This window comes from Sphingopyxis sp. L1A2A, from assembly GCF_005502465.1.
GTDB lineage: Bacteria > Pseudomonadota > Alphaproteobacteria > Sphingomonadales > Sphingomonadaceae > Sphingopyxis.
This window is the reverse complement of sequence record NZ_SCOT01000017.1, coordinates 1-54,746: the sequence shown is the minus strand read 5'-3', so window position 1 is coordinate 54,746 and position 54,746 is coordinate 1. Positions and strand designations below refer to the sequence as shown.

Sequence of the window (54,746 nt, the reverse complement as noted above, 5' to 3'; positions counted from 1 at the left end):
CCGACCATGGCTATGCGCTGCTCGCCGACGCGATCGAGGATGTCTGTTTCATCGAGGCACCCGAAACCCGCGTCGCCGGAAAATTGCTGCCGGGATGGGCCCGGGTCGCTGACGCGATGATCGAACATCAGGGGGCTTCGCTGCTCGTTGTCGATCCGTCGCATTTTGTCACGCTGCCAGTGATGAAAGCGGCATGAATTAACGGGCTGGACACTCCTTCAAACTAGCGTGGCGTGAAATCTGGGGTTGCGGAGGTATTAATGTTGAAATCTTGTCTGGTCGTCGATGACAGCAAAGTCATTCGCAAGGTCGCGCGCCATATCCTTGAAAGCATGTCCTTTGCCGTCGAAGAGGCGGCCGATGGGCAGGAGGCGCTGACCTTTTGCCGTGCCAACCGCCCTGACGTGATCCTGCTCGACTGGAACATGCCGGTGATGAGCGGCATGGAGTTTCTCGGCGCGTTCAACGATCTCGATTATGGCCATGAAGAACGGCCGCGGGTCGTGTTCTGCACCACGGAAAACAGCATCGACCATATCCGCGCCGCGATCGAAGCCGGCGCCGACGAATATGTGATGAAGCCGTTCGATCGCGAAACGCTGGAAGGAAAATTGCAGCTCGTCGGCATTGCATAAGGCGATGGCGATGGCGCGTCCCCAACCCCTGATTCCCGATCCGGAACCATCGGCGCGGACGGTACGGGTCATGCTGGTCGATGACAGCCTGGTCGTCCGCAGCATCCTCGAACGCATTATCGACCAGCGCGCGGGGCTACAAATCTGTGCATCGGTCGCGTCGGCACAGGACGCGCTTGCGTTTCTCGCGCGCGAACCCGTCGATGTCGTCGTGCTCGACATCGAAATGCCGGGGATGAACGGCATCGACGCCTTGCCGCACATCCTGAAACGCGCCGCCAAGGCGCGCGTCCTGATCCTCTCGTCAAATTGCGTCGAGGGCGGTCCGGCGGCGATCGAAGCCCTTGCGCTGGGCGCCAGCGACACGCTGGCCAAACCTGGCCGCGGCAGTTTTTCGGGCCGCTTTGCCGAGGTGCTGACCGACCGCATCATGACGCTGGGCCATCAGCAGGATTTTCCGGCGCCGATCTCCGCCGCCGAGCGCCGCGCGCCCGCGCCGACCGCGCTCGCGATCGACAGCGATCAGCCGATCGAGTGCATCGCGGTGGCGGCGTCGACCGGAGGAATTCCCGCTTTCACCAATTTCCTCGCCAATCTCGATCCGCGGATCACCGCGCCGATCCTGCTGACCCAGCATCTGCCCGATGCCTTCATGGAATTTTATGCCCGGCAGATTGCGACGATGACATCGCGCCGCGTCTGCGTTGCCGCCGCCGGGATGACGGTCGAACGCGGCCATATCTATCTGGCGCCCGGCGATGCCCATCTGCTCGTTGTTGCAGCCGGCCGCCGCCATGAAATCGTGCTAGACAACCGCGTCGTAGACAATGGCTGTTGCCCGTCCGCCGACCCGATGCTCGATTCGGTTGCCGAAGTATACGGCAAGGGCGGCGTCGCCGTGATCCTCAGCGGCATGGGCCGCGACGGCGTGATCGGGGCCGCGCGGCTGAAGGAAGCGGGCGGCACGATCTTTGCTCAGGCGCCCGAAAGCTGCGTGATCTGGGGGATGCCCGGCGCTGTTGCCAAGGCGGGCATTGCCGCCGCGACGCTGAACCCCGACGCGATCGCGCTGATGCTCGGCAGCTTTCTGCCGGGGCGGCGCAAGCCATGATGGGCGGCAGCGCCAGCGAGTCGGCCTATCGCGTCCTGATGGGCGTGCTCGAATCGCGGACCGGGCAGACCCTGTCGCCCAGCCGCATCTGGCGCATCGAAATGTCGCTGAAACCGGTGATGCAGCGGCATGGGATCGGCGACCTCGACGCGCTGGTGGCGGCGCTGGTCACCTCGAACAGCCGCCTGTTGCTCGACGATACGGTCGATGCGATGCTCAACAACGAAACCTTTTTCTATCGTGAATACAGCTTGTTCGACGACATTGCTGCCAAAGTTCTGGATCAATTGCGTGAGATCAACAAGTTGCGGCGGCGGCTGACGATCTGGCATTGCGGTGTCTCGACCGGGCAGGAAGCCTATTCGCTAGCGATGCTGATCGCCGAACAGGGCGAGAAATGGGCCGACTGGCAGGTCGATATCGTCGGCACCGACGTCAGCTATCACGCGATCGGCCGCGCCCGGGTCGGTCTGTACAGTCAGTTTGAAATCCAGCGCGGCCTGCCGGTGCAGCGGATGGTGCGCTGGTTCGATCAGACCGAGGGCGGCTGGCTGGCCAAGGCCGATCTGCGCCGCCGCATCGATTTTTCGGTGCAGAACATGCTCACCGACCGGCCGCCACTGGCGAGTTCGGCCGACCTGATTTTCTGCCGCAACCTGCTCCTCTATTTCTCGGCGCCGATGCGCGAGAAAGCCTTTGCGCGGCTGCGCGCGATGGCCGCACCGCAGAGTTTCCTCGTGCTCGGGGCGGGCGAGACGGTGCTGGGGCAAACCGATCAGTTCGTCGCCAGCCCGCGGCTGCGCGGCCTTTACGAGCCTGCCGATCAGCAGGTGCGGCGCGCGGCGGCCTAGAGCCTGTCCTTGCTTTTTGCGCGCCACTGGCGCAATCGACGGCTTGGCAAGCACAGGACGGGTCTCCCGAACGCATGAGCGATTTTATCGAACGCTGGTCTCCCAATTTCGACGATCGCGCGCTGCCCATCTCGATGATCGTGCTGCACTATACCGGCATGAAGGACGGTGCCGAAGCCATTGATTGGCTTGCCAATCCCGATGCGAAGGTGTCGGCACATTATGTCGTCAGCGAGGACGGCCAGATCACCCATATGGTGCCCGAGGACAAGCGCGCCTGGCACGCCGGCAAGGCGCACTGGCGCGGGATCAGCGACATCAATTCGGCCAGCGTCGGGATCGAGATCGTCAATCCGGGGCATGAATGGGGCTATGTCCCATTCCCCGATCCCCAAATCGCCTCGGTCGTCCGGCTGGTCCACATCATCAAGGACCGGTACGCGGTCACCCGCGGCAATGTCGTCGGCCATTCGGACATCGCGCCGACGCGCAAGCAGGATCCGGGCGAGCTGTTCCCGTGGGACGAGCTCGCTCGCCGCCGCCTCGCGCTGCCGCGCCCGACCAAAAAACTGACCGATCCGCTGTGGACCGACGCCGGTTTCCTGCTGGCGCTCGAACGCTTTGGGTATGACGTGACCGACGGGTTTGCGGCGACGGTGGCGTTCCAGCGGCGGTTTCGACCCGAACTGATCGATGGCACGATCTGCGGTGAGTGCCGCGCGATCCTGCTCGCGCTGCTGTTGCCGCAGCCCGAGGGGAATTGAACGGCGGGTTGCGGCCGAAGCCGGACACGAACGACCCCGGCGCGCGGTCCTGAACCATTGGCCCGTTCATCGCATAAAAAGCAGATAGGCGGCGGCCAGCACAGCGACCAAAACGCCACGCAGGATCAAACCGTTGCGCAGCGAATGACCCTCAAGATAGACCTGCAAGTCCGCCGGTATCGGCATCGGCCGTGTTGCCGAAACATCGGCCCCGCCCGTGTTGCCGACCGGAACCCAGCCCGCAAGGTGGAAGGGACCGGCACCGATCAGTCTGACGAGCTGTCCGCGCGCTTCCTTGGCATCCGATTGCTTGAGCGCGAGCCGCAACATATGAAAATGCGTCTGCACATGCGCGGCATACCAGCGCTGGCCCAGGACATGGGCCCGCTCCAGATAGTGTTTGGCCAGCGCCATATCGCCCGCCGCCTCCGCAGCCCGCGCGGCGGCCATTTCGCTGGCAAAGGCTGCTTTGATACCCAAATCCATAATCGACGGCTCCAGAGCGGGTCGGCACGGTTACCACGACCATGGCCCTGCGAACGAGCGCCAAATGGCACCAGTGCATCGCTTGCGCGCCGTTGCCGATGTCGGCATTCCACCCAAAGCGGCCTGACCGTCAATGACCAAAACTTGCCCGTCCTTTCATCGTCATCCCGGACTTGATCCGGGCTACATGACGACGGCGCAGCTATAGATCCCGGATCAAGTCTGGGATGACGAAGGTGGGATAGCAAACGGCCGCTTTCCACCCCAAACCGGTCCTCCTTACAATCGCTCGTATTGCTTATCCTTTCGCGCTATACTCGCATCCGCCAGAGGGTCGGGCGATCGCCGCCGGTGGGGTATCCTGCCGGGGGAGGAAAGTCCGGGCTCCACGGAAATCACGGTGCCGGATAACGTCCGGCGGGCCGGTCTTCGGACCGGTTCAGGGAAAGTGCCACAGAGAGCAAACCGCCAAGGCTTCGGCCCGGCGAAAGGTGAAAGGGTGCGGTAAGAGCGCACCGCGCGGCTGGTAACAGGCGCGGCACGGCAAACCCCACCGGGAGCAAGGTCGAATAGGGACGGTGCGGAGCAATCCAGGGCTGGTTCCGGCCCAGCCGTCCGGGTTGACTGCTTGAGCGTTCGGGTAACCGTTCGCCTAGAGGAATGATCGCCCATCCCCGGCAACGGGGTGGACAGAACCCGGCTTACAGACCCTCTGGCACCTCTCTCCCCGGCGCCGCGCGGAACCGCCCGTGCCAGGGCCGCGTTACAAGCGGACGATTTGGAAGGGAAATGCACCATGAAAGTCGTCGATGACCATGTCGAAGTGACGGAGACCGAGGCGAGCGGCGGCGTCAAGGGTCACAATGTCCGCTATGTTCTTGCTTTCTCGCTGATCGCGGTGGTGATCGTGATGTCGGCGATCTGGATCATCCCGGCACTGCTGCAGCCCTGACACTAGTTTCCGCTTTCCTACCCGGCGCCGGTCACCTACCGTCTTGCCGACGGGTCGGGGGATGCGGGACAATGCGATTTCAGTGTGAAGTTGCGCAGAATTCCGCCATTTTTATGCGGGCGCCCAACGGCGCTACATGGGGGTAGGCATGGCGAAGCGAGCGCGCATCGGGGCATTTTGGGTGGCGCTGCTCGGGATGTTTTTTGCCGCTCCCATGGTGGCCGCCCAACCCTTGGACGGGTGCGGCACCGCGCCGCTGGAGGGCGAGCGGGTCGCGCTGCTGATCGGCAACAGCGCCTATAATGACTGGGAATGGCCGTCGCTGAAAAACGCGGTCAACGACATTGATTATGTCTGCATCGCCTTTGCAAAGGCGGGGATTTCGCCGCGCATCGTGCGCAATGCCGACATGCCGACGCTCGACGCGGCGCTGACCCGCTTTGCGGCGGATGCGGCGGGCGCGAAGTCGGTGATTATCTATTATGCCGGACACGGCTTTGAATATGGCGGGCGCAACTGGCTGGTGCCGATGGAGGCTCCGCCCGCGACGCGCCGCGCCGACGTCGAAAAACGCTATTTGTCGATCGAAGCCGCCGTGAAGCGCGTGGTGCCGGCGGGCGCCTTCACGCTGCTGTTCGTCGATGCCTGCCGCACCGCCGAACCGGTCGTGCGGATCGAGGACGTCAATGTCGCGGGGGGTGACGCGGCGTCGGCACCGCTCGGGCTGCTCGACATCGGGCAGGGGGCGGTCTTCTATTCGACCGCGAAGGGGCGGCCCGCGCTTGACTTTGCGCCGGTCGGATCGCCGGTCAGCCCGTTCGCGGCGGCGGTGGTCAAGGAACTGGGCATTCCCGGTCTGGAAATATCCGACTATTTCAAAATCGTGTCGCGTGAAGTGTATAAACGCACCCACGGCATGGCCCTGGGTCCGCAGCAGCCGTTTCATTATGGCAGCTGGTTCGACGATTATTATCTGGTTGCGCCGCCCGAGGTGCCCGCGTCGCCGCCCGCGCGGTTCAACTGGTCCGCGCCGCCGCCACCACCGCTGGCACCCCGCGCGCCCACCTATGATGCGGCGCGCGGGGCGGCGCCCGCTCCCGACCCCGCCGCCAACCTCTGGCGCGGCCGCATCTCGCCTGAACTCTCCGACATTTCCCTTGATCGACTGGCGATCGAGGATGAACCGATCTTGATTGCCGACGTCTTGTCGCGACACGGCGCAGCCAGGATCGTCGCGCTTGCCGAGAGCGGCGACCCGCTCGCCCAGCACCTGGCAGGCTATATGTTCTCGCTCGGCGTCGGGGTGAAGCGCGAAGTGTGGCGCGCGCGCCAATATCTCGAAAAATCTGCGCGACAGGGTTTTCCGGCCGGGCGTCAGGAGCTCGCGTATCTCTTGCTTGAGAACTATCCTTCCCCCGACAACACCCGCCTGGCCTATGACCTGTATGTCGCGGCATCGAGCGCCGGATTTTCGAAGGCGAAAACGCATCTCGCCTATCGTCTCGCGGCGGGCACCTTCGGACCTGCCGATTTCGCCCGCTCGCAGGCGCTCTATGCCGAAGCGGCCGAAAAAGGGCATCCGGCGGCAATCTTTGCGCTGACCTATTTCGCCGATACCCGCATCGCGAACCTCGCGCGGCTGCGCACCATCGCGGCGGCGGGCAATCCCGAGGGCAATCACTGGCTGTGCGAGGCGCATTTTGCAGCGAAGACGCTGGCGGGCGCGATCGAGGATTGCGGCGTTGCGGCGCGCGCGGGTTTTGCGGGGTCGCGTGCGATCTTGGCCGATGCTTATGCGAAGGGGATTGGAGTGACCGCCGACGCGAAGGAAGCGGCACATTGGGCCAGGCTGGCGCGCGATCTGCCCGAATTGCGCACGGATCAACGCGATCTGATTGCGGGGATTGGCGAGTGACTGGTCAGGAATAGCTAACCGCCATTACCTCCCACTCTTTCGGTCCCGACGGGAGCTGCACGACGCGCAAATCGCCGATCGCGGCGCCGCGCAGTGCGCGGGCGAGCGGGCTGTTCCAGCCGATCCGGCCGTCGCCCGCTTCTGCTTCGTCGTCGCCGACCAGCGTGACGGTGCGCCGCGCGTCATCGTCGTCGGCAAGTTCGATGGTGGCGCCGAACCAGATCCGGCTCTTGTCGGGTTGCTGTGCGGGGTCGACGACGCGCGCCGCCTTCATCCGCCGCGCCAGGAACGACAGCCGCCGGTCGATCTCGCGCAGTCGCTTGCGACCATAGATATAGTCTCCATTCTCGCTGCGGTCGCCATTGCCCGCCGCCCAGCTGATCACCTCGACCAGCTTGGGTCGCTCGTCGCCCAGCAGCGCGTCATATTCGGCGCGCAGCGCGGCAAAGCCGGCGGGGCTGATGATATTGCTGCGTTCCCCCGCCACGCGGACTTATCCGGGGGTGCGCTTGCCGAGGTAGAAGCTGAGCGGTGCCTGCGGCAGCGTCTTGCCTTGCTGCAGCGTGTCGTAAACGACCGCATTTTCGAGCACGCGCTGGACATAATTCTTCGTTTCAAAGATCGGGATCGCCTCGATCCAGTCGATCATTTCGATCGATCCGGTGCGCGGGTCGCCATTGGCGCGCAGCCATTTGTTCACATTGCCCGGCCCGGCGTTATACGCCGCGACCGCGAGCGGATAGCTGCCGCCGAAATAGCGCAGCATCTGCTGGAAATAGGTCGACCCCAACATCATGTTGTAATTGGTGTCGGTGGTCAGCAGGTCGCGGTTATACGACAGTCCGAGTTTGCCGGCGACCTCGTTCGCGGTGCCGGGCATCAACTGCATCATCCCGCGCGCCCCGGCATGGCTGATGGCGGCGCGATCGAACTGGCTTTCCTGCCGGGTGATCGCGTGGATAAAGGTCCAATTTCCTTCATGCCCCGCGGGCACGCGCACCGTCGGGAAACCTGCAACCTCGACCGCGTCGAGGCTGTTCGCCTGCGCGCTGCGGCCGATCATGACGCCGAGGTCGGGGCGCCCGATCTGCGATGCCAATTGTCCGGCCAGGACATGGTCGGCGGGCGACGTCGCCTTTTGCGCCAGCGCACGCAGGAACAGCGATTGTTCGCGCCACGCGCCGATCTCGCCCAGCGCGCGCGCGGCGCGGACCAGCCGGTCGTCGTCGAACGCGCGCTTGTCGTTGCTGCTGACCTGGATCGTCGGATTGGGCGTCGGGCGCGGCTGGGGACGGCTCAGCCGTTCGAGCGCCAGCTGGCCGTAGAATTGGTCGTAATGCTGTGCAGCGTCGGCGAAATGGGTGTTCGCCGTCGAGCGGTCGCCCGCCGCGAGCGCGGCGCGGCCCGCCCAGTAAAAGCCCTTGGTGCGCGTCTGCGCTGATCGCGCCGCTTCCCCATAGGCGCGGTACAGCGCCACTGCCTCGGCGGGGCGGCGGAGGTCCTTGTAGGCGAGTTGCCCTGCCAGCCACGCCAGCGACGTGTAATCGTCGCGCACGCTGAGCGGGGTTTCGCGGATCACGGTGCCCGGCGGAAAGCTGTCGTTCAATTGCCGCGCAATATTATAGGCGGTGAGCTTGTCGCCTGCGCTGTCGGCCTGACGGGCATTGGTCAACAGCGTCTCGATCCATTCTTCGGGATCGGTCGGCGCCTTGGCGAGGGCGCGCGGCGCCGCGAGCAGCGCGCGCGCTTCGCCGACGCGGCCGGTCTGCCGCAGCCAGGTCGCCTTGTCGGTGATGTATCCGGCATCGCTGCGGGTCAGCGACGGGTTGGCGGCTTCGGCGGCCGATGCCTGAAACGCCGCATCGACCGAGCTGCTGCGCATCGCCAGGCGCGCGGCAAAGACGCTGCGCCGCTCGGGCGATGTATAAGCGAGCTGGCGGCTGGCGGCGGCGGTGGCGCCCGACCAGAGCAAGCGGTCCATCCGCGCGTCATGGTCGGCGACCGACAGCGCGCCCGGGAACAGGCTGAGCGCACGGCTGGCTTCATAATCGTCGAGCGGTCCGCTCGTCCACGCCCGGCGCACCGCGGCATGGGCGTCGTCGCGGCGGCCCGAAGCGTTCAGCGCCATCGCATGGCGCAGGTGGCCACTGGGTGTTTGCGGCGGATAGGCCTGAAAATAAGCGAGGGTGCGTGCGGGGTCGAAGCTGTCGATGGCGATCGATTTTTCGGCGCGAACGCGCATCTTGTCGGCGTCGGGCCAGCCGCGATTGGTCATCAGAAAGCGCGACAGCTGGTCGAACGAGGCGCCGCTGTTGGCGGTCAGCCGCCGCCATTCCATCACCGCGTCGCCGACCGAGTTCGTCGCCGGCGGCGGCCCCGATGTCGAGGCCAGCCCCATCTGGGCGCGATACCACGCCATCTGTTCGGGGGTGAGTTCGCTGGCATGGGCCATGGTGGGAAGAAGCAGGGCCGCGGCCAGTGCCAGACGGGAGATACGGGGCAGCGTGATCATGCCGTCCATGGTAATGCCAAACTCCTTGCGGGGCGCTGAATAGACGTCCATTAGCGGCGCGCCGTCGGGACTCTACCGGCTGGCCCGGGTTTTTGTAAAGGAGCGGGGCATGTTTTCGGGGTCGATTCCCGCCTTAGTGACGCCATTTCGCGATGGGGCGTTCGACGCCTCGGCCTTCGCGCGGCTGGTCGATTGGCAGATCCACGAAGGCACCAGCGCGCTGGTCCCCTGCGGCACGACAGGCGAAAGCCCGACACTGGGGTTCGACGAACATTATCAGGTCATCGACAGCTGTATCCAGGCGGCGGCGGGGCGCGTCCCGGTGATCGCCGGGTGTGGGTCGAACGACACCGCGACCGCCATCCGCCACATGCGCCACGCGCAAGCCGCCGGCGCCGCGGCGGCGCTGGTGGTTGCTCCCTATTACAACAAGCCTAGCCAGAATGGCATGATCGCGCATTTTCAAGCGCTGGCCGACGCCAGCGACCTGCCGATCGTGGTCTATAACGTGCCTAGTCGCACCATGGCCGACGTCAGCGCCGAAACGATGTGCAAGCTCGCCGAAATCCCCTCGGTCATTGCGATCAAGGACGCGAGCGGCGATCTGGCGCGGGTGACGATTCACCGCGCGGGTGCCGGAACCGATTTCTGCCAATTGAGCGGCAACGACGATCTGTGGCTGCCGCATGCGGTGATGGGTGGCGTCGGTTGCATCTCGGTCACCGCGAATGTCGCGCCGCGGCTGTGCGCCGATTTCGCCGCTGCCTGTGCGGCGGCCGACTGGACGCGGGCGCTGGTGCTGCACGATCGCCTGTTCGACCTGCATCAGGCGATGTTCTCCGACACCTCGCCGGGGCCGGTGAAATATGCGCTGTCGCGTGTCCACGACTGGTTTTCGCCCGAAGTGCGCCTACCTATTATCCCGGCAGACGCAGCTTCGCGCGCCGCCGTCGATGCCGCGCTGTCCGCGGCAGGAGTGATTTAGGTTATCCCATGGCCCGTCCGCAGTCCGCCGCCGAATTCGACAAGAAAAAGATCGTTGCCGAGAACCGGCGCGCGCGGTTCGACTTTGCCATCGAACAGGTGTTCGAGGCCGGGATCGCGCTGCAGGGGACCGAGGTCAAATCGCTGCGTTTCGGCGAAGGCACGATTGCCGAGAGCTATGCCGAGGTAAAGGGCAATGAGGTCTGGCTGATCAACAGCAACATCCCCGAATTCAGCCACGGCAACCGCCACAATCACGAGCCCAAACGCCCGCGCAAGCTGCTGCTGAGCGGCCGCGAGATCAACAAGATGTACGCCGGCGTCGCGCGGCAGGGCATGACGCTGGTTCCGCTGAGCGTCTATTTCAACAGCCGCGGCCGCGCGAAGGTCGAACTCGCGCTCGCCAAGGGCAAGAAGGCGCATGACAAGCGGGAGTCGATCAAGGAACGCGACTGGAAGCGCGACAAGCAGCGGCTGATGAAAGAACGCGGGTGAGCGGCGGCAAACCCAAGGACAAGGCGGCGGTGATGAACTGGATCCGCCGCAATTCGCCGACGCGCGAGGAACTGCTCGCGAGCCGCTTCGTCAAACCCTTCGCGCACCGCGTCGCGCACAGCCATTTGTGGCGCTTTACCCGCACGTCGGTGCCGCGCGGCACCGCGCTCGGGCTGTTCGTCGGCATTTTTTTCCTGATCCCGGGCATCCAGATATTGGGCGTCGCGCTGCTCGCGCTGCCGGTGCGCGCGAATATCCCGATCGGCGCCGCGATGACGTTCCTTTCCAACCCGGTGACGACGCCGTTTATCATCATCGCATCGGTGTGGCTCGGCGACTGGTTGTTCGGGCTCCAGGCGAACAGCGCGACCTTTTCATCGATGATCGAGCATGGCGCCTCGGCGGGCGAATGGGCGCGCTGGGTGTTTTCGGACGCCGCGCCCGCGATGCTCGCCGGGCTGTTCGTTATTTCGCTGGCGTCGGCCGCGATCGGCTATGTGCTCGCCTCGATTTTCTGGGACAATTGGATCCGGCTGCGCTGGCGCCGCAAATTGCAGCGGGCGCGCGACCAACGACATGAGGCATCGACCAGCGACACCCCCGCCGGTTGAACGGCGCGCGCGCCGTCGTATAGCTATCCCATCGCAATCGCGTGCGCGGCAACGCCGCCGCGCATCTTTGCTTCGATTTGAAAACTGGGGACTATCATGACTCTTTTGCATGTTTCTTCGCGCCTGATGGCGACCGCCGCGCTGGGCGCTGTGCTAATGACCGCCGTGCCGGCCGCCGCCAAGGAAAAGGCTGCACCCGCGCCCGCCGCCGAAACCGCGGCCAAGCCCGAACTCGGCACCTTCGGCTTCGACACCGCGGGCATGGACACCGCGGTGCAGCCGGGCGACGATTTCTACGGCTATGCCAATGGCACCTGGGCCAAGAACACCCAGATCCCCGCCGACAAGTCGAACTATGGCATGTTCACCGCGCTCGGCGACTTGTCGCAGCAGCGCACCCGCGAAATCCTCGACGCGGCCAAGGGCGATCCCAACAGCATGATCGGCCGCAACTACGCTGCCTATCTCGATGCCCCGGCGGTCGAAGCGAAAGGGCTGGCACCGATTCAGCCGTGGCTCGCCAAGATCCGCGCCGTCGACAAGCCCGGCCTTGCTGCGCTGCTCGCCGAGGCCGACCGCAGCGGTGTGCAGCATTTCTTTGGCGGTTTTGTCGGCCAGGACGACAAGAACCCCGACGTGTACATCTACACGATGTTCCAGGGCGGCATCGGCATGCCCGACCGCGATTTCTACCTGAAGGACAATGAGCGCAACGCCAAGCTGCAGGGCGCATATTTGAAGCATCTGGAGAATGTCCTGACGCTGGCGGGCGAGACCAATGCCGCGGCGCGCGCCAAGGCGATCTATGATTTCGAAAAGCAGATCGCGACCGTTCATTGGGACAAGAACGACAGCAGCGACGCGACCAAGGCCTATAACAAAATGACGATCGCCGAACTGGCCGCGGCGGCGCCCGGGTTCGACTGGGCGACCTTCATCCGCGGCCTGGGCGTCAAGGAAGATGTGCTGCTGGTGTCGCAGCCGAGCGCCTTCATCGGCGAAGCCAAGCTGCTCGCCGACGCGCCGATCGCGGTGATCCGCGACGCATTGCTCGTGCGCAGCCTCGACGGCTTTTCGGGCGTGCTGCCCGAGAAGTTCGCGCAGGAAAGCTTCTCCTTCTATGGCACCGCCTTGTCGGGAACGCCGCAGATGCAGGAACGCTGGAAGCGCGCGGTCGATTTCACCACCGGCAATCTGGGTGAGGCCGTCGGCCAGGACTATGTCGCGAAATATTTCCCGCCCGAAACCAAGGCGGCGATGGACGAACTGGTCAAGAACGTCCTTGCCGCGATGGGCCGCCGCATCGACGGGCTGGCATGGATGCAGCCCGAAACCAAGGTCAAGGCGAAGCAGAAGCTGGCCAATTTCACCACCAAGATCGGCTATCCCGATCGCTGGAAGGATTACAGCAAGCTCGAGATCAAGGCGGACGATCTGTTCGGCAACGCGCTGCGGTCGAACCAGTTCGCGCACGACGACAATATCAGCCGCCTGGGCGGGCCGATCCGCCGTTGGGAGTGGGGAATGACCCCGATGACGGTCAACGCCTATGCCAATTTCGGCATGAACGAGATCGTGTTCCCCGCCGCGATCCTCCAGCCGCCCTTTTTCGACCCGCACGCCGACCCGGCGATCAACTATGGCGGTATCGGCGCGGTGATCGGCCATGAGATCAGCCATCACTTTGACGATCAGGGCGCGAAATATGACGAGACCGGCAAGCTTGCCGATTGGTGGACCCCCGCCGACGTCGCGGCGTTCGAAGCGGCGGGCAAGGCGCTGATCGCGCAATATGACGCCTATGAAGTGCTGCCTGGCGAAAAGCTCGACGGCACCTTTACGCTGGGTGAGAATATCGGCGATCTGGCGGGCCTGACCGTCGCCTATGACGCGTACAAGGCGTCGCTGGGCGGCAAGGAAGCACCCGTGCTGGGCGGGCTGACCGGCGATCAGCGCTTCTTCCTGGGCTGGGCGCAGGTGTGGCGGCGCAACTATCGCGACCAGAATTTGTCGCAGCGGATCACCACCGATCCGCATTCGCCCTCGATCCAGCGGACTTGGGTCTCGCGCAACCTTGACCCGTGGTATAAGGCGTATCAGATCAAGGAAGGCCAGAAGCTGTATCTGGCGCCGAAAGACCGTGTTCGCATCTGGTGATGCGCCGATAAGAAAGACTGTCATTGACCGCGACGATCCTGCCTTCCGCTGATCCCGATATCGGCAGGGGGGCGGGTTCCGTCGGCCCGCTTTCGGTGCCGCCGGGCCTGTCGCGGGTCGATATGGGCCTGCTCGGCGGGCTGGCGCTGCTGTCGGCGGCACTGTTGTTCTGGGCGACGCGCGACACGATCCTCGCTGCGGGCTTTCTGGCCGGGCTTGCGGTCGCGGCGGGCGGCGTCTTGCTCGCCCGGCGGTTGTTTCCGGCCGCCGTCGCGGGCGAAGCGGTGCTGCCCGACTGGACGATGCTGCGCCAGGCGGTCAATCACGATGATGTCGCGATCGCGGTCACCGACCGGGCCGGGCGCATGGTGTGCGCCAACGACCTGTTCGGCACCTGGATGGGCGGCTTCGTGACACCGCCCGGCTTGCCGCTCGAAGGCCGCGGTGCCGATGTCCTGAAGAATGCCGGGCGCATTGCCTGGCGCGACGGCGAGGGGCGCGCTGACGACCTCGCGGTCGGCCCGCTGCAACTTCGCGCCCATGTCACGCGCACCGGTCAGGCAGAGGATTATCTGGTCTGGCGCTTTTCGGCGCTCGAACGGCTCGACCTCGCTTCGGAAGTAACCCGCCACCTCGATGGCCCCGCGGGTCGCACCCTGGGCCACGCCGGGGTGATGGCGGCGCTGGTCAACACTGAAGGACGGCTACGGGTCGCCAATCAGGCGTTTCTGCTCCGCGCGCTTGGCGAGGATGACGCCGGTCATTATGCTGGCCGCGATGTCGCGCCGATGCTGCGCATCGACGACGGCGGCGCGCTCTATTTCGCGCGCGAGGGCGATCGCGCGACCCCGGTGCGGATGCTGCAGATTCCGCTTGCTCCGGCCGACGGCAATGCCCCGGTGCTGCTCGCGCTGCTCGACGAGGAAATGGGCCCGGCCGACCGCGGCACCGCGCAGACCTATGTCGAAACCCTGCTGTCGCTGTTGCCGTTCGGGCTGGCGATGGTCGATCGTGACGGGCGCTTCCTGTATATGAACCGCGCCTTCGTTCGCGCCGCCAACCTGGGGGACGGCAAGATGCCGCGCTATCCCGGCGACATCGTGGTCGGCGAGGACAAGGGTGCCCTCGCCGACATGATCCGCCGCCACAGCAGCGGCCAGCAGGTCGGCGGCGACCTGTCTATCCGGCTGGCGGGGCAGAGCGGCGATCCGGTGTCGATGCGCGTTGTCGGGGTGCGCGGACTGGGCGAGGCGGCAGTGCTGCTCAGCCTGAAGGATTCGAGCGAGGAATCGCGGCTGAAGCGCCAGGTCGCGCAGGCATCGAAAATGCAGGCGGTCGGCCAGCTGGCCGGCGGCGTCGCGCATGATTTCAACAACATTCTTACCGCGGTGCTCGGCGCGTGCGACCTGATGCTGATGCGCCATACCCCCGGCGACAGCGACTATGACGATATTCAGCAGATCCGCAGCAACGCCAACCGCGCCGCCAGCCTGACGCGGCAATTGCTCGCCTTTTCGCGCCAGCAGACGCTGCGGCCGCAAATTCTGCAGTTGCCCGATGTGATTTCAGAGGTATCGCACTTGCTCAAGCGGCTGATCGGCGAAACCGTCCAGCTGGCGGTCCATCATGGCCGCGGGCTGGGCGCGGTGCGCGCCGATCCCGGCCAGTTGGAACAGGTGATCATCAACTTGGCGGTCAACGCGCGCGATGCGATGCCGGGCGGCGGGACGCTGACGATCGAGACCTATCCGGTATCCGCCGCCGACGTGCGCCAGATGGGCAATGAATTCATGCCCCCCGCCGATTATTGCGCGCTCAAAGTCAGCGACACCGGCACCGGCATCGCCGCCGACGTGCTGCCCAAGATTTTCGAACCTTTTTTCACCACCAAGGATGTCGGCAAGGGAACCGGCCTCGGCTTGTCCACGGTTTACGGCATCATCAAGCAATCGGCGGGGTATATTTTTGCCGACAGCAAGCCGGGGCAGGGAACGAGCTTTGCCATCTATCTGCCCGTCCACCGCGTCGGCAGCGACACGCCGGTCGTGGTGCCGCCGCCCGCCAAGCCCAAGAAAAGCCAGTGGGGCACCGGCACCATCCTGCTGGTCGAGGACGAGGACATGGTGCGCGCGGTAGCCGAACGCGCGCTGACCCGCGCGGGCTATACGGTCGTCACTGCGTCGCAGGGCGAGGAAGGGCTCGAACGCTTTGCCCAGATGGCCGAGGTTGACCTGATCATCAGCGACGTCGTGATGCCGACGATGGACGGTCCCGCAATGGTGCGCGCGCTGCGCGCCAAGCGGCCCGACCTGCCGGTGCTGTTCATGTCGGGCTATGCCGAGGAACAATTGCGCCAGTCGATCAACATCGACGATGTCGCGTTTCTGCCCAAACCCTTTTCGGTCGCGCAATTGGCCGAGGCGACATCGGCGGCGCTCGACGACGCCGCGCACCGGGTGAAAAATGGCTGACGGCCCCCGCATCCTGCTCGTCGAGGACGATGTGCTGATCGGCATGATGCTCGCCGACATGTTCGACGCGCTCGGGCTGCCCGAACCCGCGCAAGCGGCGAGCATGGACGAGGCGCTCGCGATCATCGCGGCCGAATCGCTCGGCGGCGCGCTCGTCGATATCAACCTCGGCGATGAAAAGGGCTGGCCGGTCGCGGATGCGCTGGCCGAGCGAGACATTCCCTTTGCCTTTACCTCGGGCGGCGGTGATATTTTGCCCGCGGCGCATGCGCACCGCACGCTGGTCGCCAAACCCTTCCGGATCAGCGATATCGAGGCCGCTCTGGCCGAATTTTCGTCGCAATAGCGCCGCTTTCAATCGCGCGAAATTCTTTTGTGTTCCTATCTTGTTCTCTAAGAACAAATGTCGTACATCGGTCGGGCGTTGCGATGGCTCTGCCTTCGCTTTAGAGCAGGAAAGGGACGGTCATGGCCGGACAATTGTCACTCGTCGAATCGGGGAAATCAGTGAACAACACGGACAGGCAGAAGGCGCTCGACGCCGCGCTCGCGCAGATCGATCGCGCCTTTGGCAAAGGCTCGGTGATGAAATTGGGCTCGAAGGAAGCGATGCAGGTCGAGGCGATCTCGACCGGTTCGCTCGGCCTCGACATCGCGCTCGGCGTCGGCGGCCTGCCGCGCGGCCGCGTTATCGAAATCTATGGTCCCGAAAGCTCGGGCAAGACCACGCTCGCGCTGCACGTCCTTGCCGAAGCGCAAAAGGGCGGTGGCACCGTTGCCTTTGTCGATGCCGAACATGCGCTCGACCCGGTTTATGCACGCAAGCTTGGCGTCAATATCGACGAACTGATCATCTCGCAGCCCGACACCGGCGAACAGGCACTCGAAATCGTCGACACGCTGGTGCGCTCGAACGCGATCGACGTGCTGGTCGTCGACTCGGTCGCCGCGCTGGTCCCGCGCGCGGAAATCGAGGGTGAGATGGGCGACACCCATGTCGGCCTGCAGGCGCGTCTGATGTCGCAGTCGCTGCGCAAGCTGACCGGTTCGATCAGTCGCTCGCGCTGCATGGTGATCTTCATCAACCAGCTGCGCATGAAAATCGGCGTGATGTACGGCAACCCCGAAACCACGACCGGCGGCAACGCGCTGAAATTCTACGCCTCGGTCCGCCTCGACATCCGCCGTACCGGCCAGATCAAGAATGGCGACGAGATCGTTGGCAACACGACCAAGGTCAAGGTGGTGAAGAACAAAGTCGCGCCGCCGTTCAAACAGGTCGAATTCGACATCATGTACGGGCAGGGCATTTCCAAGATCGGCGAGATCCTCGATCTGGGCGTCAAGGCCGGGATCGTCGAGAAATCGGGCGCCTGGTTCAGCTATGATTCGATCCGCATCGGGCAGGGCCGGGAAAATGCGAAGACCTTCCTCAAGGACAATCCGGAATTGATGGACCGGCTCGAAGCCGCCATCCGCAGCCGCACCGACGCGGTGGCCGAAGAAATGATGGTCGGCCCCGACGATGAAGGCGACGACGACAATTGATCCCGATCCGGTCGGCTCGCATTGGCGGGCCGACCGGGAAACGGCGGCGGGTCTTCAGCCCCTTGCACCTGCACTCCCCTCTCCCCGCAGGTGGACCCGCCGGCCGTTGACCTTTTGTGCTGTGGCGGTTTTTCCGGTATTGCTGGAGACGGCGACTTTGTGGTGGGAAGCGGACTCGCCTACCGAATGAGGTGAAATGCAATTTTGGTGTCCAAAAGCGAAGTTGCGATTGTTGCGCCTGTAACGTCTACCCCCTCGTTTAGCGCGTCATCCACCGCATTGAGATCGGCGCTGCTAGAAGCAATCAGTTTGTAAACCTCGTGATCCATCACGCCTTTGTTACGGTGATCACGAGCGATTTTCAGACCTTGAACATATTCGGGTTGCCGCATCAGTTTCGCATTCAAAAATGTTCCATCCGGCCCGCTCGCGGTTACGTTCGGATCGAAATCGACCACCCCCAATTCCTCCAAGATCGGTCGGCTGAAAGCTAGCGGTAGAAACGCCAGCAATCTTCTTGCTTGGCCTTCATCAAATCCGCTCCGCCTCAAGACAGCTACCTGTGCGTCTTTCCCGGCATCCCACATCTCAGCGATGACATCGGCTGCGAGCACAATTTGAGCTTCGAGAATGGGTTTCGCTTTTCGCCAAGGCAGTTTCATCGGATGAATCTACTCGGCAGTTCAGAGGTCTGCAATTGGTCGGTTCCGGTCATTTGTCGCCATATCGGTAGCGAAAGTCCGATGTGGGGTAGGGAGCGGACCTCATACGCTCGTCACCCCGGACTTGATCCGGGGTCCATGAGGCCATGCACCGCCCGCGACTTAGAGGGCGTATGGATCCCGGATCAAGTCCGGGATGACGATATGGCATATGGCAATGAACGGTCGTTGGCGGACGTCATTCGTTCCCGCTCGTGTCGAGCGAAGTCGAGACACCCATCGGCCATGCGCGGCTCTGCGGGGCATCTCGTCTTCGCTCGATGCGAACGGGGGTGGGAAGGACGGCTGTCGACCGGGCCTCCTGCACGTCGGCGCCGTTATCCTGTCTCACCATCGCGGTCCCTTTCGCCGTGCCTTGCGCGTGCTTTGCCAACGGCTACAAGCGAACCATGCCTGCGATCCGCCTCTTTGGCCTGCCCACCGATATCAACAGCAGCTTCGAACGGGGCGCGGCCGCCGGACCCGCGGCGATCCGCGCGGCGCTGTTCAGCGACCGCGGCAATATGGCGAGTGAACTCGGCGCCGAGATTGGCACCGACATCGTATTCACCGATGATGGCGATCTGCCGCTGACCGAAAACACTGCGCAGGACGATGCCGCGATCCGGCGCCACGTCGTGATGCTGCAGGAGGATGGCGAGGTGCCGTTGGCGGTCGGCGGCGATCATGCGGTGACCTTCCCGCTCGTCGAGGCCGCGGCGACCTGTTTCGGGCCGGTGAGCATCCTCCATTTCGACGCCCACCCCGATCTCTACGACGATTTCGGGGGCAATCCGCGCAGCCACGCTTCGCCCTTTGCCCGCATCTGCGAGGCCGGCCATGCCAAGCGACTGGTGCAGGTCGGCATCCGCACGCTCACCAACCATTGCCGCGAACAGGCGGCGCGCTTCGGCGTCGAGATCATTCCGATGGCCGATTTCACCCCCGATCGCGTCCCGGTCCTCGACGGCCCGCTCTACATCTCGATCGACCTCGACGGCCTCGACCCGTCGGCGGCGCCCGGCGTCGCGCATCCCGAGCCCGGCGGGCTGACGGTGCGCGAAGTTCTGGCGGTGCTGCACAAGCAGACCGCGCCGATCGTCGGCGCCGACATTGTCGAGCATCATCCCGGCCGCGATATCGGCGATGTCACCGCGATCCTCGGCGCGAAGCTCGTTCGCGAACTCACGGCGCTGATCGATCGCAACGGCCCTTATAAGAACTGACCCCTTGAGGAGAGCATCATGACCCTGATCGTCCACCATCTGAACAACAGCCGGTCGCAGCGCATATTGTGGCTGCTCGAAGAAATCGGCGCGTCCTATGAGGTCAAATATTATGACCGCGACGCGACGACCAACCTCGCGCCGCCCGAACTGATCGCGGTCCATCCGCTCGGCAAATCGCCGGTAATTTCCGATGGCGACCGCGTGATCATCGAATCGGGGGCGATCACCGAATATCTGTGCGAACGGCACGGCGGCGGGCATCTGGTGCCCGAGCGCGGCAGCGACGACCATATCAGCCACCTCGAATGGCTGCATTTTGCCGAAGGGTCGGCGATGACCCCGATCCTGCTGCGCATCTACACCGCGCGGCTGGGCGAGGCGGCGGCGCCGCTCGAACCGCGGATCAACCAGCAACTCGACGCGCATTTCGCCTATATGGAAAGCCGTGTCGGCGACAATGGTCACTTCATCGGCGACAGCCTGTCGGCGGCGGACATCATGCTGAGCTTCCCGGCCGAGATCGCGATCATGCAGGGCATGGCGCCGCGCTATCCCAAGCTCGCGGCCTTTGTGAACGCGTGCCATGCGCGCCCCGCCTGGCAGCGTGCGCGCGAAAAGGGCGGCGCTTATTATGGCTATTGACCAGCGGCGCTGGTTGCCGCTCGCCGCGCTGGGGCTGATCGCCAGCGCAGCGGCGGCGCAGGTGCCGCCGCTCGGGCCGGAGGTCGAGCGGATCGCGACGGGCGCCGACGGCGCCGCGTTCACCGTGGCGGCGGCCGACGAAAGCGCCGCGATGGGCCGCTTTGCCGTCTATACGATGGCGCTGGCGAAGCGCGATTATGCCAGCGCTTACGCGATGCTGCGGCTGTCGTTCCAGGCGGCGAACCCGCGGCTCGAATGGGAAATGAACCTGCGCAAGCGGACCACATTGTGGGCCGACGGCACGCTCCGCGTGCTGCGCGTCAGCTGGTATGCCGACCCCGCCGGGCAGCCGCCGGGGCTCTACGCCGCCTTTGATTTTCGCGGCGATCGCAAGGATGGGACGATGGATTGCGGCTATGTCGCGGTCCACCGCACTGCGCCGGGTGCCGACTGGACCGTCGTGCGCACCGACACCTCCGAAGTCCCCGCCGCGCTGATCGAGGATGGGGTGCCAAAGGCCGACGTGCTGCGACAATTGCCCTGCTATCTGGGCAAGGGGATCGCCACCGCTTTCTGATCGATTGCAGCGTTGATCGTCATCGACACGAAGCGGCTTGTCGCATGCCCGCAAAATCCCTAATTCGCGCGCATGACATCGACCAACGACATTCGCCGCTCGTTCCTCGACTATTTCGGGGGCACCGGGCACCATATCGAGCCGTCGGCGCCGCTGGTGCCGTACAACGACCCGACGTTGATGTTCGTCAACGCCGGGATGGTGCCGTTCAAGAATGTCTTCACGGGCCTCGAAAAGCGGCCGTACAGCACCGCGGCCTCGTCGCAGAAATGCGTCCGTGCGGGCGGCAAGCATAATGACCTCGACAATGTCGGCTTCACCGCGCGGCACCACACCTTCTTTGAAATGCTGGGCAATTTTTCGTTCGGTGATTATTTCAAGGAACAGGCGATCCATCATGCGTGGAACCTGATCACCAAGACCTGGGGGCTGGCGCCCGAACGGCTGACGGTCACCGTCTATCACACCGACGACGAAGCGTTCGACCTGTGGAAGAAGATCGCGGGGCTGCCCGAAGAGCGGATCATTCGCATCGCGACCAACGACAATTTCTGGTCGATGGGCGACACCGGGCCGTGCGGGCCGTGCAGCGAAATCTTTTACGACCATGGCGACCATATCTGGGGCGGCCCGCCGGGATCGCCCGAGGAAGACGGCGACCGTTTCGTCGAAATCTGGAACCTGGTGTTCATGCAATATGACCAGCGCGGTCCCGGCGACCGCGTCGACCTGCCGCGCCCCAGTATCGACACCGGCATGGGGCTGGAGCGCGTCGCTGCGGTGCTGCAGGGCGTCCACGACAATTATGACACCGACACGTTCAAGGCGCTGATCGCGGCGTCGGTCGACCTGACCGGGGTTCCGGCCGAGGGCGCGACGCAGGCGAGCCACCGCGTGATCGCCGACCATCTCCGCGCGTCGAGCTTCCTCGTCGCCGACGGAGTGCTGCCGTCGAACGAGGGGCGCGGTTATGTGCTGCGCCGGATCATGCGCCGCGCGATGCGGCACGCGCATCTGCTCGGCGCCAAGGATCCGCTGATGTACCGGCTGTTGCCGTCGCTGACCGCCGAGATGGGCGCCGCCTATCCCGAGCTGATCCGCGCCCAGCCGCTGATCGCCGAGACATTGGAGCGCGAGGAAACCAAGTTCCGCCAGACGCTCGACAAGGGGCTGCGGCTGCTCGACGAGGCAACGGTCGGCATGGGTGCGGGGGCGACCCTGCCCGGCGAGGTCGCGTTCAAGCTCTACGACACGTTCGGTTTCCCCTACGACCTGACCGAGGATGCGCTGCGCACGCAGGACATCGCGGTCGATCGTGCGGGTTTCGACGCGGCGATGGCGCAGCAGAAGGCGGCGGCGCGCGCGGCGTGGAAGGGCAGCGGGCAAAAGGCGTCGGAAGAGATCTGGTTCGACCTGGCCGAAACGAACGGCAGTACCGAATTCACCGGCTATGGCTCGACCGTCGGCGAAGGCCAGGTGATTGCGCTGGTCAAGGACGGCGTGCAGGTGGACGAGGGCAAGGCGGGCGACGAGCTGGTCGTTCTGACCAACCAGACACCCTTTTACGGCGAAAGCGGCGGCCAGATGGGCGACAGCGGCACGATCGCGACGCTGAGCGGTGCGAAGGCGTCGATCAGCGACACCGGCAAGCCGCTGGGGCGGCTGCACGCGCATCAGGCGAAGCTGGAGGCGGGGACGCTGAAGGTCGGCGATACGGTGCAGCTGACCGTCGATGCCGAGCGCCGCGACCGCATCCGCGCCAACCACAGCGCGACGCATTTGCTGCACGCCGCCTTGCGCAATCGCCTCGGCGGGCATGTGACGCAGAAGGGCAGTCTGGTGGCCGAGGACCGCTTCCGCTTCGACTTCTCGCATCCCAAGGCGCTGACGCCTGAAGAGATTGCCGATGTCGAGGCCGACGTGAACGCGCAGATCCGTGGCAACGAGGCGGTGACGACGCGGCTGATGACCCCGGACGACGCCGTCGCGGCGGGCGCGCTGGCGCTGTTCGGCGAGAAATATGGCGATGAAGTGCGCGTGCTGAGCATGGGCAGGGCGACCGACAATCATTATTCGGTCGAGCTTTGTGGCGGCACGCACGTCCGCGCGCTGGGCGACATCGCCTTGTTCAAGATCATCAGCGAAAGCGCGGTGTCTTCGGGCGTGCGGCGTATCGAGGCGCTGACCGGCGATGCCGCGCGCCAGTGGCTGAATGGCCGCGACGAGGCGCTGAAGGCCGCGGCCGCGGCGCTCAAGACCTCGCCCGACGACGTCCCGGCGCGCGTCGCGCAGCTGGCCGAGGCGCTCAAAAAGGCCGAGCGCGAGCTGGCCGATGCGAAGAAGGCCTTGGCCATGGGCGGCGGCGGCGCGAGCGGCCTGGCGGTCGAGCAGGTGGGCGATACCGCGTTCATCGCGCAGGTCGTCGACGGGCTCGATCCCAAGGAACTGCGCGGCACGGTCGACGGGCTGAAGAAGCAGGTCGGCAGCGGCGTCGCGATGCTGGTCGCGGTCAACGACGGGCGCGCTTCGGTCGCGGTCGGGGTGACCGAGGGCGTGGCCCATAACGCCGTCGATCTCGTCAAGCTCGCGGTTGCGGCGCTCGGCGGACAGGGCGGCGGCGGGCGGCCCGACATGGCGCAAGGCGGCGGTCCCGACGGCGGCGCGGCCGATGCGGCGGTGGCCGCGGTCAAAGCCGCGCTCGTTTGAAACCGACCAAGAAGACGCGGCGTACCGATCATGCCGAACGGCTGATCGCGGCGCCGCTGGTCGACGTCTTTTCGGCCTTCACTAGCGAGGCGAAGCTGGCGCAATGGTTGCCGCCCGAGGGCGCGACCGGCGAATTCGAGCATGTCGATTTGCGCTCGGGCGGCGGCTTTCTGATGCGGCTGACCTTTGACGATGCCGACGTCGAGACCAAGAGCGACGATGATAGCGATGTCGTCGAGGTCTATATTCCGACGCTCGACGACGGCCGCCTGATCGTGTGGGAGGTCGAATTCGTCTCCGACGATCCGCGCTTTTCGGGGACGATGGCGATGCACTGGTATCTGTCGCGGCAAGGCGGCGGCACGCTGGTGACGATCGACGCGCATCATGTGCCGCCGGGGATTTCGGCGAAGGATCACCTTGAAGGCCTGAATTCATCGTTGGCGAATTTGGCGCGGGTGGTGGAGGGCACGGCCTCCTAAATCCGTTCGCATCGAGCGAAGTCGAGATGCCCCTCGGTCGGGCGCCACCCCGATAGGTGTCTCGACTTCGCTCGACACGAACGGATTTTAGGAGCGGAACTAGCTTTCGACCCCCTTCGCCTTCCCCCACGCCCGCGCCGCGGTGTAACCCAGATACCCCGTCCCAAACAGCGCGTAGAGCGGCTCGGGAATCCCCGCGAGATAGGCGTTCATGCCGTCGGCTATCCCCTTGGCCATGTCGGGCCGTGCCGCGGCGATCAGACCCATCGGGATCGCCCACAGCAGCAGCGCATACATGACATAGAGGAAGCTCGGCCGCGCGCGGCTGGTCCACGGGTCGGCGCTGTTCGCCTCGGCGACGATCGCGGTCATCCGGGTGCGGATCGCCTCCATCTCCTGGCTGCCCTCCATCTTGAGCAGTTCGAGCTTGGCGCGGTCGCGCGCTTCGGGGTCGGGGATGATCTTGTCGATCAGCTTGGCGATCGGGCCGATCAGGCCTTCGATGATGCTCATATCGATTTTCCTTTTTGCTAGAGAATCCTCACAACTTCACTCGCGATTCACATGTTTTTCCGGGATCAGGGCTGGCCGATGCGGTTGGCGAGCCAGCCGTAGAGAAACGCTTCCTGGCTGGGGCGGCGCTCGGCGAGCGCGATGTAGCGTTCGCCTTGCAGCGCCTCCATCGCGCGCAGCAGCACGGTTTCGCCGCCGACGCCGCGCGCGCGCAGAAAAGCGTCGAGCGCCGACAGGGTGCGCGCGCCAATGTCGCGATCGACGGCGATGTCGGGATAGTCGCGCGCGGCGCGGTTGAGCGCGTTGAGCGCGCGTTGCAGAAACCCGGCGGCGGTGCCGGTGCCCATGTTGACGCCGGTGTCGAACAATTCGGCGGCGATCGCCGGGGCGCGCAACGCGACCTTGTCGAAACCCGGACGCAACCAATAGAGGCGGCGATAGATGGTTGCGGCTTCTGTGCGCGGCAGGTCACGCATGGCGCCGTCATAGCCCTGGGCGCGGGCCACCGCCTCGGTAATTCCCCAGCAGGTTGGGCCACCGCGGTCGGCAGGGTGGTTTACATATCGGCCTTCGCGGTCGATGACGGCATCGATCAGCGCGTCGGCATCGACGCTTGGGCAATCGGATCTGGGCATGAGTCGCTCCTTTGGTTTGTTGGATCGTCAAAACGAACCATATTGGAATATTGTAGGAAAGGGTTTTCGCGATGCGGGCGTTGCAGGTGAGCGCGTTGCTGCCCGATCATGCGGGGGCCGCGGTAACGGATCTGCCGGTGCCGCAGCCGGGCCCGGGCGAGGTGCGGGTGCGCGTACGCGCGGCGGCGGTGAATTTCCCTGACCTGCTGATGACGCGCGGCGACTATCAGTTGAAGCCCGCGCTGCCGTTTGTTTCGGGGCTGGAGTTTGCGGGCGAGGTCGATGCGCTGGGCGAAGGGGTTGTTGGCTGGCAGGTCGGTGACGCGGTGGTCGGCGGCAACCGGTTTGGCGCGATGGCCGAATATTGCGTCGCGCCGGCGGCGGCGCTGCGCGCCAGGCCCGCGCGGCTGTCGTGGGAAGAGGCGGCGGCCTACCCGGTCGCGTACCTCACCGCCTATGTCGCGCTGGTCCGCTGTGCGCGGGTCGCGCCGGGCGAATGGGTGCTGGTGCATGGCGCGGCGGGCGGCGTCGGGCTGGCGGCGGTCGATCTGGCCAAGGCGCTGGGCGCGCGGGTGATCGCGGCAGCGAGCAGCGCCGCCAAGCGCGAGGCGGTGGCGCGGTGCTATGCGCCCGATGCAGTGATCGATTCCGAAGCCCGATTCCGCGAGCAGGTGAAGGACCTGACGGGCGGGGCGGGGGCCGATGTGATCTTTGATCCGGTTGGCGGCGACATATTCGACGAATCGACGCGGTGCATTGCATTCGGCGGGCGGTTGCTGGTCATCGGCTTCGCGTCGGGGCGGATCCCCACGGTGTCGGTCAACCTGCCGCTGATCAAGGGCTTTGCGGTCGTCGGGGTGCGCGCGGGCGAGTATGGGCGGCGGTTTCCCGAGCGCGGCGCCGAGAATGTCGCGGCGATCGACGCGCTGGCGGCAGCGGGGGAGATTCGCCCGCATGTCCATGCCGCGCTCGACCTGGCCGAGTGGCGCACCGGCTTCGCCATGCTGGAGCGGCGCGAGGTGGTGGGGAAGGTGGTGCTGAAACCGTGACGAACCGAGCCTGATGCCATAGTTTTGCGACACGCGACCTGCCATGTCCGGGCGGGGCGTTTCGGCGAATTCGCCAAACACGACAAAAGGACATGCAATGAAGAAATTGACGATGGCTGCGGCCGCATTTGGGCTGGCGTTGCCGATCGCGTCCGCCGCCCAGCCGCCACAGGATGGTGGCCGGATGTTCGCGATGATTGACGCCAATGGCGACGGCAAGCTCGACAAGGCCGAAGTCACCAAAATGGCCGAAATGCGTGCGCAGCGGCAGGGCGATCCGACATTGGCGTCGCCGGAAAAGGTTGCCGCTTTTATCAAGCACGTCGATGCCAATGGCGATGGTGCGATCGACAAGGCCGAACTGGACACGATGCGCAAGGCGCGCGCTTCGGCGCCGCCGCCGGAAGCGAACTGACGCGGGCGCGGCGGCAGCCGTCAGGCTGTCGCCGCAAACCTGCCCCGGGCAGGGTGAAGAATTCAGAAGAAAATTGGTCGGGACGAGAGGATTCGAACCTCCGACCCCCACACCCCCAGTGTGATGCGCTACCAGGCTGCGCTACGTCCCGACCGGCCCTGCTGGGCAGGCGAGGCCCCTAGCGCGGCTTGGCGGGGGATGCAAGGCTCTCCTGAGCAAAGCATCAGGTCGCGATGGCCGCAAAGCGCGCCGAGCGCGCCGCGCCCTTGACCTTGTCGCCATCCTCCCCATTTCGTCGGCGCCTGACGAGGGGGCGGCGCAGCGACCGGTTGCGCGCAACGCCCCTGCATGATAGGCGCCGCGCCATTCATACGCGCCGGTTCCGTTGGGGACAGGCTGTGTTTTCAAACGGAAAGTTTTTCACCCATGTCGACGCAATTGCTTCTGACCCAGGCGGCCGGATCGGGCGGCGGGGCCGCCGGCTTCCTGATGCTGGTGCCCTATCTGCTGATCTTTGTCGTGTTCTGGTTCTTCCTGATCCGCCCGCAGCAGGTGCGCGCCAAGGAGCATCGCAACAAGATCGCCGCGGTGAAGCCGCGCGATCAGGTGGTGACCGGCGGCGGCATCGTCGGCAAGGTCACGCGCGTCGACGATGATTTCGCCGACGTCGAAATCGCGCAGGGCGTCAAGATCAAGGTCGTCAAATCGACCCTGGCCGACGTGATGCAGCCCGGCGCCAAGCCCGCCAACGACTGACGCGGCGGGGCCGGCGTCGCCGCCGCCCCGCGCATGCTATCGGACCCATAGACCATGCTCGATTTCCCGCGCTGGAAAACCATCAGCATCAGCATCATCCTGATGCTCGGTATCCTCTTTTCCATCCCCAGCTTTCTGCCCGAAAAGACGCTGAACAGCCTGCCATCATTCCTGCAGGCCAAGGTCAATCTGGGTCTCGATCTGGCCGGTGGCAGCCATTTGCTGCTCGAGGCCGACATTGACGACCTGCGGAAAACCCAGTTGACCAGCATGGAAAAGACCGTGCGCACCGCGATGCGCGGCGAGCGCGGCCCCGACGACGACATCGCGATCGGCGAGTTGTCGGTCGCGGGCGGCAAGATCAGCTTTCTCGTCCGCGATCAGGCGCAGCTCGACGACGCGCGCGACCGGTTGTTCAGCCAGACGCAGGGCGCCGCGATGACCGGCCAGCGCGACTGGAACATCGACATCATCGACACCACGCGGATCGTGATGACCCCGACCAGCGCCGGACAGACGCAGGCGGTTGCCGACGCGATGGATTCGGCGCGCGACATCATCGACAAGCGCGTCAACGACCTGGGCACCCGCGAACCGACGATCATCCGCGAAGGCAATGATCGCGTCGTTGTCCAGGTGCCGGGCCTCCAGGATCCGGCGGCGCTGAAAGAATTGATCGGCAAGACCGCGCGGCTGGAATTCCGCATGGTCGACCCCAACGCCGACCCCGCCGAAGCCGCCGCGGGCCGCGTGCCGGTGGGCAGCGAGATCGTCCCTTATGCCGAGGGTGAGGGCAGCGGCGCGTCGTTTGAGGTGCTGCGCCGTCAGGTGATGATCAGCGGCGAGCAGCTGATCAACGCGCGCCAAAGCTATGACGCGCAGTCGAACGAGCCGGTCGTTTCGATCAGTTTCGATTCGGGCGGATCGAGCACCTTTGCCAAGGTAACCGCGCAGAATGTCGGTAAACGCTTTGCGATGGTGCTGGATGGCAAAGTGTTGTCGGCGCCGTCGATCAACGAACCGATCCTGGGCGGCACGGCGCAGATTTCGGGCAGCTTTTCGGTCGCGAGCGCCAATGCGCTGGCGATTTCGCTGCGATCGGGCGCGTTGCCGGTGAAGATGGCGGTGGTCGAGGAACGCACCGTGACCCCCGAACTGGGCGCCGATTCGATCCGCAAGGGCGCGATCGCGGGCATCATCGCGACCGCCGCGGTGCTGACGCTGATGATCATCGTCTATGGCCGCTTTGGCGTTTATGCCAATATCGCGCTGTTCTTTAACGTGTTCCTGATCATCGCGATCATGGCGGCGTTCAACGCGACGCTGACCTTGCCGGGCATCGCCGGTTTCGTGCTGACGATCGGCGCGGCGGTCGACGCCAACGTGCTGATCAACGAGCGAATACGCGAAGAATTGAAGCGCGGGCGAAAGGTTTTCCAAGCCGTCGAGCTGGGCTATTCCGAAGCCAGCCGCGCGATTTTCGACGCCAACGTCACCAACGTGATCGCCGCGGCGCTGATGTTCTGGTTCGGCTCCGGCCCGATCAAGGGGTTCGCCGTGGTGCTGACCATCGGCATCGTCACCAGCGTCTTTACCGCCGTCACTGTCACGCGGATGTTCGTCGCCCACTGGCTGCGGACCAAGCGTCCGACGTCGATCAACATTTAAGGGAGCGAAACGATGCGCTTGCTCAAACTCGTCCCCGACGACACCAATATCGATTTTCTGAAGTGGCGGAAACTCGCGTCCTTCATGAGCTTTTTCCTGGTCGTGGTGTCGATCGCGCTGGTCGCGACCAAAGGCCTCAATCTCGGCGTCGATTTTGTCGGCGGCCAGTCGGTGCGGGTCGAATTCACGCAGGACATGCCGCCGATCGACGAAATTCGCGAAAAGGTCGGCAACATCGGCCTGGGCGAAGCGACGATCCAGCAGTTCGGATCCGACAAGGCTGTGTCGATCCGTACTGCGCTGCCCGAAGGCGACAAGTCTGCCGCCGAGCGCGCCGGACAGCAACTGGTAACGGGTATCCAGAAAGCCTTTCCGACCGCGAAGGCCGGTTCGGTGGAAACCGTGTCGGGCAAGGTGTCGGGCGAGTTGATCCGCACCGGCGCGATCAGCCTGGGCCTCGCGATCATCGGCATTTCGATCTATATCTGGATCCGCTTTGAATGGCAGTTCGGCGTCGGCGCGCTAGGCCGCCTGTTCCACGAGGTGTCGTTGACGTTCGGCCTGTTCGCGGTGACGCAGATGCAGTTCGACCTGAACAGCGTCGCGGCCTTGCTGACGATCGTCGGCTATTCGCTCAACGATACGATCGTCGTCTATGACCGCATCCGCGAAAATCTGAAAAAATACCGCAAGATGGAGATTGTTCCGCTCCTCAATCTCAGCATCAACGAAACGCTGTCGCGCACGGTGATGACCACTCTGGCGATGCTGCTCGCGCTGGGCGTGCTGTTGATCTTTGGCCCCGACGTGATTTTCGGCTTTACCGCTGCGATGTTGTTCGGCGTGTTCATCGGGGGCTATTCGTCGGTGTTGATGTCGACCCCGGTGCTCGTCTGGCTGAAGGTCGGACCCGACAGCTTTATCCCGCGCACCAGCGCAGGCATGGACGGCGGCGAGCGGGTCGAACGCAAGGACGACGGCGCGGTCGTTTAATCTGATCCAAGGATTGGAGTTACCGTAGCCCTGAGCCTGTCGAAGGGCGCTTATCCTGAGAGGCGCCCTTCGACAGGTTCAGGGCTGCGGTTCATTTTTTCCTGACGGTTTTGCACAGCGGCGCAGATGCGCTGCGAGTTCGCGGCCGTTGCGATCCCAGTCGAAGCGGCCGCCCAGGCTGGCGGCGACGTCGGGCGCCGCGGGCGGGTTGGCGAGGATCGCCTGCACCGCAGTTGCAATCGCGTCAGGCGTGCGCTGGACGATGCGGCCCGCGACGGGTGAGGTGACCAGTTCGGCGGCGCCGCCGGCATCGCTGATGACGATCGGGGTGCCGCAGGCGAGCGCCTCGACCCAGGCATTGGCGAGGCCTTCGCTGACCGACGGCATAACCACCGCGTCGGCGGCGCGATAAAGCTGCGGCAGGTCGGCGTTGGCGACCGGACCCATGAACCGAACACGCGGCTCGACGCCAAGTCGCTGCGCCAGCGCGCGGTAGCGGTCTTCGGCTTCGCCCGCCCCGGCGAGCCAATACTGGACGCCGGGCAGCGCGGGGAGCGCTTCGATCACAAGCGCCTGACCCTTGCGGGGGATGAGCGCGCCGACGGTCAGGATCATCGGCGCGTCGCCGATGCCCAGCGCGGCGCGCGCGGCGGCGCGGTCGCCGGGGGCAAAGCGGGCGGTGTCGATGCCGGTGTAGTGGACTGCGATCTTGGCGGGATCGATGCCGATCGCCGCCATGTCGCGGTGCATCGCGTCCGACACAGCGAGCAGGCCCGCCGCCTTGTCGGCGGCCTTGATCAGCTGCGGCGCGGTTGCCGGGTCATGGCCGAAATGGCTGATGTCGGCGCCGCGCGCCTTAACCGAGAAGGGGAGGCCGAGCGCGGCGGCGACGCGCATCGCGGCGGGGCCGTCTGGGTAGAAGAATTGCGCGTCAACGACGTCGAATGTGTGGCCGGGCACCGCCGACAGCACGGCGCGCGCGACCATCGCCGGGTTGAGGCGGGCGCCGAGACGCGGGATCAGCGCGAAGCGCGGGCGGTGGACGGTGAGGCCGTGCCAGCTTTCGGTCCGCGGCAGGTCGCGCAGCTTGCGATAGCGTGGGTGCAGCGAGAGCGGGAAGGGTGGCAGGCCGACGGGCGCGACGACGGTGAGGTCGATTCCCGGCTGTGCGGCGAGCGCGCGCAGGCTCTTTTCGACGAACAGCCCGAAGTTGGGCCGCGCCGCGTCGGGGAACAGCGTGGCGATCGACACGACGCGCAGGGGCGGAGCGTCGGTCACTCAGAGCGTGCGGATCAGCCGCACCGCGACCGCCGCCCATGGCGGGTTGCTGACGATCTGTTGCCGCCCCCCGGCGCCGAGCGGCAGCAGGTGCAATTTCTCGCCATCGACGTTGAGCAGCCGTGCGAAGAAAAAGCGCCCGGCGGGGCGCGGAACGAGCAGGTCGCGGTTGAGCGCGCCCGTCCAGTCGCCCGCGATGCGGCGGCACCAGATTTCGTCGCCGGCGCGATAATCGCCGATTGATGAGGTGACGCGCACCGCGACCATGTCCTCACCCGGGCGCGCGGTCAGCGCCTGTTCGACCCGCGTCGGCGCCTGCGCGCCATCGGCGCCGAGATGCGCCGTGATGGTGAGCTGGGTATCCTGCGGCAATTGCACTAGGTCGGCGGCATCGACCCCGAGCGCCGCGGCGATGCGGTTCATCCAGCCGAGCGACAGCGTGCGCGTCCCGGTTTCGAGGCGGCCGATCGTCTGCGCGGTGGTCGGCGGATCGCAGCGCGCACCGACCTCTTCGAGCGTCAGGCCCTTGGCGCGGCGAACCGAGCGGATGCTGTTGATCATCGCAAAACCCTCAAATAACCAAATCGGTTTCTTCTTTCCTACAAAATATTCCAGTGTCAAGGTCTGTCTTCTGCCCGAGGAGATTGGAATGATCGCACGCCAGCTTGCCACCCGTCTGCACCCCGACGATCATATCGACCCCGGCAAGACCGGCCCGCAGACGATGCGGCATGTAACGATCAATATGGCCGAGAGCCCGATTGCCTGGCTGGCGGCGCGCGGCCATTTGACGCAGGCGCAACTCGGCGCGGGCGAACGGCTGCGCGCCGATTATGAGCGCGCCGGGCTGGCGGCGCGGGTGACAATGCGCTGGGACGCGGCGCCGCCCGCGAAGAGCCGCGGCGGCGCGCGCGCGGCGGATGCTTCGCTGGCGCGCATCGACGCGCACCGGCGTTTTCATGCGGCGCTCGATGCGGCGGGGCCGGGTCTGGCCGACATCTGCTGGCGGGTGATTTGTGCGGGTGAGGGGATTGCCGGGGCAGAGAAGGGGCTGGGGTGGCCGACGCGGTCGGGGAAGCTGGTGCTGGGGCTGGCGCTGGATCGGTTGGCGCGGTTTTATGGGGTGGGATAGTCGGTGTGTACGACCGGAAACGACCAATTGCAGACCTACAATTTCGTCACCCCGGACTTGATCCGGGGTCCATCCCCCCTTGCGCCGCGCTATGCTGCGAGGGCGGATGGATCCCGGATCAAGTCCGGGATGACGAAGCCAGAAGGCGTCCGCTAACCACCCCAAAGCAGCCGTCATCGGCCTTGGTAAACCGAGCCGACTTATTGGAGCGCCTCAACCTCTTCGGCCAGCTCCAGCCAGCGATCTTCCGCCGCCGCCTTTTCTTCGCGCAGCGTCTCCAGCTTGCCCGTCAGCGCGGTGAATTTTGCATGGTCGCGCGCGAACAGACTGCCGTCGGACAATTCCGTTTCCGCCGCTGCCATCTCCGTCTCGATCGCCTCGATCCGGCCCGGCAGCAGGTCGTAATCGCGCTGATCCTTGTAGCTCAGCTTTTTGCGCGCGGTCGGCGGGGGCGGGGCGGCGGCGGTTGACGCCTTGGTTTTGACGCTGTTCGGCTTGACCCGCTTCGCTTCCCAGTCGGCATAGCCGCCCGCGACAATGTCGACCTTGCCGGTGCCGTCGAGGCCGAGCGTTACGGTGACGGTGCGGTCGAGGAAGTCGCGGTCATGGCTGACCAGCAGCACGGTGCCGGCGTAATCGGCGATGACTTCCTGCAGCAGGTCGAGCGTTTCGAGGTCGAGGTCGTTGGTCGGCTCGTCGAGCACGAGCAGGTTCGATTCGCGGGCGAATTCGCGCGCGAGCAACAATCGCGAGCGTTCGCCGCCCGACAGCGCGCCGACGCTGGCCTCCATCACGCCGGGATCGAACAGGAACTCCTTGAGATAACCCTGGATATGCTTTTTGACCCCGCGCACCTCGACCCAGTCGCCGCCGTCGGCGAGAATGTCGCGCACGGTCTTGTCGGGCGACATCAGGCTGCGCTGCTGGTCGATGATGATGCCGTCGAGCGTCGGGGCGAGGGTGATGCTGCCCTCGTCGGGCTCGATCTCGCCGGTGAGCAGTTTGAGCAGGGTCGACTTGCCCGCGCCGTTGGCGCCGACGATGCCGATGCGGTCGCCGCGCTGAACGCGGAAATCGAAATTCTTGATGATCGTGCGGTCGCCGAAGCTTTTCGACACACCCTCGGCAACGATGACGGACTTCGAGCGGACGTCGTCGTTGGCGAGGCCGAGCTTGGCGACGCCGGGGCCGCCGATCATCGCGGCGCGGGTGGCGCGCATTTCCTTCAGCTTTTCCAGCCGGCCCTGGTTGCGCTTGCGGCGCGCGGTGACGCCGCGTTCGAGCCAGTGCGCTTCGAGCCGCAGTTTCGAATCGAGCCGCTGCGCGGCGCGCGCTTCCTCGGCGGCGATCGCGTCGCTCCATTCCTCGAAACCGCCGAAGCCGATTTCCTTGCGGCGGATGCTGCCGCGGTCGAGCCACAGCGTCTGGCGCGTCAGGCGGGTAAGAAAGGTACGGTCGTGGCTGATCGCCACAAACGCGCCGGTGTAACGCGCGAGCCAGGATTCGAGCCAGTCGATTGCCGCGAGATCGAGGTGGTTGGTCGGTTCGTCGAGCAGCAGCACGTCGGGGTTTTGCGCGAGCGCGCGGGCCAGCGCGGCGCGGCGGCGCTCGCCGCCCGAGGCGCTGGCGGCGGTGCGGCTCATGTCGATGCCGAGCTGGTCGGCGATCGCGGCGACTTCAAATTCTTCGGGGGCTTCGGGCGCCGCGAGCGCAAAATCCATCAGCGTCGCAAATGGCGCGAAGTCGGGTTCCTGTTCGAGCATCACGACGTGCGTCCCGGGAACGATCACCCGCTTGCCTTTGTCGGCGTCGATCTGGCCCGCGAGCAGCTTGAGCAGCGTCGTCTTGCCCGCGCCGTTGCGCCCGATCAGCGCCAGCCGGTCACGCTCGCCGACATAGATGTCGAGATCCTGGAACAGCCAGCCGCTGCCCTGCACAAGGCCGAGGCCTTCATAAGAAAGAATGGGAGCTGCCATGATGAACGGCGCGCTACCGATCCATTCAGCATCATGCAAGCGCCGTCCGCGCAAAGGCCGGAACGGGTTCAGTCCGTCTGCGTTACGGGCTGGAAATCGGAAATGGCCGGGGTTCGGCCAACAGGAGAATGAAATGACGAAGCAATTGTTCGCCGTTATGGCAACCGGACTGGCGCTGATGGCGGCAACGCCTGCGCTCGCGCAGCAGGGAGGTTCGACGGTGACCGCAGCAACGACGCAGGGACCGATTTTGAGTTTCAGCGTCAGCGAGGAAGTGCGCTCGCGCCCCGATCAGGCGAGTGTCGGCGCTGGGGTGACCACGACCGCGCCGACCGCGGTCGAGGCGATGCGGCTGAACGCCGCGGCGATGGACAAGCTGATCGCCGCAGCCAAGGCGCGCGGGATCAAGGCCGAGGACATCCAGACGAGCGGGATCAGCCTGTCGCCGCAATATGATTATAACAACCAGGGCAACGGCCAGCCGCCGCGCTTTCTGGGCTATCAGGTGTCGAACACGGTCCGCGCGACGACGTCGAAGATCGACGACATCGGTCCGCTGCTCGATGCGCTGGTTGCGGCGGGCGGCACCAACATCGACGGGCCGTCGTTCGCGATGAAAGATCCCGACGCGCAGCTGGCCGGCGCGCGCGGCGCCGCGATCAAGGCCGCCGAAGCGAAGGCGGCCGACTATGCGCGGCTCGCCGGTTTCCGCGGCGCCGAGCTGGTGTCGCTGAGCGAAGGCGGCAGTTTTGGCCCCAACCCACCGATGCCGATGGTGCGGATGCAGGCGATGGACGCGGCGGGCAAGGCGACCCCGGTCGAGCCGGGGCGCGTTTCAAATACGCTGACGCTGAATTTTCAGTATCGGTTGGTGCGGTAAATTCCCTCCCCCTTTGATGGGGGAGGCAGCGAGACTTGCGAACTTGTTCGCTAGTCGCAGCGGTGGGGGTGCGTTCTCGGCCTGAAACTGTGGCGCAAGGACGCGCCGTCACCCCCATCCAACTCCGCCTAATCGCTGCGCGATAAGGCTGCGTATCCTTCCCCCATCGAGGGGGAAGGGAAAATCCTGACGATGCTATCCCAACTCCCCCTCCGCCCACGGCCACGGCCGTTCGCGGAACCATTTGGTGATGATATATTTCCGCCCCTTGCGCACCTTCATCCCGTGGTGGAGCGTGTCGGGGTTGGTGGTGCCGTCGGGGCGGACATTGTTCCAGGCGAGCAGCTTGCCCATTTCGGGCTGGTGGAGCTTGCCGGTGGCGAGGAAGCGCGTCGCGCCGCCCGCGCCCGGTTCGTTCAGGTAAATCATCAGCGTCCAGCTGCGCTGCCCCGGGATCGCGCAATAGGTTTCCCAGTCGGCGCCATGCGGGTCGAAATAATCGGTGTGCGCCTTGAACTCCTGCCCGACGTCGTACCGCTGGCCCTGCATCGGCTCGCCATATTGGGGCGGGATGCCGGTGAGGTCGTGGAGCCGGTTGTTGACCGCGATGACCAGCGGGTCGCGGTGGTCGAGGTCGCAGGTCGTGCTGGTGCGAAAGGCGGTGTCGCCGTTCGGATCGGCGATCGTCGATGGCCGCACGTCGCGGTCGATTTGTGCGACCAGCGCGGCACAGGTTTCGGCATCGAGAAAGCCCGATAGCATGAACTGTTCGAGCTTCGGCGTCGGCGCGCGGCGGATGCCGGGAACCGCGGCGAGTCGCGCCGCGGCGCGATCGGCGCCCGACGTCGCCATGTCGACAGGATCATTTGCGGCCATGGCGCGCGTTTTAGCAGGGATGCGCGTGCGAACAATGCTTGACGAACGGGGCGGTGCGCGCCTATTCGCCGCGCGCTGTCGAGGCCGCTTCTTGCGCCCTCGCCCATGTGTGTGGCGACCATAGCTCAGTTGGTTAGAGCGCCGGTTTGTGGTACCGGAGGTCGCGGGTTCGAGCCCCGTTGGTCGCCCCATTTTCCGCCCCATGATCCCGGGACAATCGTTCGGGCAGCGTTTCGGCGTGACTCTGCGCTCGCGTCTGATTATTACGCTATGACGTAATTTTTTAACGCGAGGATTGAGTCCATGTCCGCAGTCTGGGATTTCGCCGATTTCGACGATCATGAGCATGTTCACATGTTCCGCGACCGCGCCAGCGGGCTGACGGCGGTCATCGCGGTCCATTCGACGCACCTTGGCCCCGGCGCCGGCGGCGTGCGCTACTGGCACTATCCGCAGCGCGCGGCGGCGATCACCGATGCGCTGCGCCTGTCGCGCGGCATGAGCTATAAAAATGCGATGGCGGGGCTGCCGATGGGCGGCGGCAAGGGCGTGATCCTGGCCGACGAGGGCGCGGCGAAGACCCCCGAACTGCTCGCGGCGTTCGGGCGTTCGGTCGAATCGCTGGGCGGCGCTTATGTGACCGCCGAGGATGTCGGCATCACCGACGCCGATATGGTCCAGATCGCCAAGCACACCAAGCATGTCAGCGGGCTTCCCGTGGCGAGCGGCGCGGCGGGCGGTGACCCCGGTCCGCTGACCGCGCTCGGCGTCTATCTGGGCATCAAGGCGGCGATCCTGCAGGGACTGGGTACCGACAGCGCCGCAGGCGTGCGCATCGCGGTCCAGGGCGTCGGCAGCGTCGGCGGCGGCGTCGCGCGGCGGCTGGCGGCGGAAGGCGCGAAGCTGACCCTGGCCGACGTCAATCTGGCGCGCGCAAAGGCGCTGGCCGACGAACTCGGCGCCGACCTGGCCGATTCGGCAGCGATCATGGAGATCGAGGCCGATGTGCTCAGCCCCAACGCGCTGGGCGCGATCCTGACCGAGCGCAGCATCGAAAAGCTGCGCGTGCCGATCGTCGCTGGCGGTGCGAACAATCAGCTATCGACCGCCGCCGATGGCCAGCGCATCCACGACCGCGGGATCGTTTATGCCCCCGATTATGTGATCAACGCCGGCGGCATCATCAACGTCGCGCTGGAGTATCTGGGGCACGGGAGCCGCGAAGAAGTCGAGAGCCGCATCCACCTGATCCCCGGGCGGCTCGCCGAAATCTGGGCCGAGAGCAAGGCGAGCGGCACCCCGGCATCGGCGGTGGCCGACCGCATGGCGCAGAAGCTGATCGGGCGGGGGTAATCTCGACGGCCTGGGCCGTCCTGGTGTGACGCTCTGGATTGCTTCGCTTCGCTCGCAATGACGAAGAGTTAAAATGCTTCGTCATTGCGAGGAGCGAAGCGACGAAGCAATCCAGAGCGACCACGCGCCAGCAGCAGGGCTGGCGCGCGTCGTCAATTCCGCTAAGCCACCGCCAATGAAGCGGCATTTGTTTTTGGTCGGCGGCTGGGCGTCGCTCGCGCTGGGCGCGATCGGGGCGTTCCTGCCGCTGTTGCCGACGGTGCCGTTTGTCATCCTCGCCGCCTTCTGCTTTGCACGCTCGTCGCCGCGGCTTGAGGCGTGGCTGCTGAACCATCCGACCTTTGGCCACCACATTCTGGCGTGGCGCGAAAAAGGTGCGATCAGCCGCAAGGGCAAGATTGCAGCGAGCGCCGCCTTTGCGTTCAGTATCGTGCTGGCGTTGCTGTTCGCGCCGTGGCCGTGGATGATGGTGCCGATTATCGCCGCGGCGGTCGGTGGCAGCTGGATCTGGACGCGGCCGGAGGGGTGATTTATCTGTACGTCAACGGGTCACCGGCTTCTGTTGCCGTTCGTGTCGAGCGAAGTCGAGACACCGTGAGGGCTTGCACGATCGATGGGTGTCTCGACTTCGCTCGACACGAACGGGATTGAGGGGCGTGTTGAAGGCAACGCCAGCAACTTGTCGCGGTGGGCTTGACCTTGCTCATTCAGCAGGCAAGACAAGCGCCGCCGGGGTCGCATCGGGCAAATTGCTGGACCCCCACGCCGGGCTCCCCTAAGGACGCGGACCGATGCACGCTTATGCGAATCCGACCCGTTTTCTGGCGATTGCCAGGCCGCTGACGCCATGGCTGCTCGGCGTCGGCCTGCTGCTCGTGCTGGTGGGCGCGTGGGCCGGGGTGACGCAAGTGCCGGGCGACTATAAGCAGGGCGAGACGGCGCGGATCCTCTATATTCATGTCCCCGCCGCCTGGCTCGGCATGGGCGGGTGGACGTCGCTGGCGATCGCCGGACTGATCCAGCTCGTCTGGCGCCACCCATTGTCGGGGATTGCGGCGCGGGCGATTGCGGTGCCGGGGATGCTGTTCACCGCGCTGTGCCTCGCCACCGGATCGATCTGGGGCAAGCCGACGTGGGGCACTTGGTGGGAATGGGATGGGCGGATGACGTCGATGCTGGTCCTGCTGTTCCTTTATGCGGGCTTTATCGCGCTGACCAACGGCGACGGCGAACGGCGCGGCGGCGGGTCATTGTCGCGCGGCGCGGCGATCTATGCGCTGGTCGGCGCGATCAATATTCCGATCATCAACCGCAGCGTCGTGTGGTGGAACAGCCTGCATCAGGGGCCGAGCATCACGCTGCGCGGGTCGAGCATCGACAATGCGCTGCTGTGGCCGTTGGGCTTGACCTTGCTGGGTTTTTCGCTGTTATTCGGCGCTATTGTCCTGATGCGGATGCGGCGGATCATCGCCGACAACCGCGTCGCGGCGCGGCTGCGACGGCTGGCCGACGACGAGGAGAGTTGAGCGTGACGGGGGTGATCAGCGGCAGCGGCCAATGGGCCTATGTGGCGGCGGCTTACGCGCTGACGGCGCTGCTGACCGGCGCGGTGCTGTGGTCGAGCTGGCGCGCGATGGCGAAGGCCGAGCGGCGCAGCGACGCGCTGCGGCGGGACCGCAAATGAAGGCGAAGCATCAGCGGCTGGTGCTGGCGCTGGTCGCGCTGGCCGGCGTCGCGGGCGCGGGTGTGCTCGCGGCGAGCGCGCTGCGCGATGAGGCGGCCTATTTCCGCACGCCGATGGAAATCGCGGGTGGCAAGGCTAGCGTCGGCGAAGCGATGCGGCTGGGCGGCATGGTCGCCGCGGGCAGCATCAAGCGCCAGAGCGACGGCCTGACGATCCGCTTCGTCGCGACCGATGGCAAGGCGTCGGTACCGGTCGAATATACCGGCATCGTCCCCGACCTGTTCGGCGAGGAATCGGGCATGGTCGCCGACGGCCGCATGCGCGCCGACGGGACGTTTGTCGCCGACCGTATCCTGGCCAAGCATGACGAACGCTATATGCCGCCGCAGATGGGCGAGATGCCGAAGAATATGAAGGCACCGAAAGCGTGAGCGGTTTTCCTTTGCCGTCATCCCAGCGAAAGCTGGGATCGCTGGCGGTTTACGCAGCGTGGCCGGGCAAGGCTTCCAGCGGCCCCAGCTTTCGCTGGGGCGACGCTATATGATCGCCGAACTCGGCCTCGCCCTCCTCTGGATCGCGGCGGCGCTCGCCTGCCTGTCGCTCGTCGCGGGCACGCTGTATCTGCGCGGCGGGCACAAGGATCTGGCGGCGCTGGTCCGCCCGGCGAGCGTCGCGCAAGGGGTGCTCACCGCGACCGCGTTCGGCCTGCTGATCGCGCTGTTCATACGCTCAGACATGTCGGTCGAGCTGGTCGCGCGCAACAGCAACAGCCTGAAACCGATGATCTTTAAGATCGCCGGAACCTGGGGCAATCATGAAGGATCGATGCTGTTGTGGCTGACGATCCTGTCGCTGTCGGGGGCGCTGATCGCGCTGTTTGAAAAGCGGTTGCGCGAAGATACGCTGATCGCGACCTTGAGCGCGCAGGCCGCGCTGGGGCTCGGCTTTTTCGCCTTTCTGATCTTTTCGTCGAACCCGTTCAACCGGTTGCCGGTGGCGCCGCCCGACGGGCAGGGGCTCAATCCGCTGCTGCAGGACATCGGGCTCGCCTTCCATCCGCCGACGCTTTACGTCGGCTATGTCGGACTGTCGGTCGCGTTCAGCTTTGCCGTCGGCGCGCTGATCACGCGCGAGATCGGCCCGGCCTTCGCCCGCGCGATGCGGCCGTGGGTGTTGTTCAGCTGGATCTTCCTGACCATCGGGATCACCGCGGGCAGTTACTGGGCCTATTATGAGCTCGGCTGGGGCGGCTGGTGGTTCTGGGATCCGGTCGAGAATGTCTCGCTGATCCCCTGGCTCGCAGGCGCCGCCTTGCTCCATTCGGTCGCGGTGACAGCGACGCGCAATGCGTTGCGCGCGTGGACGGTGATGCTGGCGGTGATCGGCTTTTCGATGTCGATGGTCGGCACCTTCATCGTGCGCTCGGGGCTGCTGACGAGCGTGCATAGCTTTGCGGTCGATCCCGAGCGCGGGACGTTTCTGCTCGTCCTGATGGCGATCTATATCGGCGGCGCGCTGACCCTGTTCGCCTTGCGCGCGGGAAGCGTGGCGGAGGGGAAGAAGTTTGCGCTGCTCAGCCGCGAAGGCGCGCTGGTGATCAACAATTTGCTGCTGACGACGATCCTCGCGCTCGTCCTGCTCGGCACCCTCTATCCGATCGTCGCCGAGGCGATGGGGGAGAAGATTTCGGTCGGGCCGCCCTATTACAACCGCGTCGCCGGGCCGCTGGCGCTGGCGCTGTGTCTGGTGATGGTCGCGGGACCGCTGCTCGGCTGGCGCAGGGACGACGGCAAGAAGATGTGGTCGCGCCTGCCGCTGGCGATCTTTGCCGGGGCGGCGGTGCTGTTCGCGCTGATCCTGTTTGGCGGGAAGGTCGGGATATTGCCGCTGCTCGGCATGACCGTCGCCGGGGTCGTCGCGGTCGCCAGCCTGGCGCCGCTGTGGGGCCGCAACCTCCGCCGCACGCCGCTGCCGACCTGGGGCATGGTGATCGCGCATTTCGGCGTCGCGGTCTGCCTCGCGGGGATGGGCGCCGAAAGCGCCTTCATCAAGGAACGGCTGGTCGCTGCGGCGCCGGGTGACGTGGTGAAGGTCGGCGATTTCGCGGTCAAATTTGTCGGGGTCAAACCCATCGCCGGGCCGAACTATACCGCGATCGAAGGGACTTTGGTCGCGACGACCTCGGCTGGGGCGTCGTTCACGATGCGGCCCGAGGCGCGGACCTTCCCCGGCCTGATGGGAACCGCGCCGACCGAAACCAACGAGGCGGCGCTGCTGACGCGGCCGGGCGGGCAGCTCTATGCGGTGCTGGGGCAACCGGTGACCAGCGACGACGGGACGCGCGACCGCTACCAGATCCGCCTGTGGTGGAAGCCGTTGGTGTGGTGGATCTGGCTTGGGGGCGGACTGATCGCGCTGGGTGCGGCGCTGTCGCTGCTTGGCCGCGCGCAACTGCTGGGTATCTGGCGTGCGCGGCGCCGCCGGAAATCAGAGGAGCGCTTTGCGCCATGACCAACCGCTGGGTTCTCTTTGTGCCGCTGGCGATCATGGGGTTGCTGTTCGGCGCCTTCATCTACCGGCTGGTCACGCCCGCCGAGACGCTGATCCAGTCGCAGTGGATCGACAAGCCGATGCCGCTGTTCGACCTGCCGCCCGCGACCGCCGGGGTCGAAGGGTTGAAGAGCAGCCAGCTGGCCGACGGCCGGCCGCGGCTGGTCAATGTGTTCGCCAGCTGGTGCATCCCGTGCCGCGCCGAGGCGCCGCAGCTGGAAGCCTTGAAAGCCGCGGGGGTGCCGATCGACGGTATCGCGATCCGCGATCGGCCGGAGGATGTCGCGATGTTTCTGCGCGAATATGGCAACCCCTTCGACCGCATCGGATCGGACATGCAGAGTAGCGTCCAGATCGCGCTCGGCTCGTCGGGGGTGCCCGAAACGTTCCTGATCGACGGCAAGGGCATCATTCGCGAGCAGATTCAGGGCGTGATCCTGGCCGACCAGGTGCCCGAAATCGTGGCGAAGCTGGAGGCGATGAAGTGAGGCTGATGCTCGGCCTGCTCTGCGTGCTGGGTGCGTTTTCCGTGCCGCTGGCGGCGCAGGACCGCCTGCCGCCCGCGCCCTACGCCTATGAACAGCTGCGCGATCCGGCGAAGGAAGCGCGCGCGAAGGCGCTGATGGAGGAACTGCGCTGTCTGGTCTGTCAGGGCCAGTCGATCGCCGACAGCGATGCGCCGCTTGCGGGCGACATGCGGCACGAGGTGCGCAGCAAGATCGCCGCGGGGGAAAGTCCCGACGAAATCAAGGCGTGGCTTGTCGCGCGCTATGGCAATTGGGTGAGTTACGATCCTCCGTTTGACGGTGCGACGGCGTTCCTGTGGCTGGGGCCGCTGCTCTTTCTGCTGCTCGGCGGCTGGCTGGCGTTCGGACGCTTCCGCCGCGGCGCGAGTGACGATGCGGAGGACGGCGCATGATCTGGCTGTGGGTCATGCTCGCGGCATTGCTGACCATTGCTGCGATATTTGTGCTGGGCAGGCTGCCCGCCGCGGCGCGGCCGCTGGCGGGCGCCGCGGTCATGCTGGGGCTGGCTGGCTATGCGCTGCAGGGCAGCCCGGCGCTGCCGGGCAAGCCTGTCGCCGCGCCCGAGGAGCCCGCGGGGTTTGGCGAGGCACTCACCGACCAGCGGCAGGGTATGGCCGATCGTTTTGGCCCTGCGGCGCAGTGGCTGGGCATGTCCGACGGCTTCGCGCGCACCGGCAAGACCGAATTGGCGGCGCAAACGCTGGAAAAGGGACTCGAGACATATCCCGACAATGTCGACCTATGGGTCGGGCTGGGCAATGCGCTGGCGGCGCATGGCGGCGGGATGATGTCCCCGGCGGCGGCGCTGGCGTTCGATGAGGCGGCGCGCCGCGACCCGACCCACCCCGCACCGCCGTTTTTTGCCGGGCTGGCGCTGGCGCAGGGCGGCGATCTGAAGGGTGCGGAGGCGGTATGGAGCCAGTTGCTCGCGCGCAGTCCCGCCGATGCGCCCTGGCGCCCCGACCTCGAAATGCGGCTGGCGCAGCTTCGGCAGGCGCTCGGGCCGCAGTCGCCGCCCGTGATGGGACAAACCCCCTGATATGGATGCTATTCCAACCCCGCTCGCTCGTCTAAAGGCTCGCGATGACTGCTGAGTCGCAAACCGGGGCGGGCGGCGCCGAAAGGGCCGCGCCGACTGCCGCCAACGCCGGCCATTACGGCCATGACCACGCCAGCGATGGCAAGCTGAAGCTGGCGGTCGGCGCGGTCGGCGTCGTGTTCGGCGACATCGGCACGAGTCCGCTCTACGCTTTCCGCGAAACCTTTGCCGGGCATCACCCGATCGAACCCGACCGGCTGCACATCTATGGCGTGCTGAGCCTGGTGTTCTGGTCGATGATGCTGGTCGTCACCTTCAAATATGTGATGACGATCATGAAGGCCGACAACAAGGGCGAGGGCGGCAGCCTGGCGCTGCTCGCGCTGATCAGCCGGTCGTCGGGCGAGAAGCGCTGGACCTGGCCGATCATCCTGCTCGGGGTGTTCGCAACCGCGCTTTTTTATGGCGACAGCATGATTACCCCGGCGATGTCGGTGCTCTCGGCGACCGAGGGGCTGCGGTATATCGATCCGGGCTTTGCCCCCTATATCGTGCCGATCGCGCTCGCCATCCTGATCGGACTGTTCGCGATTCAATCCTATGGCACGGCCAAGGTCGGGGCCTTGTTCGGGCCGATCATGCTGCTGTATTTCGTCACCCTGGCCGGGCTCGGGATCATGCACATCGCTGATAATCCGTGGATTATTGCCGAGACGATCAATCCGGTGAATGCGCTGCGGTTCTTCTACGTCGACGGGTTTACGGCGTTTATTGCGCTGGGCGCCGTGGTGCTTGCGGTCACCGGCGCCGAGGCGCTTTACGCCGACATGGGCCATTTCGGGCGCGGACCGATCGGGATGAGTTGGCTCGCCTTTGTGCTGCCGGCCCTGATGCTCAACTATATGGGGCAAGGGGCAATGGTGCTTGCTGCCGAAGCCGGGCCGCGCGCCGATCTGATTTCCGACCCGTTTTTTCAGATGATGCCTGAGTTTCTTGAGGTGCCGGTCGTCATCCTTGCGCTGCTCGCCACGATCATTGCCAGCCAGGCGGTGATCTCGGGCGCCTTCTCGCTGACCCAGCAGGCGATCCAGCTGGGCTTCATCCCGCGTCTTCGCGTCGAGCACACCAGCGCGTCGGCGGCGGGGCAGATTTATATCCCGGTGGTCAACTGGTTCCTGATGATCATGGTGATCATCCTGGTGCTGTTCTTTGGATCGTCGAGCAATCTGGCCGCCGCCTATGGCATCGCGGTGACCGGCGCGATGTTCATCGACACCTGCCTGCTGTCGGTCGTGCTCTTCACGCTGTGGAAATGGCCTGCTTGGAAGGCGCTGCCCGTGCTGGCAGTGTTTTTCATCGTCGACATCGCCTATTTCGGCGCCAATCTGATCAAGGTGCCCGATGGCGGCTGGGTGCCGCTGGCGATCGGCCTTGTCATCTTCACCTTGCTGACGACCTGGTCGCGCGGGCGCAAGCTGATGCAGCAGGAAATGGCCGAAGGCGCGATGCCGATCCCGGTGTTCGTCAAATCGGCGGCGAACAGCGCGACCCGCGTGCCGGGCACCGCGGTGTTCATGACGTCGAGCTCAGACGGCGTGCCGCACGCGCTGCTCCACAATTTGAAGCACAACAAGGTGCTGCACCAGCGGATCATCCTGCTGACGATCAAGGTCGCCGACGTGCCGTTCGTGCGCGAGGAAAATCACTGCGCGCTCGAGGATCTGGGGCAGGGGTTCCACCGCCTGATCCTGAATTATGGTTTCATGCAGCCGGTCGATGTCCCCGACGCGCTGAAGCGCGTGACGAGTTGCGGCGGCGAGTTCAAGATGCTGGAGACGAGTTTTTTCCTGTCGCGCCAGACGCTGATTGCGGCGAGCAAGCCCGGGATGCCGATCTGGCGCGAAAAGCTGTTCGCGTGGATGCTGCGCAATTCGGAAAGCGCGATGGAATATTTCCGCCTGCCGACCAACCGCGTGGTGGAATTGGGCAGCCAGGTCGCGATCTGATCTGCTCGCGAATATTAACTTACCGACATGTTGGATTAAGCGTTTGAACATTGCCGCCAGTCTTGCAATGCAAGCGCGAACCGATGGAGGTCGGCGAGCGATATGGATGTGGGCAACAGTGACGCTCTGATCCTGCCGGTGCCGCCGGAACCCTTCGCGCTGATTGTCGGGGACGCAATGCAGCGCGGGTCCGCCGATGCGCTGGAAACGGCACTGCGCCATATGGGATTGCGTCCGGAACGGGTCGATGATGGCCCGTCCGGGGCAGGGGCTCTGATCGCCCCGCCGCGTTTTCGCCTGCGGTTCGGTGCGGCGTCGGTTTTGGCCGGCCGCGCTGCCGACGCCGCGTTGGATGCCGCCGATCCCGACCACCCGTCGACCAGCCTGCTGGCCGCAAGCCTGCCGCGCGACTGGCGTCAGGGTGGACATTGCTGGATGTTCGTCCCCGAAAGCGACGACGATCCCGCGATGTCAACCGAACCGCCGACGCGGATGCGCGAGTTCTTCAAGATGATGGTGCTGCTGATCGACCTGTTCGATGCCAGTCATATTTTTTGGTCACCGGCGCGGCTGTGGTCGGACGCCCAGCAATTCCGGGGTTCGATTGCCGAGATGCTGACCAGTGGGATGCCACCGGTGCTGCATCTGATCGCTTTCCGGCGCCGCGAGGACGCAGCGGGCGCCAGCATGGGGACGCGGGGGCTGGCGTTATTTGCCGGGCAGGAGCTGGAGGCGCGGATACCCGGTGGTTGGACGGTGGCCGAAATGGTGCGGCGGCTGTCACGCTTGGCGCTCGACATGATGTTGAATGGCCCGGTTCGCGGCACGCGAACGATGCGTGGGTTGGAAGCGGGCGAATGGATCGACCTGTTGCCGCAAACGGCGGCGGGTGGTCAGCGATCGACCGTGGTGGTCGAGTTCGGCACCGATCACTGATGCCGCGCCGCGGGTGGCAGGGCGCGCCGCCGCCACAACCCGGGTTCCAGCGTCACCACCTCATTCCGATCGCCCTGCTGCACCGGGGACAGATGATAGCAATGTTCGACCAGTTACAGGGCGAAGGTTTTGCATTGGAGCATTTCCGCCGCAACGGGGTGATGCTGCCCGCGAGCGAGCCGGCCGCACTGCTGTCGGGCCATGCGCTGCATCGCGGACCGCATCGGGGCTATAGCGATGTCGTCACGGCGCGGGTCGAGCGGATCAGGGCACATTTTGCGCTGCACGCGCCGACCGACGTGCGCACCGCGCGGCGGACCGCGGTGATGCGGCTGCGCCTGTTGCAGGATGTGACGCGCCGCGCGCTGACCGACCGGCACGGCGCCGGGTTCTGGCTCAACCGCCGCGATCCGATGCGGCTGTTCGTCGACCGCCCCTATCTGGACGACGCGATCGAGCGGCTGTTCGGGGGCGTTACAGCCTGACCTTTGCCTCCAGCTCGCGGCGCGCGGCAAGATATTGTGCCTCGAGTTCGGCGACGAATTCGGCGACGGGGCGGACCGCGCTGACCGGACCGATGCCCTGACCCGATCCCCAGATATCCTTCCACGCCTTGACCTTGGTATTGCCGCCCGAGCCGAAGTTCATCGTCTTGAGATCGCCCTCCGGCAGATTGTCGGGGTCCATGCCCGCAGCAACGATCGATTGGCGGAGGTAATTGCCGTGCACCCCGGTGAACAGGTTCGAATAGACGATGTCGCCAGCGCGGCCATCGACGATGCCATTTTTATATCCCTCGTCGGCGTTGGCCTCTGCAGTGGCGATGAAGGCGCTGCCGATATAGGCAAGGTCGGCGCCGCATGCCTGCGCCGCCAAGACCGAGCGACCATGGCCGATCGCTCCCGACAGAGCGATCGGGCCGTCAAACCATTCGCGGATTTCCTGGACCAGCGCGAACGGCGACTGACGGCCAGCGTGGCCGCCCGCACCCGCGGCAACGGGGATCAGGCCGTCGGCGCCCTTTTCGATCGCCTTGCGCGCAAAGCGGTCGTCGATGATGTCGTGCAGCGTGATGCCGCCCCAGCCATGCACCGCCTGGTTGAGTTCCTCGCGCGCGCCGAGCGAGGTGATGGTGATCGGCACTTTCCATTTCGCGCAGGTCGCGATGTCCTGTTCGAGCCGGTCGTTCGATTTATGGACGATCTGGTTGACGGCGTAAGGAGCCGACAGCCGGTCGGGATTGGCGCGGTCCCACGCCGCCAGCTCTTCGGTGATCTGGTGCAGCCATTCGTCGAGCAACGTTTGCGGGCGCGCGTTGAGCGCCGGGAAGCTGCCGACGACACCCGCCTTGCACTGGGCGATGACGAGCTCCGGTCCCGACACGATGAACAAAGGCGAGCCGATGACGGGCAGGCGCAGACGGTCGAAAATCGGGGGCAGGGCCATGAATCACTCTCCGGTAGCGGTTTGCAACTGACCTTAACGTAAACGGAAGGTGGTGCAAGAGGGGTTGGCGAGGTCGCAACAGGTAAAGGCGGCCGACGCCGCCCTTGCCCGCGATGCCCCTGGCGGTCAGGCTGCGGTGGATCGACGCCGTGCCGCCTTGAATGCGGCGTAGCCGAACGCGGCCGACGCGATGAGCAGCACGCCCTGGGCGATGGCAAAGGGCGGTTCGGTTCCGGTCGGGGCCAGCGCGTTGAGCGCGGGGACTTTCAGGAACGACTGCACCACCAGCACGAACAGGTTGAGGTAGAGTGCGAGGGTGGCGGTGATCGCATAGGCGGTTGCCGCGCGCCCGGCGAGCTTGCCCCGATAATAGGCGGCAAAGGCGACGATCAGGATTAGCGTCGAGAGAATGCCGACGCCAAGCGCCGGGGTGAAAGCGACGATCGGGAACAGAAACCCCGTCAGGCTGGTGAGCAAGGTCGTCCACAGGAAGATGCCGGTCGTGCGGGGCAGGACAAGGCCCCGGGCGAAGGCGGGAAGGGCGATCAGGCCGGCCGCGATGCCGACCAGGCTGATCGCCACATGGAGCGCGGTGAATTGCGGGATGGTCAAACCGAGGATCATGGCACGTCTCCTTTACAGATAGCGCGGCGCGGCGCGCGAGCGCGAGAGGTTGGGGCGAAGCGCCGCGCGGGCGGCGATATAGGCGTCGTAGTCGGCCATGTCGGGGAGCGCCGGGATGGTAACCACCTCACCCGCATCGAAACCTGCGAGCGCCGCGTCGACCATGTCGTTCACGTCCATCACCATGTCGGCGGGGATATTCGCCAGCTGCGCCTCATCCCAGATCGGGGTGCGGGTGATGCCGGGCAGGACCGCCTGGACACGCACGCCTTGGGCGCCGAGCTCGACCTGCAATGCTTCGGTGAAAGCGAGGACATAGGCTTTGCTGGCGGGATAAACGGCGGTGAAACCGTCAGGCATCAGCGCGGTGACCGAGGTGATGTTGACGATTGCGCCTGCGCCCTTTGCCGCCAGCCGCGGTGCGATGGCGGCCGAAAGCCGCGTCACCGCGACGATGTTGAGATCGATCATTCCGGTGAGATAGGCGGGGTCGGCCTGGGCAAAGCTGGTTTCGCCCGCGATCCCGGCGTTGTTGATCAGGCCGGTGATCGTGTCGTCGTCGCGGAGGCGCGCTTCGACGCGGGCGAGGTCGTCGGGCTGGGCAAGATCGGCGGCGATAACATCGACCGCGACGCCGGTGTCGCGGCGCAGCTGGTCGGCGAGGGCGGCGAGTTTGTCGGCGCGGCGCGCGACGAGGATCAGATTATGCCCGCGGCGGGCCAGCCGGTCGGCATAGACGGCGCCGATGCCGTCCGATGCGCCGGTGATGAGGAAGCTCTGCTTGGTCATGATGCGTCTCCTTGATGAAGGAGGAGGCGCGGCCTCGTTGGACCGCGCCCTCCCTGTATCAGCTGTTGATGAAATCCAGAAGGTCGGCGTTGAAGCGGTCCTGGTGGGTGACGGTCAGGCCATGGTCGGCGCCTTCGTAGATTTTGAGCACTGCCTGTTTGACGATCTTGACGGTCGAAAGCGCTGCAGCGCCGATCGGCACGATCTGATCGTCATCGCCGTGGAGGACGAGGGTCGGGACGTCGAATTTCGTCAGATCGTCGTTGAAGTCGCTTTCCGAAAAGGCTCGGATGCTGTCGAGCAGGCCTTTGAGGCCGCCGTTCATGCCCTGCCGCACAAAATCGTCGCGCACCGCTTCGCTGACCACCGCGCCGTCGCGGTTATAGCCGTAGAAGGGCATGGTCAGATCCTTGAAGAACTGCGGCCGGTTGTCAAAGGTGCCCTTGCGGATGCCGTCGAAGACGTCGATCGGCAGGCCCCCCGGATTGGCTTCGGTCTTGAGCATCAGCGGCGGCACGGCGCCGATCAGCGCGACCTTCGCGACCCGCGCCGTGCCGTGGCGGCCGATGTAGCGGGTGACTTCGCCGCCACCGGTCGAGTGGCCGACGAGGATGACGTCCTTCAGGTCCAGCTGTTCGATCAACTCGCCGAGGTCGTCGGCGTACTGATCCATGTTGTTGTTTTCCCAGACCTGGTCCGAACGGCCATGGCTGCGGCGGTCGTGGGCGATGGTGCGGAAACCCTGATTGGCGAAATAGACCAGCTGGGCGTCCCAGGCGTCGGCGCTGAGCGGCCAGCCGTGGGAGAAGATGATCGGCTGGCCATCCTTCGGACCCCAGTCCTTGTAGAAGATGTGGGTGCCGTCGGTGGTGGTGATCGTGGTCATGGCATGGTTCCTTTCGGTCTGGAGGGGCGGGGTGTCCGTCCCGATGACACCCATTTAGGCCGCGCCGGGCTTGCATGGGATTGGCGGACACGACATTATGCGGTTCAAATCCGACAAACCAAACGACGGGGAGCCGATATGCCCAAGCTGAAGGTGGCGGACGCCGCGACGATGCCGCTGATCGAGGTCGGCATGATGACCTACCCCGATTGCCAGATCGGCATGGTCCACGGCATCACCGACCTGTTCGACATCGCCGGGCGCTTTGCCGTCGACCATGGCCGCCCGCCGATCCGCGCCAGCCATTGGCGGTTGCTGGACGGCGGCGGCTTTGCCCGCTGTTACGACAGCCACCCCGACCAGCCCGCCGCCAATTCGCCGGCGGTGCTGATCGCGCCGGGCAGTTTGCACAAGCTGCTCGAACCCGGCGAGGTCGAGCCCTATGCCCGCTGGCTGCTCGACCGCCATGCCCAGGGCACGGTGCTGGCGTCGAATTGCGGCGGCGCCTTTGCCTTGGCCGCCACCGGGCTGCTAGCGGGGCGGCCGGCGACGACGCACTGGTTTTTTGCCGAGCAGTTCAGGGCCCGCTTTCCCGATGTGCGGCTGGAGGTCGACCGGATGGTGATCGACGATGGCGACATCGTCACCGCCGGCGGGTTGATGGCCTGGACCGACCTGGGCCTGCGGATCGTCGAGCGGTTGCTGGGGCCGACGGTGATGATGGAAACCGCGCGTTTCCTGTTGATCGACCCGGGCGGGCGGGAGCAGCGGAATTACGCCAGTTTTGCCCCCCGACTGACCCATGGCGACGAGGCGATATTGCGCGTCCAGCACTGGTTGCAGGCGCGCGGTACCGGGCCGGTTGCGGTTCCCGCCATGGCCAGCGAGGCGGGAATGGAGGAGCGCACCTTCCAGCGCCGGTTCAAGGCCGCCACCGGCATGACCCCAGTCGAATATGTCCAGCATCTGCGCGTCGGCAAGGCGCGCGAGTTGCTGGAATTCACCCGCCGCACCGTCGACCAGATCGCATGGGGCGTCGGATATGAGGATGCCGCGGCGTTCCGCAAATTGTTCCATCGCATCATCGGCCTGTCACCCAATGAATATCGCCAGCGTTTCGCAACCCCGCAGTCGCTGGCCGAAGTGGCGTAAAGCCGCCCCCTAATATCCCCCGTCCGACCCCGGCGCGCGGTAAAAGCGGTGGCGGGTGACGGCGCCGTCGATCAGGCTTTTTTTGAGCTTTTTGCGCATCTTGTCGGCGCCGACCGGCGAGACGCAGACGAGGCGCGTACCGCCCGCGGGCAGCGGTTCGATCGCGCTGATCGCGACCCCCGCCGACAGGCACAGCGCGGTGACCTCGGCCTCGGCCAGCGACACGTTCATCGCGCGGCTCATGGCGGGTCGGCGCCGGGCGCCATGGCGCGGATCGCGGTCGCGACCTGTTCATAACCTTCGGCACTGGCGGTCGCGACCGCCAGCGGGCGGCCGCCGAGCGCGGGATTGTCAGTGTTGAGGAAGGCGACCGCGGGGTCGCGGCCCCCCATGGTCAGAAAGGCGAGCTGGCTGATGTCGCCCTGCCGCTTGGCGTCATCGCGCGCGAGCGGGGTGCGGTTGCGGCGGAAATGAGTGTTGGTGCGCGCGCGGGCCGGGGCCGCGGTCGCGGCGGCGTCGGGCTGTTCGGCTTGGCTGGGGTCGGACGTCATCGGGCGCGGCTCCTGTAAAGATATGGGGGCGGGCAAGCGGAAGCATGATGTCTCCCAGCCGCGGCGATGCATCCAAAGCGGTGCCGCGATCCTAACAATATGGGGATGCGGCGCATGAATTGTAAGACAGCGGCGCGCGGCGCGGCCTGCGCCGGTTGGCATGGCACGCGAACCGTTCGTCGATGGGCGGCGGACACTCGTCGAATGGCGACCCGCCGCCCGGCCTGTCTATGGCAATGAAAAGATGTTGAATTTCATATTCTCCCGGATTGTCACTTCGGCCCCCTTTGCAACGGCCGGTGCGGTTCGGGGGTTTGCGTGGTGAGGAGACGCATCGCCAACCAAATTCTTTCGCCCCCGGCGGCGGTCTTGGCCGAACTGACCCGCGGCACTGCCCCTTCGCGCCCCCCAACGAAGGTTTCCCCCATGAAAATTCCCCTGCCACCGCCGCATGGCCGCGCCGACGGCGATTGCGATTGCCTGCCGCGCCCGGCCGATTCCGAGCCGAATCCCGAGCCCGATTCCGATCCTGGCCCGCCGATGACCACCTTTGTCCTGCGTTACCAGGATGCGTGGTTCGGCGTGGAAAAGCGCGTCGCGTTCGAGGCGACCGACGTCGCCGCGGCGCTGGCGATGATGGCGCGCGAACCGGTCGGCGCGTGGGCCGAATTGCTGCACGACGGCGCCGTGGTGTGCCGCCGCGGGCATGAACCCGGTGGGGCGCCCGATTATTGGGTGGTGGATTGAGCCGATGATCGTCCGCCCTGTCGCGCAGCGATGGGGAGGATTTAGCCGCTGGCGGATTGCTGCGTCTTTGCGCCCGCGGACTTGCCCTCGCGATCATTGGCGGGGGCGGGCAGGCCGAAAAAGACGCGGCGCGCGGCTTCGGCCGCCCGGCGCACCGGCGCCAGGTCGGCCTCGCACACCGCCGCGAATGCCTCGGCTTCGGCGGCATCGATGGTGCGTTCATAATTAAAGTCGCCGAATTTCCCCTGCTCGATGCCGATGAAACCGTCGGGCGGCGGGAAATCGGTGCGCCGCTCGCCCGTTTCATGGTCGGTCCACACGCTCATCCGGGCGGCAAAGGCTTCGGGAGTCGGCCCGCCCACCCACATCGCATCGGGATCAGGGACGGGATCGGGGGCGGCGGCGGAATCAGCGGAAAACTGCGCAACTTCACGCGCGAATGCACTGTCTTTCCACAGCGTGGCGAGCGGGTTGGCGCGGTTGTCGCGGCCGGCGAGCCAGAGCGCGAGCGCGGCGGCATGGCCTTCGGCTGCGGCGTTTTCGGGGGCGTTTTCGGCCCCGGTGCCGTCGGCCGCCGCCTGGGCGACATCGAACAGCGACAGGAAACCCGGCCAGTCGCCCGCGATAACCTGCGCCAGCATCTCTTCCCCTGCGAGCGCCCGCGTTTCGACCATCTTGTCGAGCCGCGCGAGCATCGCAAGGCCAAGGCGCGAATCGAGGCGGCGGCGCTTGGCAAAGCTGCGCCCCTCTTCGCGCAGCAACTCGGCGGTTTCGTCATAGCCCCAGATCGCGCGGTCGAGCAGCTCGTCGACCAGCCGCCCGCGCGCGATCAGCACCGCCGCAGCGCAGCCCAGCTTGAACGCGGCGCCCGCGGGCCGTTGCTTGAGCTGATAGACGGCGGACGGCGACATGCCGACCTTGGCCGCCGAAATTTTCACCGACCCGGTGGTGGCGAGGCTTTCGAGAAAGTCGCGCTGGAGTTTGGGGGTCCAGTGGTAGCTGGCGGGGGCGGGGAGGAAGGCGGGATAGTCGTCGGTGTCGTCCATCGATTCGTCCTTTTCGGTTGGGGGAACCGAGAGAGTGAACCATATGGGTTAAATGTAGGAAAGAGCTAATCGAAATAGCGGTCTCTTAATTCTTTGCATGTGCCGTCAATTCCCGGGAACATGGTCGCAGAAGTTATCCCCATCGTTCTAAGGTCACGCATCGCAACATCTCTTTCACTCCATGGGAGATCAAAAGGCGTCAGATATGTTTGATTATTTTGCCTCTCTTGAAAACGGATCAATGCCTCGATGTTGGGAACGGTGCTCACCATTGCAAGTGCCTGCTGCGGTAATGCCCTTTTGTTTTCAAGGGGTACGAGATCTTGAAGCGTTACGTGAGGACGTGCGAGTGCCAGATGGGTGACTGCGTTTGGGTCTTGGGGCCAAGCGCTTCGGTGAAACGCAAAAACTCGGGCGACGGAATCTTTTCGGTCAGGGGATTTGGGCAACGAGTGGAGGGCAAAAAAAGCAGCTACGTAGGGTGAATAAGTCCAATCCAGCAGGGGGGTCGGAAAGCCGTGATGTTGAGCGAGGCTATACAATCCGCCAGTAACTAAGGCTGAGTCAATATGCAAAAATGTTGTAGTATGCGGAAGCAGAGCTGACCTTAGTCTTGGCACGTCTTCTTTTATATATCGATCAAGATTGACCCTACCCGTCCTATGGAAGGAAGTTTGCAGCGCCCATGGCTCCGGCTGACCTCTCCATACATATTCCTCAGGAGAAAATTCTGACACCTTTGCTTTAAATTTCTCCCAAGTGATATGTTCTGACGGGTTGTAGGTAGATTTGTCGCCACAATGAGAACCGTAAAGCAAACCCTTGGCTTGCGATATTTCTTGAGAGTTAAAAGTTGTCTTGTAAGAAACTAATAAACCATCTGCGCCATTAGACAGCTTAATTTCCGCATCGCTTGCATGAACAAGATCCGGATGATTGACCATGTATTCAGCTGGCGAAATTATACTTCGATCTCGTTCGTCCACCACAAAAATTGGGGCGGTGATCGATACCTGATCAGATTTGCTCCCCGTATCAATGAATGCGGCGGTTGACGGTAAGGTTTGATCAGAAGGAATAAACAGTGCGGTGCCGATAAATCGGTCTGCCAGCTCGTCCAGATCAACCACTACGTGGCCCGGTGTTGATCCATCGAGAAATCCAATCCAATGTCCTTGCATGAGTTCGATCTTGGACTTCTGAATAGCGCTCGTCCAGCCCATCTGAAGCCAATGTCGTGGGAGACAATACCGCTAAGTCTTACAGGTGTTTGCCCCTCCGCCCCTCGCTGCGCGAGCGGTCCCCCTCCCCATCGCTTCGCGACAGGGAGGATTTTTGGTGGTCGTTTCGTATTGGGTTCCTCCCTGTCGCGAAGCGATGGGGAGGGGGACCGCTCGCGCAGCGAGGGGC

Annotated in this window: 58 protein-coding genes, 2 tRNA genes and 1 other RNA gene (1 of these 61 running past the window's edge); 42 read left to right on the top strand and 19 right to left on the bottom strand. The window is 65.1% G+C overall.

Going from position 1 to position 54,746, the window contains the following annotated elements; genetic code table 11:
• The 5 genes from FFS68_RS11420 to FFS68_RS11400 form a co-directional block, all read left to right on the top strand.
• Window positions 1-197: the end of a chemotaxis protein CheW gene (locus FFS68_RS11420; RefSeq protein ID WP_137753317.1), read on the top strand. It extends 241 nt beyond the left edge of the window; 197 of the gene's 438 nt are visible here — the last part of the coding sequence; its start codon lies off the left edge, out of view; its stop codon occupies window positions 195-197.
• 66 nt (window positions 198-263) lie between these two features.
• A complete protein-coding gene (locus FFS68_RS11415) occupies window positions 264-635 on the top strand; it encodes a response regulator (protein WP_137753329.1) in 372 nt (123 codons plus the stop codon).
• A gap of 10 nt (window positions 636-645) precedes the next feature.
• On the top strand, window positions 646-1,746 hold the full coding sequence (gene cheB, locus FFS68_RS11410; protein ID WP_137753316.1) for a chemotaxis-specific protein-glutamate methyltransferase CheB: 1,101 nt from the start codon (window positions 646-648) through the stop codon (window positions 1,744-1,746).
• Complete coding sequence (locus tag FFS68_RS11405) at window positions 1,743-2,597, top strand: CheR family methyltransferase (RefSeq protein ID WP_137753315.1); 855 nt, start codon at window positions 1,743-1,745, stop codon at window positions 2,595-2,597. Before cheB ends, FFS68_RS11405 begins: the two co-directional genes overlap by 4 nt.
• 74 nt (window positions 2,598-2,671) lie before the next feature.
• Window positions 2,672-3,361 (top strand): N-acetylmuramoyl-L-alanine amidase, encoded by a 690-nt coding sequence (locus FFS68_RS11400; RefSeq protein WP_137753314.1) that lies wholly within the window; start codon window positions 2,672-2,674, stop codon window positions 3,359-3,361.
• Between the two features lie 66 nt (window positions 3,362-3,427).
• On the opposite strand, the gene FFS68_RS11395 is transcribed toward FFS68_RS11400, so the two are convergent.
• Entirely contained in the window at window positions 3,428-3,847 is a 420-nt protein-coding gene (locus tag FFS68_RS11395) for a DUF3703 domain-containing protein (RefSeq protein WP_137753313.1), read from the bottom strand.
• 326 nt (window positions 3,848-4,173) lie between these two features.
• Between FFS68_RS11395 and rnpB the strand changes: the two genes are divergently transcribed.
• The 3 genes from rnpB to FFS68_RS11385 all read left to right on the top strand — a co-directional run bounded on the left by rnpB (window position 4,174) and on the right by FFS68_RS11385 (window position 6,714).
• Window positions 4,174-4,567: RNase P RNA component class A (gene rnpB, locus FFS68_RS11390), an RNA gene on the top strand.
• Window positions 4,568-4,643: 76 nt separating this feature from the next.
• Window positions 4,644-4,799 carry a hypothetical protein gene (locus FFS68_RS17905; protein WP_171003841.1) on the top strand — a complete coding sequence of 52 codons (156 nt, stop codon included), beginning with the start codon at window positions 4,644-4,646 and terminating at the stop codon, window positions 4,797-4,799.
• A 148-nt stretch (window positions 4,800-4,947) separates the two neighbouring features.
• Window positions 4,948-6,714 (top strand): caspase family protein, encoded by a 1,767-nt coding sequence (locus tag FFS68_RS11385; RefSeq protein WP_171003840.1) that lies wholly within the window; start codon window positions 4,948-4,950, stop codon window positions 6,712-6,714.
• 4 nt (window positions 6,715-6,718) lie between these two features.
• Here the strand turns inward: FFS68_RS11385 and greB are convergent, their stop codons facing one another.
• Together greB and FFS68_RS11375 are read right to left on the bottom strand one after the other, a co-directional pair.
• Window positions 6,719-7,201 carry a transcription elongation factor GreB gene (greB, locus tag FFS68_RS11380; RefSeq protein ID WP_137753311.1) on the bottom strand — a complete coding sequence of 161 codons (483 nt, stop codon included), beginning with the start codon at window positions 7,199-7,201 and terminating at the stop codon, window positions 6,719-6,721.
• A 6-nt stretch (window positions 7,202-7,207) separates the two neighbouring features.
• Window positions 7,208-9,235: a lytic transglycosylase domain-containing protein gene (locus FFS68_RS11375; protein WP_137753310.1), complete on the bottom strand. Its 2,028-nt coding sequence runs from the start codon at window positions 9,233-9,235 to the stop codon at window positions 7,208-7,210.
• 100 nt (window positions 9,236-9,335) lie between these two features.
• Between FFS68_RS11375 and dapA the strand changes: the two genes are divergently transcribed.
• The 7 genes from dapA to recA all read left to right on the top strand — a co-directional run bounded on the left by dapA (window position 9,336) and on the right by recA (window position 17,492).
• Window positions 9,336-10,211 (top strand): 4-hydroxy-tetrahydrodipicolinate synthase, encoded by an 876-nt coding sequence (gene dapA / locus FFS68_RS11370; RefSeq protein WP_137753309.1) that lies wholly within the window; start codon window positions 9,336-9,338, stop codon window positions 10,209-10,211.
• Between the two features lie 8 nt (window positions 10,212-10,219).
• A complete protein-coding gene (smpB, locus tag FFS68_RS11365) occupies window positions 10,220-10,705 on the top strand; it encodes an SsrA-binding protein SmpB (protein WP_137753308.1) in 486 nt (161 codons plus the stop codon).
• A gap of 32 nt (window positions 10,706-10,737) precedes the next feature.
• Window positions 10,738-11,316, top strand: a complete 579-nt coding sequence (locus tag FFS68_RS11360; protein ID WP_137753328.1) for a DUF2062 domain-containing protein — start codon at window positions 10,738-10,740, stop codon at window positions 11,314-11,316.
• Window positions 11,317-11,472: 156 nt separating this feature from the next.
• The gene (locus tag FFS68_RS11355) at window positions 11,473-13,473 is read left to right on the top strand and encodes a M13-type metalloendopeptidase (RefSeq protein WP_249340130.1); all 2,001 of its coding nucleotides are present in this window, start codon (window positions 11,473-11,475) and stop codon (window positions 13,471-13,473) included.
• 122 nt (window positions 13,474-13,595) lie between these two features.
• The gene (locus tag FFS68_RS11350) at window positions 13,596-15,944 is read left to right on the top strand and encodes a response regulator (RefSeq protein ID WP_137753327.1); all 2,349 of its coding nucleotides are present in this window, start codon (window positions 13,596-13,598) and stop codon (window positions 15,942-15,944) included.
• Window positions 15,937-16,290 (top strand): response regulator, encoded by a 354-nt coding sequence (locus tag FFS68_RS11345; RefSeq protein WP_137753306.1) that lies wholly within the window; start codon window positions 15,937-15,939, stop codon window positions 16,288-16,290. The genes FFS68_RS11350 and FFS68_RS11345 overlap by 8 nt, the downstream gene beginning before the upstream one ends.
• Before the next feature lie 122 nt (window positions 16,291-16,412).
• The gene (gene recA / locus FFS68_RS11340; protein ID WP_137753305.1) at window positions 16,413-17,492 is read left to right on the top strand and encodes a recombinase RecA; all 1,080 of its coding nucleotides are present in this window, start codon (window positions 16,413-16,415) and stop codon (window positions 17,490-17,492) included.
• 179 nt (window positions 17,493-17,671) lie between these two features.
• On the opposite strand, the gene FFS68_RS11335 is transcribed toward recA, so the two are convergent.
• A complete protein-coding gene (locus FFS68_RS11335; RefSeq protein ID WP_137753304.1) occupies window positions 17,672-18,154 on the bottom strand; it encodes a hypothetical protein in 483 nt (160 codons plus the stop codon).
• A 449-nt stretch (window positions 18,155-18,603) separates the two neighbouring features.
• Here FFS68_RS11335 and speB point away from each other — a divergent pair, with 449 nt between their 5' ends.
• The 5 genes from speB to FFS68_RS11310 all read left to right on the top strand — a co-directional run bounded on the left by speB (window position 18,604) and on the right by FFS68_RS11310 (window position 23,829).
• Window positions 18,604-19,419: an agmatinase gene (gene speB / locus FFS68_RS11330; RefSeq protein WP_137753303.1), complete on the top strand. Its 816-nt coding sequence runs from the start codon at window positions 18,604-18,606 to the stop codon at window positions 19,417-19,419.
• Between the two features lie 18 nt (window positions 19,420-19,437).
• Window positions 19,438-20,064, top strand: a complete 627-nt coding sequence (locus FFS68_RS11325; protein WP_137753302.1) for a glutathione S-transferase family protein — start codon at window positions 19,438-19,440, stop codon at window positions 20,062-20,064.
• Window positions 20,054-20,641: a hypothetical protein gene (locus FFS68_RS11320; RefSeq protein ID WP_137753301.1), complete on the top strand. Its 588-nt coding sequence runs from the start codon at window positions 20,054-20,056 to the stop codon at window positions 20,639-20,641. Before FFS68_RS11325 ends, FFS68_RS11320 begins: the two co-directional genes overlap by 11 nt.
• 72 nt (window positions 20,642-20,713) lie before the next feature.
• Window positions 20,714-23,347: an alanine--tRNA ligase gene (alaS, locus tag FFS68_RS11315; RefSeq protein WP_137753300.1), complete on the top strand. Its 2,634-nt coding sequence runs from the start codon at window positions 20,714-20,716 to the stop codon at window positions 23,345-23,347.
• Window positions 23,344-23,829, top strand: a complete 486-nt coding sequence (locus FFS68_RS11310; protein WP_137753299.1) for an SRPBCC family protein — start codon at window positions 23,344-23,346, stop codon at window positions 23,827-23,829. Before alaS ends, FFS68_RS11310 begins: the two co-directional genes overlap by 4 nt.
• A gap of 99 nt (window positions 23,830-23,928) precedes the next feature.
• On the opposite strand, the gene FFS68_RS11305 is transcribed toward FFS68_RS11310, so the two are convergent.
• Together FFS68_RS11305 and FFS68_RS11300 are read right to left on the bottom strand one after the other, a co-directional pair.
• Complete coding sequence (locus tag FFS68_RS11305) at window positions 23,929-24,342, bottom strand: holin family protein (protein WP_137753298.1); 414 nt, start codon at window positions 24,340-24,342, stop codon at window positions 23,929-23,931.
• Window positions 24,343-24,407: 65 nt separating this feature from the next.
• Window positions 24,408-24,977: a glycosyl hydrolase 108 family protein gene (locus FFS68_RS11300; RefSeq protein ID WP_137753297.1), complete on the bottom strand. Its 570-nt coding sequence runs from the start codon at window positions 24,975-24,977 to the stop codon at window positions 24,408-24,410.
• Window positions 24,978-25,048: 71 nt separating this feature from the next.
• Here FFS68_RS11300 and FFS68_RS11295 point away from each other — a divergent pair, with 71 nt between their 5' ends.
• Both FFS68_RS11295 and FFS68_RS11290 read left to right on the top strand, forming a co-directional pair.
• The gene (locus FFS68_RS11295) at window positions 25,049-26,026 is read left to right on the top strand and encodes an NADPH:quinone oxidoreductase family protein (RefSeq protein ID WP_137753296.1); all 978 of its coding nucleotides are present in this window, start codon (window positions 25,049-25,051) and stop codon (window positions 26,024-26,026) included.
• Window positions 26,027-26,138: 112 nt separating this feature from the next.
• Complete coding sequence (locus FFS68_RS11290; protein WP_171003839.1) at window positions 26,139-26,441, top strand: EF-hand domain-containing protein; 303 nt, start codon at window positions 26,139-26,141, stop codon at window positions 26,439-26,441.
• Window positions 26,442-26,515: 74 nt separating this feature from the next.
• On the opposite strand, the gene FFS68_RS11285 is transcribed toward FFS68_RS11290, so the two are convergent.
• Window positions 26,516-26,592: transfer RNA gene (locus FFS68_RS11285), tRNA-Pro, on the bottom strand.
• A 275-nt stretch (window positions 26,593-26,867) separates the two neighbouring features.
• Here FFS68_RS11285 and yajC point away from each other — a divergent pair.
• Genes yajC through secF form a run of 3 tightly spaced genes read left to right on the top strand, consistent with a single transcriptional unit; the run spans window position 26,868 to window position 29,858 of the window.
• Window positions 26,868-27,197 carry a preprotein translocase subunit YajC gene (gene yajC, locus FFS68_RS11280; protein WP_137753294.1) on the top strand — a complete coding sequence of 110 codons (330 nt, stop codon included), beginning with the start codon at window positions 26,868-26,870 and terminating at the stop codon, window positions 27,195-27,197.
• Window positions 27,198-27,251: 54 nt separating this feature from the next.
• Entirely contained in the window at window positions 27,252-28,865 is a 1,614-nt protein-coding gene (gene secD, locus FFS68_RS11275) for a protein translocase subunit SecD (protein WP_137753293.1), read from the top strand.
• Between the two features lie 12 nt (window positions 28,866-28,877).
• Window positions 28,878-29,858, top strand: a complete 981-nt coding sequence (gene secF, locus FFS68_RS11270; RefSeq protein WP_137753292.1) for a protein translocase subunit SecF — start codon at window positions 28,878-28,880, stop codon at window positions 29,856-29,858.
• 78 nt (window positions 29,859-29,936) lie between these two features.
• Here secF and FFS68_RS11265 read toward each other — a convergent pair whose 3' ends face one another.
• Together FFS68_RS11265 and FFS68_RS11260 are read right to left on the bottom strand one after the other, a co-directional pair.
• Complete coding sequence (locus FFS68_RS11265) at window positions 29,937-31,136, bottom strand: glycosyltransferase (protein WP_249340129.1); 1,200 nt, start codon at window positions 31,134-31,136, stop codon at window positions 29,937-29,939.
• Window positions 31,137-31,697, bottom strand: a complete 561-nt coding sequence (locus FFS68_RS11260; RefSeq protein ID WP_137753291.1) for a helix-turn-helix transcriptional regulator — start codon at window positions 31,695-31,697, stop codon at window positions 31,137-31,139.
• A gap of 163 nt (window positions 31,698-31,860) precedes the next feature.
• On the opposite strand from FFS68_RS11260, the gene FFS68_RS11255 reads away from it, so the two are divergent.
• Window positions 31,861-32,268, top strand: coding sequence for a DUF6456 domain-containing protein (locus FFS68_RS11255; RefSeq protein ID WP_137753325.1), 408 nt, complete (start codon window positions 31,861-31,863; stop codon window positions 32,266-32,268).
• Window positions 32,269-32,468: 200 nt separating this feature from the next.
• On the opposite strand, the gene FFS68_RS11250 is transcribed toward FFS68_RS11255, so the two are convergent.
• Entirely contained in the window at window positions 32,469-34,244 is a 1,776-nt protein-coding gene (locus FFS68_RS11250; protein WP_137753290.1) for an ATP-binding cassette domain-containing protein, read from the bottom strand.
• A 133-nt stretch (window positions 34,245-34,377) separates the two neighbouring features.
• On the opposite strand from FFS68_RS11250, the gene FFS68_RS11245 reads away from it, so the two are divergent.
• Window positions 34,378-35,124 (top strand): SIMPL domain-containing protein, encoded by a 747-nt coding sequence (locus tag FFS68_RS11245; RefSeq protein WP_137753289.1) that lies wholly within the window; start codon window positions 34,378-34,380, stop codon window positions 35,122-35,124.
• A gap of 195 nt (window positions 35,125-35,319) precedes the next feature.
• On the opposite strand, the gene FFS68_RS11240 is transcribed toward FFS68_RS11245, so the two are convergent.
• On the bottom strand, window positions 35,320-36,000 hold the full coding sequence (locus FFS68_RS11240) for a 2OG-Fe(II) oxygenase (protein ID WP_249340128.1): 681 nt from the start codon (window positions 35,998-36,000) through the stop codon (window positions 35,320-35,322).
• 114 nt (window positions 36,001-36,114) lie between these two features.
• On the opposite strand from FFS68_RS11240, the gene FFS68_RS11235 reads away from it, so the two are divergent.
• The 13 genes from FFS68_RS11235 to FFS68_RS11175 all read left to right on the top strand — a co-directional run bounded on the left by FFS68_RS11235 (window position 36,115) and on the right by FFS68_RS11175 (window position 46,580).
• Window positions 36,115-36,191 (top strand) — tRNA-His (locus FFS68_RS11235).
• A gap of 112 nt (window positions 36,192-36,303) precedes the next feature.
• Window positions 36,304-37,353, top strand: coding sequence for a Glu/Leu/Phe/Val dehydrogenase dimerization domain-containing protein (locus tag FFS68_RS11230; protein WP_137753288.1), 1,050 nt, complete (start codon window positions 36,304-36,306; stop codon window positions 37,351-37,353).
• A gap of 175 nt (window positions 37,354-37,528) precedes the next feature.
• The gene (locus tag FFS68_RS11225) at window positions 37,529-37,882 is read left to right on the top strand and encodes a YbaN family protein (RefSeq protein WP_137753287.1); all 354 of its coding nucleotides are present in this window, start codon (window positions 37,529-37,531) and stop codon (window positions 37,880-37,882) included.
• Between the two features lie 262 nt (window positions 37,883-38,144).
• Window positions 38,145-38,879, top strand: a complete 735-nt coding sequence (gene ccmC, locus FFS68_RS11215; protein WP_137753286.1) for a heme ABC transporter permease CcmC — start codon at window positions 38,145-38,147, stop codon at window positions 38,877-38,879.
• A 2-nt stretch (window positions 38,880-38,881) separates the two neighbouring features.
• Window positions 38,882-39,037 carry a hypothetical protein gene (locus FFS68_RS17900; protein WP_171003838.1) on the top strand — a complete coding sequence of 52 codons (156 nt, stop codon included), beginning with the start codon at window positions 38,882-38,884 and terminating at the stop codon, window positions 39,035-39,037.
• Window positions 39,034-39,468 (top strand): cytochrome c maturation protein CcmE, encoded by a 435-nt coding sequence (gene ccmE, locus FFS68_RS11210; RefSeq protein WP_137753285.1) that lies wholly within the window; start codon window positions 39,034-39,036, stop codon window positions 39,466-39,468. Before FFS68_RS17900 ends, ccmE begins: the two co-directional genes overlap by 4 nt.
• Before the next feature lie 109 nt (window positions 39,469-39,577).
• Window positions 39,578-41,548: a heme lyase CcmF/NrfE family subunit gene (locus FFS68_RS11205; protein WP_137753284.1), complete on the top strand. Its 1,971-nt coding sequence runs from the start codon at window positions 39,578-39,580 to the stop codon at window positions 41,546-41,548.
• Window positions 41,545-42,075, top strand: coding sequence for a DsbE family thiol:disulfide interchange protein (locus FFS68_RS11200; protein ID WP_137753283.1), 531 nt, complete (start codon window positions 41,545-41,547; stop codon window positions 42,073-42,075). Before FFS68_RS11205 ends, FFS68_RS11200 begins: the two co-directional genes overlap by 4 nt.
• A gap of 5 nt (window positions 42,076-42,080) precedes the next feature.
• The gene (locus FFS68_RS11195; protein WP_137753323.1) at window positions 42,081-42,506 is read left to right on the top strand and encodes a cytochrome c-type biogenesis protein; all 426 of its coding nucleotides are present in this window, start codon (window positions 42,081-42,083) and stop codon (window positions 42,504-42,506) included.
• A complete protein-coding gene (locus FFS68_RS11190) occupies window positions 42,503-43,153 on the top strand; it encodes a cytochrome c biogenesis factor (RefSeq protein ID WP_137753282.1) in 651 nt (216 codons plus the stop codon). Before FFS68_RS11195 ends, FFS68_RS11190 begins: the two co-directional genes overlap by 4 nt.
• Window positions 43,154-43,197: 44 nt before the next feature.
• A complete protein-coding gene (locus tag FFS68_RS11185) occupies window positions 43,198-45,159 on the top strand; it encodes a potassium transporter Kup (RefSeq protein ID WP_137753281.1) in 1,962 nt (653 codons plus the stop codon).
• A 108-nt stretch (window positions 45,160-45,267) separates the two neighbouring features.
• Window positions 45,268-46,095, top strand: a complete 828-nt coding sequence (locus FFS68_RS11180) for a hypothetical protein (protein WP_137753280.1) — start codon at window positions 45,268-45,270, stop codon at window positions 46,093-46,095.
• Entirely contained in the window at window positions 46,095-46,580 is a 486-nt protein-coding gene (locus tag FFS68_RS11175; RefSeq protein WP_171003837.1) for an AHH domain-containing protein, read from the top strand. The genes FFS68_RS11180 and FFS68_RS11175 overlap by 1 nt, the downstream gene beginning before the upstream one ends.
• Here the strand turns inward: FFS68_RS11175 and FFS68_RS11170 are convergent.
• The 4 genes from FFS68_RS11170 to FFS68_RS11155 all read right to left on the bottom strand — a co-directional run bounded on the left by FFS68_RS11170 (window position 46,570) and on the right by FFS68_RS11155 (window position 49,840).
• Window positions 46,570-47,541, bottom strand: coding sequence for a nitronate monooxygenase family protein (locus FFS68_RS11170; protein ID WP_137753278.1), 972 nt, complete (start codon window positions 47,539-47,541; stop codon window positions 46,570-46,572). The two genes, FFS68_RS11175 and FFS68_RS11170, sit on opposite strands and share 11 nt — an antisense overlap.
• A 126-nt stretch (window positions 47,542-47,667) precedes the next feature.
• Window positions 47,668-48,165, bottom strand: coding sequence for a hypothetical protein (locus FFS68_RS11165; protein ID WP_137753277.1), 498 nt, complete (start codon window positions 48,163-48,165; stop codon window positions 47,668-47,670).
• Window positions 48,166-48,177: 12 nt separating this feature from the next.
• Window positions 48,178-48,954 carry an SDR family oxidoreductase gene (locus FFS68_RS11160; RefSeq protein WP_137753276.1) on the bottom strand — a complete coding sequence of 259 codons (777 nt, stop codon included), beginning with the start codon at window positions 48,952-48,954 and terminating at the stop codon, window positions 48,178-48,180.
• Window positions 48,955-49,012: 58 nt separating this feature from the next.
• On the bottom strand, window positions 49,013-49,840 hold the full coding sequence (locus tag FFS68_RS11155) for an alpha/beta hydrolase (protein ID WP_137753275.1): 828 nt from the start codon (window positions 49,838-49,840) through the stop codon (window positions 49,013-49,015).
• A gap of 138 nt (window positions 49,841-49,978) precedes the next feature.
• Here FFS68_RS11155 and FFS68_RS11150 point away from each other — a divergent pair, with 138 nt between their 5' ends.
• On the top strand, window positions 49,979-50,992 hold the full coding sequence (locus FFS68_RS11150) for a GlxA family transcriptional regulator (protein ID WP_212742349.1): 1,014 nt from the start codon (window positions 49,979-49,981) through the stop codon (window positions 50,990-50,992).
• Window positions 50,993-51,001: 9 nt separating this feature from the next.
• Here FFS68_RS11150 and FFS68_RS11145 read toward each other — a convergent pair whose 3' ends face one another.
• The gene (locus FFS68_RS11145) at window positions 51,002-51,235 is read right to left on the bottom strand and encodes a hypothetical protein (RefSeq protein WP_137753274.1); all 234 of its coding nucleotides are present in this window, start codon (window positions 51,233-51,235) and stop codon (window positions 51,002-51,004) included.
• Window positions 51,232-51,543: an antitoxin Xre/MbcA/ParS toxin-binding domain-containing protein gene (locus FFS68_RS11140; RefSeq protein WP_137753273.1), complete on the bottom strand. Its 312-nt coding sequence runs from the start codon at window positions 51,541-51,543 to the stop codon at window positions 51,232-51,234. The genes FFS68_RS11145 and FFS68_RS11140 overlap by 4 nt, the downstream gene beginning before the upstream one ends.
• Before the next feature lie 426 nt (window positions 51,544-51,969).
• Here FFS68_RS11140 and FFS68_RS11135 point away from each other — a divergent pair, with 426 nt between their 5' ends.
• A complete protein-coding gene (locus FFS68_RS11135; protein WP_137753272.1) occupies window positions 51,970-52,290 on the top strand; it encodes a hypothetical protein in 321 nt (106 codons plus the stop codon).
• A 41-nt stretch (window positions 52,291-52,331) separates the two neighbouring features.
• Here FFS68_RS11135 and FFS68_RS11130 read toward each other — a convergent pair whose 3' ends face one another.
• Complete coding sequence (locus FFS68_RS11130; RefSeq protein WP_137753271.1) at window positions 52,332-53,336, bottom strand: hypothetical protein; 1,005 nt, start codon at window positions 53,334-53,336, stop codon at window positions 52,332-52,334.
• Window positions 53,337-53,401: 65 nt separating this feature from the next.
• Window positions 53,402-54,559, bottom strand: coding sequence for an FRG domain-containing protein (locus FFS68_RS11125; protein ID WP_137753270.1), 1,158 nt, complete (start codon window positions 54,557-54,559; stop codon window positions 53,402-53,404).
• Between the last annotated feature and the right edge of the window lie 187 nt (window positions 54,560-54,746).

Coding starts and splice junctions, on each gene's coding strand:
- FFS68_RS11125 (WP_137753270.1), bottom strand. CDS start 54,559: ATGGGCTGGACGAGCGCTATTCAGAAGTCCAAGATCGAACTCATGCAA.
- recA (WP_137753305.1), top strand. CDS start 16,413: ATGGCCGGACAATTGTCACTCGTCGAATCGGGGAAATCAGTGAACAAC.
- FFS68_RS11155 (WP_137753275.1), bottom strand. CDS start 49,840: ATGACCACGATCACCACCACCGACGGCACCCACATCTTCTACAAGGAC.
- FFS68_RS11300 (WP_137753297.1), bottom strand. CDS start 24,977: ATGCCCAGATCCGATTGCCCAAGCGTCGATGCCGACGCGCTGATCGAT.
- alaS (WP_137753300.1), top strand. CDS start 20,714: ATGACATCGACCAACGACATTCGCCGCTCGTTCCTCGACTATTTCGGG.
- FFS68_RS11230 (WP_137753288.1), top strand. CDS start 36,304: ATGTCCGCAGTCTGGGATTTCGCCGATTTCGACGATCATGAGCATGTT.
- secF (WP_137753292.1), top strand. CDS start 28,878: ATGCGCTTGCTCAAACTCGTCCCCGACGACACCAATATCGATTTTCTG.
- FFS68_RS11145 (WP_137753274.1), bottom strand. CDS start 51,235: ATGAGCCGCGCGATGAACGTGTCGCTGGCCGAGGCCGAGGTCACCGCG.
- FFS68_RS11335 (WP_137753304.1), bottom strand. CDS start 18,154: ATGAAACTGCCTTGGCGAAAAGCGAAACCCATTCTCGAAGCTCAAATT.
- yajC (WP_137753294.1), top strand. CDS start 26,868: ATGTCGACGCAATTGCTTCTGACCCAGGCGGCCGGATCGGGCGGCGGG.
- FFS68_RS11175 (WP_171003837.1), top strand. CDS start 46,095: ATGCCGCGCCGCGGGTGGCAGGGCGCGCCGCCGCCACAACCCGGGTTC.
- FFS68_RS11140 (WP_137753273.1), bottom strand. CDS start 51,543: ATGACGTCCGACCCCAGCCAAGCCGAACAGCCCGACGCCGCCGCGACC.
- FFS68_RS11200 (WP_137753283.1), top strand. CDS start 41,545: ATGACCAACCGCTGGGTTCTCTTTGTGCCGCTGGCGATCATGGGGTTG.
- FFS68_RS11355 (WP_249340130.1), top strand. CDS start 11,473: ATGACCGCCGTGCCGGCCGCCGCCAAGGAAAAGGCTGCACCCGCGCCC.
- smpB (WP_137753308.1), top strand. CDS start 10,220: ATGGCCCGTCCGCAGTCCGCCGCCGAATTCGACAAGAAAAAGATCGTT.
- FFS68_RS11165 (WP_137753277.1), bottom strand. CDS start 48,165: ATGATCCTCGGTTTGACCATCCCGCAATTCACCGCGCTCCATGTGGCG.
- secD (WP_137753293.1), top strand. CDS start 27,252: ATGCTCGATTTCCCGCGCTGGAAAACCATCAGCATCAGCATCATCCTG.
- FFS68_RS11160 (WP_137753276.1), bottom strand. CDS start 48,954: ATGACCAAGCAGAGCTTCCTCATCACCGGCGCATCGGACGGCATCGGC.
- FFS68_RS11305 (WP_137753298.1), bottom strand. CDS start 24,342: ATGAGCATCATCGAAGGCCTGATCGGCCCGATCGCCAAGCTGATCGAC.
- FFS68_RS11240 (WP_249340128.1), bottom strand. CDS start 36,000: ATGGCCGCAAATGATCCTGTCGACATGGCGACGTCGGGCGCCGATCGC.
- FFS68_RS11195 (WP_137753323.1), top strand. CDS start 42,081: ATGCTCGGCCTGCTCTGCGTGCTGGGTGCGTTTTCCGTGCCGCTGGCG.
- FFS68_RS11250 (WP_137753290.1), bottom strand. CDS start 34,244: ATGGCAGCTCCCATTCTTTCTTATGAAGGCCTCGGCCTTGTGCAGGGC.
- FFS68_RS11190 (WP_137753282.1), top strand. CDS start 42,503: ATGATCTGGCTGTGGGTCATGCTCGCGGCATTGCTGACCATTGCTGCG.
- FFS68_RS11260 (WP_137753291.1), bottom strand. CDS start 31,697: ATGATCAACAGCATCCGCTCGGTTCGCCGCGCCAAGGGCCTGACGCTC.
- FFS68_RS11320 (WP_137753301.1), top strand. CDS start 20,054: ATGGCTATTGACCAGCGGCGCTGGTTGCCGCTCGCCGCGCTGGGGCTG.
- FFS68_RS11255 (WP_137753325.1), top strand. CDS start 31,861: ATGCGGCATGTAACGATCAATATGGCCGAGAGCCCGATTGCCTGGCTG.
- FFS68_RS11400 (WP_137753314.1), top strand. CDS start 2,672: ATGAGCGATTTTATCGAACGCTGGTCTCCCAATTTCGACGATCGCGCG.
- cheB (WP_137753316.1), top strand. CDS start 646: ATGGCGCGTCCCCAACCCCTGATTCCCGATCCGGAACCATCGGCGCGG.
- FFS68_RS11205 (WP_137753284.1), top strand. CDS start 39,578: ATGATCGCCGAACTCGGCCTCGCCCTCCTCTGGATCGCGGCGGCGCTC.
- speB (WP_137753303.1), top strand. CDS start 18,604: ATGCCTGCGATCCGCCTCTTTGGCCTGCCCACCGATATCAACAGCAGC.
- FFS68_RS11150 (WP_212742349.1), top strand. CDS start 49,979: ATGCCCAAGCTGAAGGTGGCGGACGCCGCGACGATGCCGCTGATCGAG.
- FFS68_RS11325 (WP_137753302.1), top strand. CDS start 19,438: ATGACCCTGATCGTCCACCATCTGAACAACAGCCGGTCGCAGCGCATA.
- dapA (WP_137753309.1), top strand. CDS start 9,336: ATGTTTTCGGGGTCGATTCCCGCCTTAGTGACGCCATTTCGCGATGGG.
- FFS68_RS11405 (WP_137753315.1), top strand. CDS start 1,743: ATGATGGGCGGCAGCGCCAGCGAGTCGGCCTATCGCGTCCTGATGGGC.
- FFS68_RS11185 (WP_137753281.1), top strand. CDS start 43,198: ATGACTGCTGAGTCGCAAACCGGGGCGGGCGGCGCCGAAAGGGCCGCG.
- FFS68_RS11295 (WP_137753296.1), top strand. CDS start 25,049: ATGCGGGCGTTGCAGGTGAGCGCGTTGCTGCCCGATCATGCGGGGGCC.
- ccmC (WP_137753286.1), top strand. CDS start 38,145: ATGCACGCTTATGCGAATCCGACCCGTTTTCTGGCGATTGCCAGGCCG.
- FFS68_RS11225 (WP_137753287.1), top strand. CDS start 37,529: ATGAAGCGGCATTTGTTTTTGGTCGGCGGCTGGGCGTCGCTCGCGCTG.
- FFS68_RS11135 (WP_137753272.1), top strand. CDS start 51,970: ATGAAAATTCCCCTGCCACCGCCGCATGGCCGCGCCGACGGCGATTGC.
- FFS68_RS11345 (WP_137753306.1), top strand. CDS start 15,937: ATGGCTGACGGCCCCCGCATCCTGCTCGTCGAGGACGATGTGCTGATC.
- FFS68_RS11395 (WP_137753313.1), bottom strand. CDS start 3,847: ATGGATTTGGGTATCAAAGCAGCCTTTGCCAGCGAAATGGCCGCCGCG.
- FFS68_RS17905 (WP_171003841.1), top strand. CDS start 4,644: ATGAAAGTCGTCGATGACCATGTCGAAGTGACGGAGACCGAGGCGAGC.
- ccmE (WP_137753285.1), top strand. CDS start 39,034: ATGAAGGCGAAGCATCAGCGGCTGGTGCTGGCGCTGGTCGCGCTGGCC.
- FFS68_RS11360 (WP_137753328.1), top strand. CDS start 10,738: ATGAACTGGATCCGCCGCAATTCGCCGACGCGCGAGGAACTGCTCGCG.
- FFS68_RS11290 (WP_171003839.1), top strand. CDS start 26,139: ATGGCTGCGGCCGCATTTGGGCTGGCGTTGCCGATCGCGTCCGCCGCC.
- FFS68_RS11385 (WP_171003840.1), top strand. CDS start 4,948: ATGGCGAAGCGAGCGCGCATCGGGGCATTTTGGGTGGCGCTGCTCGGG.
- FFS68_RS11170 (WP_137753278.1), bottom strand. CDS start 47,541: ATGGCCCTGCCCCCGATTTTCGACCGTCTGCGCCTGCCCGTCATCGGC.
- FFS68_RS11245 (WP_137753289.1), top strand. CDS start 34,378: ATGACGAAGCAATTGTTCGCCGTTATGGCAACCGGACTGGCGCTGATG.
- FFS68_RS11350 (WP_137753327.1), top strand. CDS start 13,596: ATGGGCCTGCTCGGCGGGCTGGCGCTGCTGTCGGCGGCACTGTTGTTC.
- FFS68_RS11375 (WP_137753310.1), bottom strand. CDS start 9,235: ATGGACGGCATGATCACGCTGCCCCGTATCTCCCGTCTGGCACTGGCC.
- FFS68_RS11130 (WP_137753271.1), bottom strand. CDS start 53,336: ATGGACGACACCGACGACTATCCCGCCTTCCTCCCCGCCCCCGCCAGC.